The sequence below is a fragment of the Cupriavidus yeoncheonensis genome (genome assembly GCF_905397275.1).
Classification (GTDB): Bacteria; Pseudomonadota; Gammaproteobacteria; order Burkholderiales; family Burkholderiaceae; genus Cupriavidus; species Cupriavidus yeoncheonensis.
In genome coordinates, this window is record NZ_CAJPUY010000002.1 from 395,325 (window position 1) to 451,798 (window position 56,474).

General features: G+C 66.5%; 51 protein-coding genes and 1 tRNA gene (1 of these 52 only partly in view). 16 read left to right on the forward strand and 36 right to left on the reverse strand.

Annotation, left to right across the window (positions count from 1 at the left end):
• Window positions 1-150: 150 nt before the first annotated feature.
• Genes ampD through KHO22_RS04120 form a run of 5 tightly spaced genes read right to left on the reverse strand, consistent with a single transcriptional unit; the run spans window position 151 to window position 5,733 of the window.
• Window positions 151-762 carry a 1,6-anhydro-N-acetylmuramyl-L-alanine amidase AmpD gene (gene ampD, locus KHO22_RS04100; RefSeq protein ID WP_211945819.1) on the reverse strand — a complete coding sequence of 204 codons (612 nt, stop codon included), beginning with the start codon at window positions 760-762 and terminating at the stop codon, window positions 151-153.
• Window positions 759-2,405 (reverse strand): sigma-54-dependent transcriptional regulator, encoded by a 1,647-nt coding sequence (locus tag KHO22_RS04105; protein WP_211945820.1) that lies wholly within the window; start codon window positions 2,403-2,405, stop codon window positions 759-761. Before KHO22_RS04105 ends, ampD begins: the two co-directional genes overlap by 4 nt.
• A 25-nt stretch (window positions 2,406-2,430) precedes the next feature.
• Window positions 2,431-4,518, reverse strand: coding sequence for a sensor histidine kinase (locus KHO22_RS04110; RefSeq protein WP_211945821.1), 2,088 nt, complete (start codon window positions 4,516-4,518; stop codon window positions 2,431-2,433).
• The gene (locus tag KHO22_RS04115; protein ID WP_211945822.1) at window positions 4,515-4,778 is read right to left on the reverse strand and encodes a PP0621 family protein; all 264 of its coding nucleotides are present in this window, start codon (window positions 4,776-4,778) and stop codon (window positions 4,515-4,517) included. The genes KHO22_RS04110 and KHO22_RS04115 overlap by 4 nt, the downstream gene beginning before the upstream one ends.
• Window positions 4,779-4,785: 7 nt before the next feature.
• Window positions 4,786-5,733 (reverse strand): cytochrome C assembly family protein, encoded by a 948-nt coding sequence (locus KHO22_RS04120; RefSeq protein WP_211945823.1) that lies wholly within the window; start codon window positions 5,731-5,733, stop codon window positions 4,786-4,788.
• A gap of 93 nt (window positions 5,734-5,826) precedes the next feature.
• Here KHO22_RS04120 and ffh point away from each other — a divergent pair, with 93 nt between their 5' ends.
• Both ffh and KHO22_RS04130 read left to right on the forward strand, forming a co-directional pair.
• On the forward strand, window positions 5,827-7,218 hold the full coding sequence (ffh, locus tag KHO22_RS04125; protein WP_211945824.1) for a signal recognition particle protein: 1,392 nt from the start codon (window positions 5,827-5,829) through the stop codon (window positions 7,216-7,218).
• Window positions 7,219-7,276: 58 nt separating this feature from the next.
• Window positions 7,277-7,819 carry a hypoxanthine-guanine phosphoribosyltransferase gene (locus tag KHO22_RS04130; RefSeq protein ID WP_211945825.1) on the forward strand — a complete coding sequence of 181 codons (543 nt, stop codon included), beginning with the start codon at window positions 7,277-7,279 and terminating at the stop codon, window positions 7,817-7,819.
• A 6-nt stretch (window positions 7,820-7,825) separates the two neighbouring features.
• Here KHO22_RS04130 and KHO22_RS04135 read toward each other — a convergent pair whose 3' ends face one another.
• The 4 genes from KHO22_RS04135 to KHO22_RS04150 all read right to left on the reverse strand — a co-directional run bounded on the left by KHO22_RS04135 (window position 7,826) and on the right by KHO22_RS04150 (window position 11,898).
• Window positions 7,826-8,452: a LysE family translocator gene (locus KHO22_RS04135; protein ID WP_211945826.1), complete on the reverse strand. Its 627-nt coding sequence runs from the start codon at window positions 8,450-8,452 to the stop codon at window positions 7,826-7,828.
• Window positions 8,453-8,577: 125 nt separating this feature from the next.
• Window positions 8,578-9,450 (reverse strand): 2OG-Fe(II) oxygenase, encoded by an 873-nt coding sequence (locus KHO22_RS04140; protein ID WP_211945827.1) that lies wholly within the window; start codon window positions 9,448-9,450, stop codon window positions 8,578-8,580.
• Window positions 9,447-10,172, reverse strand: a complete 726-nt coding sequence (locus tag KHO22_RS04145) for a lytic transglycosylase domain-containing protein (protein ID WP_211945828.1) — start codon at window positions 10,170-10,172, stop codon at window positions 9,447-9,449. The genes KHO22_RS04140 and KHO22_RS04145 overlap by 4 nt, the downstream gene beginning before the upstream one ends.
• 4 nt (window positions 10,173-10,176) lie before the next feature.
• The gene (locus tag KHO22_RS04150; RefSeq protein ID WP_211945829.1) at window positions 10,177-11,898 is read right to left on the reverse strand and encodes a proline--tRNA ligase; all 1,722 of its coding nucleotides are present in this window, start codon (window positions 11,896-11,898) and stop codon (window positions 10,177-10,179) included.
• A gap of 193 nt (window positions 11,899-12,091) precedes the next feature.
• On the opposite strand from KHO22_RS04150, the gene KHO22_RS04155 reads away from it, so the two are divergent.
• Both KHO22_RS04155 and KHO22_RS04160 read left to right on the forward strand, forming a co-directional pair.
• Window positions 12,092-12,736, forward strand: coding sequence for an RNA pyrophosphohydrolase (locus KHO22_RS04155; protein ID WP_211945830.1), 645 nt, complete (start codon window positions 12,092-12,094; stop codon window positions 12,734-12,736).
• Window positions 12,736-13,317: a CNP1-like family protein gene (locus KHO22_RS04160; protein ID WP_211945831.1), complete on the forward strand. Its 582-nt coding sequence runs from the start codon at window positions 12,736-12,738 to the stop codon at window positions 13,315-13,317. The genes KHO22_RS04155 and KHO22_RS04160 overlap by 1 nt, the downstream gene beginning before the upstream one ends.
• Window positions 13,318-13,390: 73 nt before the next feature.
• On the opposite strand, the gene proB is transcribed toward KHO22_RS04160, so the two are convergent.
• The 4 genes from proB to rplU form a co-directional block, all read right to left on the reverse strand.
• A complete protein-coding gene (proB, locus tag KHO22_RS04165; RefSeq protein ID WP_211945832.1) occupies window positions 13,391-14,509 on the reverse strand; it encodes a glutamate 5-kinase in 1,119 nt (372 codons plus the stop codon).
• 81 nt (window positions 14,510-14,590) lie between these two features.
• Complete coding sequence (gene obgE, locus KHO22_RS04170; RefSeq protein WP_211945833.1) at window positions 14,591-15,688, reverse strand: GTPase ObgE; 1,098 nt, start codon at window positions 15,686-15,688, stop codon at window positions 14,591-14,593.
• A gap of 113 nt (window positions 15,689-15,801) precedes the next feature.
• On the reverse strand, window positions 15,802-16,062 hold the full coding sequence (gene rpmA, locus KHO22_RS04175) for a 50S ribosomal protein L27 (RefSeq protein ID WP_010814747.1): 261 nt from the start codon (window positions 16,060-16,062) through the stop codon (window positions 15,802-15,804).
• Between the two features lie 39 nt (window positions 16,063-16,101).
• A complete protein-coding gene (gene rplU, locus KHO22_RS04180) occupies window positions 16,102-16,413 on the reverse strand; it encodes a 50S ribosomal protein L21 (protein WP_011299103.1) in 312 nt (103 codons plus the stop codon).
• A gap of 495 nt (window positions 16,414-16,908) precedes the next feature.
• On the opposite strand from rplU, the gene ispB reads away from it, so the two are divergent.
• From ispB to KHO22_RS04220, 8 genes are all read left to right on the forward strand, one after another.
• Entirely contained in the window at window positions 16,909-17,838 is a 930-nt protein-coding gene (ispB, locus tag KHO22_RS04185) for an octaprenyl diphosphate synthase (protein WP_211945900.1), read from the forward strand.
• Window positions 17,839-17,931: 93 nt separating this feature from the next.
• Window positions 17,932-18,008, forward strand: a tRNA-Pro gene (locus KHO22_RS04190).
• Between the two features lie 275 nt (window positions 18,009-18,283).
• A complete protein-coding gene (pilB, locus tag KHO22_RS04195) occupies window positions 18,284-20,011 on the forward strand; it encodes a type IV-A pilus assembly ATPase PilB (RefSeq protein WP_211945834.1) in 1,728 nt (575 codons plus the stop codon).
• Window positions 20,012-20,042: 31 nt separating this feature from the next.
• Window positions 20,043-21,308, forward strand: a complete 1,266-nt coding sequence (locus KHO22_RS04200; protein ID WP_211945835.1) for a type II secretion system F family protein — start codon at window positions 20,043-20,045, stop codon at window positions 21,306-21,308.
• A 3-nt stretch (window positions 21,309-21,311) separates the two neighbouring features.
• Window positions 21,312-22,199: a prepilin peptidase gene (locus KHO22_RS04205; RefSeq protein WP_211945836.1), complete on the forward strand. Its 888-nt coding sequence runs from the start codon at window positions 21,312-21,314 to the stop codon at window positions 22,197-22,199.
• Window positions 22,200-22,259: 60 nt separating this feature from the next.
• On the forward strand, window positions 22,260-22,898 hold the full coding sequence (gene coaE, locus KHO22_RS04210; RefSeq protein WP_211945837.1) for a dephospho-CoA kinase: 639 nt from the start codon (window positions 22,260-22,262) through the stop codon (window positions 22,896-22,898).
• Window positions 22,899-23,112: 214 nt separating this feature from the next.
• Window positions 23,113-23,871, forward strand: a complete 759-nt coding sequence (gene zapD / locus KHO22_RS04215) for a cell division protein ZapD (protein WP_211945838.1) — start codon at window positions 23,113-23,115, stop codon at window positions 23,869-23,871.
• A 4-nt stretch (window positions 23,872-23,875) separates the two neighbouring features.
• Window positions 23,876-24,067: a DNA gyrase inhibitor YacG gene (locus tag KHO22_RS04220; protein ID WP_211945839.1), complete on the forward strand. Its 192-nt coding sequence runs from the start codon at window positions 23,876-23,878 to the stop codon at window positions 24,065-24,067.
• A gap of 28 nt (window positions 24,068-24,095) precedes the next feature.
• Here the strand turns inward: KHO22_RS04220 and KHO22_RS04225 are convergent, their stop codons facing one another.
• From KHO22_RS04225 to secA, 5 genes are all read right to left on the reverse strand, one after another.
• Entirely contained in the window at window positions 24,096-26,135 is a 2,040-nt protein-coding gene (locus KHO22_RS04225) for an OPT family oligopeptide transporter (protein ID WP_211945840.1), read from the reverse strand.
• Window positions 26,136-26,213: 78 nt separating this feature from the next.
• Window positions 26,214-26,642, reverse strand: a complete 429-nt coding sequence (locus KHO22_RS04230; RefSeq protein WP_211945841.1) for an NUDIX domain-containing protein — start codon at window positions 26,640-26,642, stop codon at window positions 26,214-26,216.
• The gene (locus tag KHO22_RS04235) at window positions 26,639-27,535 is read right to left on the reverse strand and encodes an ATP-binding protein (protein ID WP_211945842.1); all 897 of its coding nucleotides are present in this window, start codon (window positions 27,533-27,535) and stop codon (window positions 26,639-26,641) included. The genes KHO22_RS04230 and KHO22_RS04235 overlap by 4 nt, the downstream gene beginning before the upstream one ends.
• A gap of 36 nt (window positions 27,536-27,571) precedes the next feature.
• Window positions 27,572-28,798, reverse strand: a complete 1,227-nt coding sequence (gene argJ / locus KHO22_RS04240) for a bifunctional glutamate N-acetyltransferase/amino-acid acetyltransferase ArgJ (RefSeq protein WP_211945843.1) — start codon at window positions 28,796-28,798, stop codon at window positions 27,572-27,574.
• 145 nt (window positions 28,799-28,943) lie between these two features.
• Window positions 28,944-31,718 carry a preprotein translocase subunit SecA gene (secA, locus tag KHO22_RS04245; protein WP_211945844.1) on the reverse strand — a complete coding sequence of 925 codons (2,775 nt, stop codon included), beginning with the start codon at window positions 31,716-31,718 and terminating at the stop codon, window positions 28,944-28,946.
• Window positions 31,719-32,100: 382 nt separating this feature from the next.
• Between secA and KHO22_RS04250 the strand changes: the two genes are divergently transcribed.
• Window positions 32,101-32,607, forward strand: coding sequence for a DciA family protein (locus KHO22_RS04250; protein ID WP_211945845.1), 507 nt, complete (start codon window positions 32,101-32,103; stop codon window positions 32,605-32,607).
• Window positions 32,608-32,664: 57 nt separating this feature from the next.
• On the opposite strand, the gene lpxC is transcribed toward KHO22_RS04250, so the two are convergent.
• The 18 genes from lpxC to coq7 all read right to left on the reverse strand — a co-directional run bounded on the left by lpxC (window position 32,665) and on the right by coq7 (window position 53,198).
• Window positions 32,665-33,582 carry a UDP-3-O-acyl-N-acetylglucosamine deacetylase gene (gene lpxC, locus KHO22_RS04255; RefSeq protein WP_211945846.1) on the reverse strand — a complete coding sequence of 306 codons (918 nt, stop codon included), beginning with the start codon at window positions 33,580-33,582 and terminating at the stop codon, window positions 32,665-32,667.
• A gap of 153 nt (window positions 33,583-33,735) precedes the next feature.
• Window positions 33,736-34,242 (reverse strand): peroxiredoxin, encoded by a 507-nt coding sequence (locus tag KHO22_RS04260; protein ID WP_211945847.1) that lies wholly within the window; start codon window positions 34,240-34,242, stop codon window positions 33,736-33,738.
• 398 nt (window positions 34,243-34,640) lie between these two features.
• Entirely contained in the window at window positions 34,641-35,834 is a 1,194-nt protein-coding gene (ftsZ, locus tag KHO22_RS04265; protein WP_211945848.1) for a cell division protein FtsZ, read from the reverse strand.
• A gap of 173 nt (window positions 35,835-36,007) precedes the next feature.
• Window positions 36,008-37,240, reverse strand: coding sequence for a cell division protein FtsA (gene ftsA / locus KHO22_RS04270; RefSeq protein ID WP_211945849.1), 1,233 nt, complete (start codon window positions 37,238-37,240; stop codon window positions 36,008-36,010).
• On the reverse strand, window positions 37,237-38,121 hold the full coding sequence (locus KHO22_RS04275; RefSeq protein WP_211945850.1) for a cell division protein FtsQ/DivIB: 885 nt from the start codon (window positions 38,119-38,121) through the stop codon (window positions 37,237-37,239). Before KHO22_RS04275 ends, ftsA begins: the two co-directional genes overlap by 4 nt.
• 33 nt (window positions 38,122-38,154) lie before the next feature.
• Window positions 38,155-39,138, reverse strand: a complete 984-nt coding sequence (locus KHO22_RS04280; RefSeq protein WP_211945851.1) for a D-alanine--D-alanine ligase — start codon at window positions 39,136-39,138, stop codon at window positions 38,155-38,157.
• A complete protein-coding gene (murC, locus tag KHO22_RS04285) occupies window positions 39,135-40,562 on the reverse strand; it encodes a UDP-N-acetylmuramate--L-alanine ligase (RefSeq protein ID WP_211945852.1) in 1,428 nt (475 codons plus the stop codon). Before murC ends, KHO22_RS04280 begins: the two co-directional genes overlap by 4 nt.
• 23 nt (window positions 40,563-40,585) lie before the next feature.
• Window positions 40,586-41,656, reverse strand: coding sequence for an undecaprenyldiphospho-muramoylpentapeptide beta-N-acetylglucosaminyltransferase (gene murG, locus KHO22_RS04290; protein WP_211945853.1), 1,071 nt, complete (start codon window positions 41,654-41,656; stop codon window positions 40,586-40,588).
• Window positions 41,653-42,894 carry a putative lipid II flippase FtsW gene (gene ftsW, locus KHO22_RS04295; protein ID WP_211945854.1) on the reverse strand — a complete coding sequence of 414 codons (1,242 nt, stop codon included), beginning with the start codon at window positions 42,892-42,894 and terminating at the stop codon, window positions 41,653-41,655. Before ftsW ends, murG begins: the two co-directional genes overlap by 4 nt.
• The gene (gene murD, locus KHO22_RS04300; protein WP_211945855.1) at window positions 42,891-44,402 is read right to left on the reverse strand and encodes a UDP-N-acetylmuramoyl-L-alanine--D-glutamate ligase; all 1,512 of its coding nucleotides are present in this window, start codon (window positions 44,400-44,402) and stop codon (window positions 42,891-42,893) included. Before murD ends, ftsW begins: the two co-directional genes overlap by 4 nt.
• 58 nt (window positions 44,403-44,460) lie before the next feature.
• Window positions 44,461-45,630 (reverse strand): phospho-N-acetylmuramoyl-pentapeptide-transferase, encoded by a 1,170-nt coding sequence (gene mraY / locus KHO22_RS04305; protein ID WP_211945856.1) that lies wholly within the window; start codon window positions 45,628-45,630, stop codon window positions 44,461-44,463.
• Window positions 45,631-45,643: 13 nt separating this feature from the next.
• Window positions 45,644-47,044, reverse strand: a complete 1,401-nt coding sequence (locus KHO22_RS04310; protein WP_211945857.1) for a UDP-N-acetylmuramoyl-tripeptide--D-alanyl-D-alanine ligase — start codon at window positions 47,042-47,044, stop codon at window positions 45,644-45,646.
• Window positions 47,041-48,603, reverse strand: coding sequence for a UDP-N-acetylmuramoyl-L-alanyl-D-glutamate--2,6-diaminopimelate ligase (locus tag KHO22_RS04315; RefSeq protein WP_211945901.1), 1,563 nt, complete (start codon window positions 48,601-48,603; stop codon window positions 47,041-47,043). The genes KHO22_RS04310 and KHO22_RS04315 overlap by 4 nt, the downstream gene beginning before the upstream one ends.
• Complete coding sequence (locus KHO22_RS04320) at window positions 48,600-50,402, reverse strand: peptidoglycan D,D-transpeptidase FtsI family protein (protein ID WP_211945858.1); 1,803 nt, start codon at window positions 50,400-50,402, stop codon at window positions 48,600-48,602. Before KHO22_RS04320 ends, KHO22_RS04315 begins: the two co-directional genes overlap by 4 nt.
• On the reverse strand, window positions 50,399-50,734 hold the full coding sequence (ftsL, locus tag KHO22_RS04325) for a cell division protein FtsL (RefSeq protein WP_211945859.1): 336 nt from the start codon (window positions 50,732-50,734) through the stop codon (window positions 50,399-50,401). The genes KHO22_RS04320 and ftsL overlap by 4 nt, the downstream gene beginning before the upstream one ends.
• Entirely contained in the window at window positions 50,731-51,723 is a 993-nt protein-coding gene (rsmH, locus tag KHO22_RS04330) for a 16S rRNA (cytosine(1402)-N(4))-methyltransferase RsmH (protein ID WP_211945860.1), read from the reverse strand. Before rsmH ends, ftsL begins: the two co-directional genes overlap by 4 nt.
• A gap of 7 nt (window positions 51,724-51,730) precedes the next feature.
• On the reverse strand, window positions 51,731-52,159 hold the full coding sequence (gene mraZ, locus KHO22_RS04335; RefSeq protein WP_211945861.1) for a division/cell wall cluster transcriptional repressor MraZ: 429 nt from the start codon (window positions 52,157-52,159) through the stop codon (window positions 51,731-51,733).
• Between the two features lie 415 nt (window positions 52,160-52,574).
• Entirely contained in the window at window positions 52,575-53,198 is a 624-nt protein-coding gene (coq7, locus tag KHO22_RS04340; RefSeq protein ID WP_211945862.1) for a 2-polyprenyl-3-methyl-6-methoxy-1,4-benzoquinone monooxygenase, read from the reverse strand.
• 509 nt (window positions 53,199-53,707) lie between these two features.
• On the opposite strand from coq7, the gene KHO22_RS04345 reads away from it, so the two are divergent.
• From KHO22_RS04345 to KHO22_RS04355, 3 genes are all read left to right on the forward strand, one after another.
• Window positions 53,708-54,901: a porin gene (locus KHO22_RS04345; protein WP_211945863.1), complete on the forward strand. Its 1,194-nt coding sequence runs from the start codon at window positions 53,708-53,710 to the stop codon at window positions 54,899-54,901.
• A gap of 155 nt (window positions 54,902-55,056) precedes the next feature.
• The gene (locus KHO22_RS04350; RefSeq protein WP_211945864.1) at window positions 55,057-56,058 is read left to right on the forward strand and encodes a Bug family tripartite tricarboxylate transporter substrate binding protein; all 1,002 of its coding nucleotides are present in this window, start codon (window positions 55,057-55,059) and stop codon (window positions 56,056-56,058) included.
• 98 nt (window positions 56,059-56,156) lie between these two features.
• Window positions 56,157-56,474: the 5' portion of a MarR family winged helix-turn-helix transcriptional regulator gene (locus KHO22_RS04355; RefSeq protein WP_211945865.1), read on the forward strand. It continues 186 nt past the right edge of the window; the window shows 318 of its 504 coding nt (coding positions 1-318); the start codon lies at window positions 56,157-56,159; its stop codon lies beyond the right edge, outside the window.

Here is a 56,474-nt window from a genome sequence, read left to right on the forward strand (position 1 = left end):
TCGCGCCAAGTCGTTCGCAAACGCACATTTTTTGGAAATTTTTTTTATCCGTGCGACGTGCCCGATAGCCCCACACCAGCGTGGGGACCTGGCATGTGACATCGTGCCGACATGGTGCCGTGGCAGCCCCTTGGCGGCCCGCGGAGCACCTTAACTGTGCGGGGGGCGGAAGGGTAACAGGTTTTGTGGAACGTCGGCGAGACGCGCGAAACGGTCCCAGTCGAAGTGCGGTCCGGGGTCGGTCTTGCGGCCCGGAGCGATGTCACTGTGGCCGGCAATCGCCTGCACCGGCAAAGCGGCGCGCAGGGCCTTTACCAGCGTGGCGGTGGTGGCGTACTGCGCGGCGGTGAATGGCAGGTCGTCAGAGCCTTCGATCTCGATGCCGACCGAGAAGTCGTTGCAGCGGCCCCGGCCGAAGAAGTCGGACTGTCCCGCGTGCCAGGCCCGCTTGCCGCACGGCACGAATTGCACGAGTTCCCCATCGCGCCGGACCAGGAAGTGGGCGGATACCTGCACCTGGTGGATGGTGGCGAAGAACGGGTGGCGGTCGGGGTCGAGCCGGTTCTGGAAGAAGGCTTCTATGTCGCCGCTGCCGAACTGGCCGGGCGGCAGGCTGATGTTGTGCAGCACCACCAGGTCGACTGGCATGCCCGCGGGCCGCTCGTCGAAATTGGGCGATGGCACGCGGCGCGCGGCCGGCACCCAGCCTTCGGCGTCCGGCAGGAAGCTGGCCGGGACAGGGCCGGAAGCCGGGGCCGTCATGCCGCGCCCTCGCCTTCGTCGCGATCGTCGCGTTCGTCGCGTTCATCACGCCCGTCGCGGATGCCAAGTTGCTGGATGCGGTAGCGCAGCTGGCGCAGGTTCAGGCCCAGCAGCGGCGCGGCCGCCGTGCGGTTGAAGCTGGTCTGCGCCAGCGCCTGCAGGATGATCTCGCGCTCGACATTCTCGAGCCGGGCCTGCAGGTCGATCGGAAACGCCACGCCACGGCAGGCACGCTCGGCGGCATCGGGCAGTTCCGCAGCCACGGCTACGGCTTGCGGCTCCGGCGCGGCCGCGGTCTGTTGCGACACGACCGGTGCGGTCTGCGCGGGCATGGGGACCGGGGCGGGCTCGGCGGGCATGATCCCTGTCGGCACCCAGCCGCCGGCCCACGGCGTGTACGGAGTCAGCGGCGACGGCGACGCACGCAGCGCCGCGCGTTCCATATTGGCGTCGAGCGGGCCGAGGTCGGCCACCTGGATGTCTTCGGCCTCGGCAAACGCGTAGGCGCGTTCGAGCAGGTTTTCGAGCTCGCGCACATTGCCCGGGAACGGATAGGCCACCAGCCGCTCCAGCGCGGCCTGCGACAGACGGCGCGGGCGCGGGTCGCCGTAGCGCACGGCCAGGTGTTCGAGGATGGCGCGTGCAAGCACGGGGATATCCTCTGCACGCTCGCGCAGCGTCGGCATGCGCAGTTCGAGCACATTGAGCCGGTAGTACAAGTCCTGGCGGAACTGGCCGGCCGAGACCATGGCGGCGAGGTCCTTGTGGCTCGCGCACATCACGCGCACATCGACGGCGTCTTCGCGGCTGGCGCCGATCTTGCGCACGCGGCGCTCCTGCAGCGCGCGCAGCAGCTTGACCTGCATGGCCAGCGGCAGGTCGGCCACCTCGTCGAGCAGCAGCGTGCCGCCGTTGGCGGACTGGAAGAAGCCGCCGCGCTCGCCGTCCGCGCCGGTGAACGCGCCTTTGACATGGCCGAAGAACTCGGACTCCATCAGGTTTTCGGGGATGGCGCCGCAGTTCACCGCCACGAACGGATGCGCGGCGCGCGCGCTGGTGGCATGGATGGCGCGCGCGGCGCGCTCCTTGCCGCTGCCCGATTCGCCGCTGATCACCACCGGCGCCATGCTGCGCGCCAGCCGCGAGAGCGAGCGGCGCACCTCCTGCATGGCCGGCGAGTGGCCGGGCAGCAGCGCGGCGGCGCGGTCGGCGGCCAGGCTGGCTTCGGCACTGGCGGCAGCGTCCTGGTCTTCACGCGGCGGCTGCCGCCCCAGCGCGTTCATCACCAGGCTGCGCAGCTGGTCCAGCGACACCGGCTTGGCGATGTAGTCGAATGCGCCGGCCTTGAGCGCTTCGACGGCGTTGTCGGCGCTGCCGTAGGCGGTGATGACGGCCACGGGCACGCGTTCCGGCGCGGCTGAAAGCTGCCGCACGATCTCGATGCCCAGGCCATCGCCCAGGCGCATGTCGGTCAGCACCAGGCTGTAGCGGCATTGCGCCAGCTTCTCGCGCGCTTCGGCCAGCGAGCCGGCCAGCACCACGTCATGCCCCATGCGGCGGATGGAAATATCGAGCAGCTCGCGCAGGTCTGCCTCGTCATCGATGACGAGGATGGGATCAGGGCCGGGCGTTCTGGGTGGCATGGAGCGGCGTGTCAGGTGCGGAAGTTCAGTGGATCTGCGTGTCTGCCAGGGCCGCATCGCCGGTGTCGATGCGCAGTGTCAGCACGAAGGCCTTGGCGGGCAGTGTATCGCGCGGGGCAGCCAGCAGGCCGGTGCGCGCGAGCAGGTCATCAAGCGCGATGGTGCCGTAGCGGACCTGCGCGTCATTGGCGCCGCACAGCTCGCGCGCCATGAACAGGCCCAGCCCGGTGCCCTGCGCATGGCTGGTGAAGAACGGCTCGAACAGGCTGCGCTGGTGTTCGCGCGGAATCTCGGTGCCGTCGTTCCAGACGATCAGCTCGGCATGGTGCTGGTCCAGCGCATGCGCGCGCAGGCGGATGGCGCCCGGCAGGCGGCTGCAGTAGCGCCATGCGTTGTCGAGGAGGTTGCCGAGCACCTGCTGGAGCTGCGAGGTGTCGAAGACGACCGGCTGCGCCACGTCGACCGTGACGCGGACGGCATTCGGGTTGATCTCGCCGCGGCCCGGCTGGTGCGTGTCGCCGGCGCGCGGCCGGCGCGAGCGCATTGCCAGGCGCCAGCGCTCGACGATCTCGGGCAGCGCCTGCGCAAGCTGCGCGGTGCTGCGGCCGGTGCGCGGGCGGCGCGAAAGCTGCAGCACGTCGGACACGACCTGGTCCAGCCGACGCACGTTGTCATGGATGATGCGCAGCAGGCGCGCATCGACATCCGATTCCACGCCACCGCCATCGCCTGCGCGCGCGCCGTCGCCAAGCAGTTCACTGGCCTGGCTGATGGCCGCCAGCGGGTTGCGTATCTGGTGCGCGATGCTGGCCACCAGCCGGCCCATGGCGGCGAGCTTTTCCTGCTGGACCTGCTCGGCAATGCGTTCCCAGCTTTCGATATGGACCAGCACGGTGTCGCGCATCTCGCTGCGCAGCAGCGCCTCGTCGTCGGGCGACCAGGCCATGGCTTCCTGCTGGGCGATGGCCAGGCGCAGGCGCGCCGCGACCTCGGGCGTCAACTCGTTCCAGGCGGCGGTGTCCAGGCTGGACGGCAGGGTCGAGGTGCTGGCAATGGTATTGCGCAGCCCGGCCAGGCCCGGCAGCACGAAGCGCAGGCGCAGCCGCGTGTGCAGATTGCCGCCGCCCGGCGGCGCCGAGCGCGAGACGATGGGCAGCAGTTGCAGGATGCGCGGCACATCATCCTTGCTGCGCACCCAGTCGCGCAGCATTTCCATGAGCGGCTGCAGGCGCGGGATGCGGCGCAGGTCGAACAGCGCGGCCTGGCCGCCCTCCACGCCCACGCCCTCGCGGGTACCGCGCGAATAGACGCGTTCGTGCGGTTGCACGCCCAGCAGCACCACGGCGGCGGGGTTGGCCGCCACCACCATGCCGTTTGCACGCACCAGCATCACGCCGTCCTGCATGTCGTTGACCATCAGCCGGTTGACGAGCTGCTGCAGCCGCAGCTCCTGCTCGCGCGCGAGCGCCAGCTTTTCCTGCGCCACCTGGCGGTACGCCAGCATGTACATCAGCAGCGCCGCGATCATGAACACCAGCCCGTACAGGCCGGAGCCGAGCAGGCCACCATCCGCCTGACGCTGCAGGATGGTCTGCATGAACGGGTGCGCCATGACCACCAGCGCCGAGACCGAGGCGGCAAACAGCGCGAACAGCAGGCTGGTGAGCGCGCCGGCTTCGAGCGCCGGCAGCAGGAAGATCATCGCGAGCCCGTCGGCATGGCCGTTGCGGCCGAGCGCCTCGTAGATCAGGCCGAGCATGGCCAGGTCGGCCAGCACCTGCAGCCGCACGCGCAGGTGGAAGCGTCGCCGCCACAGCGTGCCGGCCAGCATGGCCAGCGCGATGCCGAGGTAGGGCAAGGCCAGCTGCATGGCCGCCGTCTTGTGGGCGGGCAACACCATCTGGAACGGCAGCACCAGCGACACGCCATGCGGCTCGGTGCTTCGCTGCATGATGGTGAAAGCGAGCAGCAGCAGGCCCACGGCCACGCGGGTCCAGCAGAAATAGCGCAGCAGGCGCCAGTGGAAGTCAGGCGGCTCGGGCTGGCGCCACAGTTGCGCAAAGCCGGGCCACGCGGCGAGCCGGGCGGTGTTCGTCGGCCGCGCCGTGATCATGCGCGGTCGCCGCTGTCGTCCGGCAGGTGGCTGCGCCGGCAATAGTGCAGGCCGCGCCAGGCAATGGCTTCGCTGCGCGGCAGGTGCACGCCGCAGTGGGCGCACTGGACCATGGCCTCGGCGCTGCCTTTGTCCGGTGCGTTGGCCGGGCGGGATGTGCGCGATGTGCGGGCGGCTTGGTCATGGCGGGCTTCGGCGCGGGACCGCAGCCACCAGAAGACCCCCAGCACCACGGCCAGCAGGATGAGGATTCTTGCCATGGCGGTCTCAGAGGCGGTGCAGGATCACTTCGATCACGAAGCGGCTGCCGACGTAGGCCAGCAGCAGGATGCCGAACGACGCAATGACCCAGCGCAGCGCCACGCGGCCACGCCAGCCGCGAAAATGCCGCCCGGCGAGGATGCCGCCGAACATGGCCCACGAAATGAAGGCGAACACGGTCTTGTGGTCGAGCCGGAAGGCGCGGCCGAACAGCTCCTCGGAGAACAGCAGGCCGGAGCCGATGGTCAGCGTCAGCAGCACGAAGCCCGCGCCGATCAGGCGGAACAGCAGCTTTTCCAGCGTCAGCAGCGGCGGCAGCAGGTCCAGCCAGCGGCCCAGCCACTGCTCGGCCGGACCCTTGGACTTGATGTTGCCGGGGCGCGACGGCGCGTGCTTGAAGCCGTGCAGGCGGCGCTCGGCCAGCAGCATCAGGAAGGCGTGGAAGGCTGCCAGCGTGAACAGGCCATAGGCCACGTTGGCAATGATGAAATGCAGCTTGAACAGCGGCCGCGCGGCGTAGCCCAGTATCTGCGAGCCCGGGAACGCCAGCGGCATCAGGCTGGCGACGAGCGCCACCGGGATCACGATCAGCCCCAGTCCGGCCAGAGAGAAGAAGAAGCTCTCGATCCAGTAGATGCCCACGCCCAGCCACAGCATGGCCGACAGCGCGAAGGCGAAGCCGAACATCATGTGGTCGGCCGGGAAAATGGTTTCGTGCAGCAGCATGCCGTGGCTGGCCAGCACGCCCGCCATCAGCAGGTGCCACCAGCCGGGCTGGGCGTCGGCGCGGCCCGATGCGCTGCCCGCTGGCCCGCCGTTGGCGGTCAGCACGGCCGAGGCCGCGCCGCCGGCCTGGCTGCCGGTCGCGGCAAGCCGCGGATTGCGCGTGGCCCAGCCGTGGAAAGCCAGGCCGCAATAGAGAAGTGCCGTCAGGGCATACAGTACAATGACCATTTGCGCAGTTTACCTTAGTGCCCCCTGCCGGTGGCGGGCGGCTGATCCGGTAACAGAGGCCGCAACACAGCCCTTTCTTCCCCCATTCCTGCCATGCTGGACAATCTCACTCAACGCCTGGCGCGGGTCGTCAAGACCATGCGCGGCGAGGCCCGTCTGACCGAGGCCAATACCGCCGAAATGCTGCGCGAAGTGCGCCTGGCCATGCTCGAGGCTGACGTGGCCTTGCCGGTCGTGCGCGAGTTCATCGCCCGCGTCAAGGAAAAGGCATTGGGCGAGGATGTCGTCGCCAGCCTGACCCCGGGCCAGGCGCTGGTCGGCGTGGTGCAGCGCGAGCTCACCGCGGTGATCGGCGGCGAGGAAGCCGTGACCGGCGCCAAGAGCGCCGAGCTGAACCTGGCCGTGCAGCCGCCCGCGATCATCCTGATGGCCGGCCTGCAGGGCGCCGGCAAGACCACCACCGTCGGCAAGCTGGCCAAGTGGCTCAAAGAGAACAAAAAGAAGAAGGTGCTGACGGTTTCGTGCGACGTATACCGCCCCGCCGCTATCGCCCAGCTGAAGACGGTGTCCGAACAGGTTGGCGCCGAGTTCTTCCCGTCCCAGCCCGACCAGAAGCCGGTGGACATCGCCCGCGCGGCGGTGGACTGGGCGCGCAAGCACTACCACGACGTGCTGATCGTCGATACCGCGGGCCGCCTGGGTATCGACGAGGCGATGATGCAGGAAATCGCCGCGCTGCACGCCGAACTGAAGCCGGCCGAGACCCTGTTCGTGGTCGATGCCATGCTCGGCCAGGACGCGGTCAACACGGCCAAGGCCTTCAATGACACCCTGCCGCTGACCGGCGTGGTGCTGACCAAGCTGGACGGCGATGCGCGCGGCGGTGCCGCGCTGTCGGTGCGCCACATCACCGGCCGGCCGATCAAGTTTGTCGGCGTCGGCGAAAAGCTCGACGGCCTGGAGCCGTTCTATCCCGAGCGCATGGCCCAGCGTATCCTGGGCATGGGCGACATCCTCGCGCTGGTCGAGGAAGCCCAGCGCGGCGTGGACATGGACGCCGCCGAGAAGCTGGCCAAGAAGATCAAGAAGACCGGCGGCTTCGACCTGGAAGACTTCAAGGCCCAGATCGGCCAGATGAAGAAAATGGGCGGCCTGGGCAGCCTGGTGGACAAGCTGCCGGCGCAGTTCGCGCAGCAGGCGCAGGGCGCCAATATGGATCAGGCGGAAAAGCAGGTGCGCCGCATGGAAGGCATCATCAACAGCATGACGGCGGCCGAGCGCGCCAAGCCCGAGCTGATCAAGGCCAGCCGCAAGCGCCGCATTGCCGCGGGCGCGGGCGTGCCGGTGCAGGAGGTGAACCGCCTGCTGAACCAGTTCGACCAGATGCAAGGCATGATGAAGAAGCTCAAGGGCGGCGGCATGATGAAGATGATGCGCCAGATGGGCGCGATGAAGGGCGGCATGAAGGGCCTGTTCAACCGCTGAACCGGCCCCGCCTCACCCCCTTCTTCCCCCGCAAAGAGACAAGAACAGGAAAGACACCATGATGACCGCTGAACAGGCCCGCGAACTGTGGTCCAACTCCGAGGAAATCGTCAGCGCTGAAGAAGTCCAGGCTTCGCTGGACCGCATGGCGAAGGACATCACCGAGAAGATGGGCGATGCCTTCCCGCTGGTGCTGTCCGTGATGGGTGGCGCGGTGGTCTTCACCGGCATGCTGCTGCCCAAGCTGCAGTTCCCGCTGGAATTCGACTACATCCACCTGTCCCGCTACAACAACAAGACCGTCGGCGGCGAGATGCAATGGCGCGTGGCCCCGCGCGAGTCGGTCAAGGACCGCGTGGTGCTGGTGCTGGACGACATCCTGGATGAAGGCGAAACCATGGCGGCGATCCGCCAGCGCATCATGGACATGGGCGCGAAGGAATTCCACGCCGCCGTGCTGTGCGAAAAGACGCTGACCAAGCTCAAGCCGATGCACCCGGATTTCTGCGGGTTCCAGGTGCCGGACCGGTATGTGTTTGGTTGCGGGATGGATGCCAAGGGATACTGGCGGAACCTGGGAACGATCCGGGCGCTGATGTAAGCGCCGTCAGCCGGCGTGGTGCGCCCCCAGGATCGGCCACAACGACGCCAGCAGCAGCAACGCCATCCCGACATTGAACACGCGCAGCACCCGCGGCTGCGCCAGCCAGCGGCGCAGGGCCGAGCCGAATACGGCCCACATCGCCACGCTCGGCAGGTTGATGACGGCGAAGATGCCGGCCAGCATCAGCACGTTCAGCCACACATTGCCGTGCAGCACATAGGTGCTGCATGCGCCCACCGCCATCACCCACGCCTTGGGGTTGACCCACTGGAACGCCGCCGCCTTCAGAAAACCCATCGGGCGCGCGACCTGGCGGTCCTGCACGCCGCCCGAGGTGGCGAGCTTCCAAGCCAGCCAGACCAGGTAGGCCCCGGCCACCACGCGCAGCACCTGCCAGGTCCACGGCCAGTGGGAAAACATCGAACCAAGACCCAGCCCGACCAGCGCGACCATCAGCGCAAACCCGCCGCTGATGCCGAGCAGGTGCGGAATGGTCCGCGCAAAGCCGAAGTTCACCCCCGAGGCCAGCACCATGGTGTTGTTGGGGCCGGGCGTGATGGAGGACACCAGCGCGAACGCCGAGAACGCAAGGAAGACACCGGAACCGGCGACAAGGTCGGGAAAAGCCATGGCAGACACACCAGAAGAAACAGGGGAATGCTGCCAGTCTAGTCACAGCGAACAGTACAGTACCGGTACAGTTTGCCGGAATTCTGCCGTGACGGAATGCCGTGGTCTTGCGGGACAGTCTCTGCTCAGTGGCGGTATGGGCGCTCGCGCAGCCATTTGGTGGCAATCCACTTCTCGCCCGTTTCCACCGGCAGGCCGGCGTGCAGGGTGCGCTCGTCCAGCTTGCCTTCGGGCAGCAGGTAGCTGAAGTACACAGCGTTGCCCTTGACCGGCGCCACTTCCAGGCCGATGCGCGGAAACGCCGTGGCGCCGCCCGCCTGCGGCGTGTTCAGGTAGATCACCAGCGTAGCGATGCGCTGCCCGCCCACGCGAAGCTGGCGCGCCTCGCCCGGGCGGTTCGGATTGAAGAAATCGAAATGCGGCTGGTATTCGCCGCCGGGCTTGTAGTTGAGGATTTGCAGGCCCTCGCCGTGATCGGCGGGCACGCCCGTCACCCGGGCGATGCGGCTCTCGATGCGCTCGAGCAGCGGATGCTCGCCGACCTGGAACATGGCGCCCATGCTGGTGCGCGCGTCGATCAGGTTCTCGTCGCCGGTATCGGGATTGATGACCGGCGAACGCGCCAGCCGTCCACGCGCAAGATCGACCAGCGCATCGCACTCGGCATCGCTGAGCAGCTGTTGATACAGGCGGATGGCGGGTGCCTGCAGCGAGAACAGTATGGGGACCTCGCCCTCGCCTTGGCGCTGGCGCTGGGGAGGGCTGGCAACCGCTGCGCGCGTTGCAGCCGGCGTGGCCGGCCCAGCACGCCGGTGCCCCATGGCCGTGGCCACCGCGGCGCGGGCAAAGGTGGCGTTATAGCCGGAGCGCAGCATGGACAGTACCAGCGACTCGGCGCCAAACCCTTCGGCGATATGCCGCGCCAGCCAGCGTTCCAGTTCCGGCGACGAGGTGGCGTAGCCCGGCGTACCCACGGCCGGGCGCGTGTCGGTGGTCATGACGGGTTGGCCAGGCGCTGCGGCGAGAACGGGTTGCGCGCCGGTGCCTCGGGCAGCAGCTTGCGCGGTCGGGCCGGGGCGATTTCCGGATCGCCCGCGACGGTGACCGTGGCCTCTGAATACTGCCAGCGCTTCCACGCGGCCAACACCGCGTTCGGGTATTCCGGACGGCCGCGGCTGCCGTTATAGCGCCCCAGCGCCAGGAACAGGTCGCCCTGCTCGCGGTCCAGGTAGTGGCGCAGGATGGTGCAGCCGTAGCGCAGGTTGCTTTGCAGGTGGAACAGCTTGCGCGGGTCACTGTCGCCGATCGTGCGGACCCAGAACGGCATCACCTGCATCAGCCCGCGCGCGCCGACCGAGCTGATCGCGTACTTGCGGAAATTGCTCTCCACCTGCACCAGGCCCAGCACCAGCGCAGGCTCCAGCCCGGCGCGCTTGGCTTCGTAGTACGCGGTTTCGATCAGCTCCACGCGCATCTGCGGCTCGGGGATGCGCGCTTCGAGCCGGTGCGACATCTCGCCAAGCCACTTGAGATAGGCCAGGCGTTCGCCGCCCGTGGCGAACACGGGCCGTACCGGGCGCGAGTCGGCAATGGCTGCCGCCAGCGCGCCGCGCACCGAGTCGGCCAGGTCCTCTTCCTTTTGCGCGCCGGCCTGCGCGGTGGCGGCGGCAAGGGCCAGCAGCAGGCTGCCGGCCGTGCGAACCAGACGGGCCGCGCGCATGGGCTTACTTGCCGATCTGGCTGCGTACATGGCCGACGACGTCAGCCACGGCCACCTGGGTCGCCTGGGCATCGCGGCGGCCCTGGTATTCGACCTTGCCTTCCTTCAGGCCACGGTCGCCCACCACCACGCGGTGCGGTACGCCGATCAGCTCCCAGTCGGCGAACATCACGCCCGGACGCTCGCCACGGTCGTCGAGGATGACGTCGGCACCGGCGGCCAGCAGTTCGGCGTGGATGCGGTCGGCCTCGGCCTTGACGGCTTCGGAGCGGTCATAGCCGACCGGGCAGACCACCACCTCGAACGGGGCGATGGCGGCGGGCCAGATGATGCCGCGCTCGTCGAAGTTCTGCTCGATCGCGGCGCCCAGGATACGGGTGACGCCGATGCCGTAGCAGCCCATCTGCATCGGCTGGGTCTTGCCGTTCTCGTCCAGGAAGGTGGCGCTCATGGACTCGGAGTAACGCGTGCCGAGCATGAACACATGGCCGACTTCGATGCCGCGGCAGATTTCCAGCGTGCCCTTGCCGTCCGGCGAGGCATCGCCGGCGACCACGTTGCGCAGGTCGGCGACGACGGGCTCGGGCAGGTCGCGGCCCCAGTTGACGCCGGTGTAGTGGTAGTCGCGGTAGTTGGCGCCGCAGCAGAAGTCGCTCATGTTGGCGACGGTGCGGTCGGCCACGACCTTGACCGGCTTCTTCATGTCGATCGGGCCCAGGTAGCCCGGGGGGGACCCGAAGGCGTCGACGATCTCGTTTTCGGTGGCGAAGCGAAAATCGACCAGGCCCGGCACCTTGGATGCCTTGACCTCGTTCAGCTCATGATCGCCGCGGATCAGCAGCAGCCAGATCTCGGCGCCGGCTTCGGTGTCCTTGGCCAGCACGATCGACTTGACGGTGCGCTCGAGCGGGATGCCCAGGAACTCGGCTACGTGCTCGCACTTGGCCTTTTCGGGGGTGAAGGTCTTTTCCAGCGCCTGGGCCGGCGCGGCACGTTCGGCCAGCAGCGGCAGCGCCTCGGCGGCCTCCATATTGGCGGCGTAGTCGGACGTCGGGCAGTAGACGATGGCGTCTTCGCCGGTGTCGGCGATCACGTGGAACTCATGCGAGCCCGAACCGCCGATGGCGCCGTTGTCGGCCGCCACAGCACGGAATTCCAGGCCGAAGCGCTGGAAAATGCGCACATAGGCGTCGTACATGTTCTGGTACGACTGCTTCAGGCCTTCCGCGTCGCGGTCGAAGGAATACGCGTCCTTCATCGTGAATTCACGGCCGCGCATGATGCCGAAGCGCGGACGGCGCTCGTCGCGGAACTTGGTCTGGATCTGGTAGAAATTGACCGGCAGCTGCTTGTAGCTGCGGATTTCGGAGCGGGCGATGTCCGTCACCACTTCCTCGGACGTCGGCTGCACGGCGAAATCGCGCTCGTGGCGGTCCTTCAGGCGCAGCAGTTCGGGGCCCATCTTGTCCCAGCGGCCGGTTTCCTGCCACAGCTCGGCCGGCTGGATCACGGGCATGGACAGTTCCACGGCGCCGGCGCGGTTCATTTCCTCGCGGACGATGTTTTCCACCTTGCGGATCGTGCGCAGGCCCACCGGCATGTAGTTGTAAATGCCGGCGCCGAGCTTCTTGATCATGCCCGCGCGCATCATCAGCTTGTGCGACACGATTTCCGCGTCGGCGGGGGCTTCTTTCAGGGTGGAAATGAAAAATTGCGAGGCTTTCATCCGAATGTCTTCTCTGGAAACCGGGAATCCCGGTGAATTGGCGGCAGCCAAGCCGCGCATAACCGACTGGAACGCGCCGGCAACTGCCTGAAACTGCCCTTCCCGCTCGGGGAAAACCAGCAGCACCCCGCCTGAGCCGGGCCGCGCGCATCCTTTATAATCGACGTAATTCTAAAGGATTCGAGGTGCAGTCATGCTCGATCGTGAAGGCTTTCGCCCGAACGTCGGCATCATCCTCATCAACGCACGAAACGAGGTTTTCTGGGGCAAGCGAATCGGCGAGCATTCCTGGCAGTTTCCGCAAGGTGGCATCAAGTATGGCGAAACGCCGGAACAGGCCATGTATCGCGAGCTGCATGAGGAGATCGGCCTGCTACCGGAGCACGTCAGGATCGTCGGTCGCACGCGCGACTGGTTGCGCTATGAGGTGCCGGACAAGTTCATCCGCCGCGAGATCCGCGGCCATTACAGAGGCCAGAAACAGATCTGGTTCCTGCTGCGCATGGCGGGCAGGGACTGTGACATCCACCTGCGTGCCACCGACCATCCTGAGTTCGATGCCTGGCGGTGGAGCGATTACTGGGTGCCGCTGGATGCGGTGATCGAGTTCAAGCGCGACGTCTACCAGCTTGCGCTGAGCGAGCTGTCGCGCTTCCTGAACCGCAACTCGCGCGTGCCGCTCAGTCCGTATGGCGTTCATCACGGTCGTCATGGCGGCGGGCAGCGCCGGCCGCCACAGGCCGCCATGGGCGTGCCCGTGGTGCCGGCCGAAGCGAGTGCAGCCGCAGATGACGCAGTTTTGCCGGCCGCGCCGGCTACCAACCCGACGGAGTCCTGATGAATCGTATTACCGGCCCGGGCCGCCGCGGCGGCCTGACCGCTGCCGGCCTGTTGCTCGCCGCCGCCTGCCTGGCGCTGGCGGGCTGCAAGACCACCGGCAAGGAAATGCCCGAAGAAGAATCCAAGTGGATCAATCCGTTCGAGCCGAAGACCTTCAAGGAGGAAGAGGCCAGCCTGCCGCCGCTGCCGCAGGATGCGAACCTGATCCCGTTCTCGGTCAATGGCACCGGTAACCTCACGTTCGAGGTGGACAGCAAGTCGGTGTCGGTCGGCGCGGACAAGGTGGTGCGCTTTACGGTGGTGATCAGCAGCGCCAGCGGCGCGCGCAATGTGAACTTCGAAGGCCTGCGCTGTGACGCGTTCGAGCGCAGGATCTACGCTACGCTGCCTTTTGGCGCCAAGGAATGGGAGCTCAACCGCGGCGATAACCGTGAAAGCTGGGTCCGCATGCAGACCAGCGCGCGCAACGCGTACGCGGCCACGCTGGCGACCGATTTCTTCTGCGAAGGCCGCACCGTGGCCGGTACGCCGGAAAAAATGGTCCGCGACCTGAAAGACAGCGCACCGCACAAGCGCTGAGTGGCGCCGGACTGAACGCAAAAGGGCGATGCCGAGGCATCGCCCTTTCTTCTTTTGGGCCGACTGATCAGGCTCAGACCAGCACCAGATTGTCCCGGTGGATCAGCTCGGGTTCGTTCAGGTGGCCCAGCACCGATTCGATCTCCGACGACGGCTTGCGTGCGATCAGCCGCGCCTCGGCGCTCGAATAGTTGGTGATGCCGCGCGCCACTTCGCGCCCGTCCGCGCCGACACAGGCAACCACCTCGCCACGCGCGAACTCGCCCTGCACTTCGACCACGCCGATCGGCAGCAGCGACTTGCCGCCGCTGGTCAGCTTTTCCACGGCGCCGGCATCGATTACCACGCGACCGCGCAGCTGCAAGTGATCCGCCATCCACTGCTTGCGCGCGGTCAGCCGTCCGGTCGGGGCCAGCAGTTGCGTGCCGATGGCTTCGCCCGCGGCCAGGCGTTCCAGCACGTTGGCCTCGCGGCCAGAAGCAATGGTGGTGTGCGCGCCGGACTTGGCCGCACGCTTGGCCGCCAGGATCTTGGTCAGCATGCCGCCGCGGCCGATGGACGTGCCGGCGCCCCCGGCCATCGCTTCCAGCTCGGGCGTACCGGCCAGCGCCTCGTCGACGAACTCGGCATTCGGGTCCTTGCGCGGATCGGCGGTGTAGAGCCCGCGCTGGTCGGTCAGGATGACCAGCGCATCGCCTTCGATCAGGTTGGTCACCAGCGCGCCCAGCGTGTCGTTGTCGCCGAACTTGATTTCGTCGGTGACCACGGTGTCGTTCTCGTTGATGATGGGCACCACGCCCAGCGAGAGCAGCGTCAGCAGCGTGGAACGCGCATTCAGGTAGCGTTCGCGGTCGGCCAGGTCGGCGTGGGTGAGCAGCACCTGCGCGGTGCGGATGCCATAGCGGCCGAACTGGCTTTCATAGACCTGCGCCAGGCCCATCTGGCCGACGGCGGCGGCGGCCTGCAGTTCGTGGATTTCACGCGGACGGCGCACCCAGCCCAGGCGCTGCATGCCTTCGGCAATGGCGCCGGAGCTGACCAGCACCACTTCCTTGCCGATCGAGCGCAGCCTGGCGATCTGCGCCGCCCAGCGCGCAATGGCGTCGTAGTCCAACCCCTTGCCGTCGTTGGTGACCAGGCTGGAGCCGACCTTCACGACGATACGTTTAGCCTGGGCAATGACCGATTGCATGGCGAGAAATCCTGTCTCCGGGGGCTGTTGCGTCCCCAATTGTGGTTCCTCGCCCCGCATGGGCGAGGGGAAAAGGCTGGCTTACTGCTCGTGACCTTCCTGGTCGACGTTGTGCCGGCGCTCGTCGAGCCGGATGTCCGGCTCGGCCAGGGCGGCGGCCTCTTCGGCCTTGATCGCGGCCAGGTGGTCCTTGATCGCATAGATCAGCTCGCGGCAGCCTTCGCCGGTGAGCGCCGAGATCTGGAAGACCGGGCCCTTCCACTTGTAGCGCTTGATGAAGTCCTTGGCGCGCGTGGCGCGCTCGTCCTCCGGCACCACGTCGAGCTTGTTCAGCACCAGCCAGCGCGGCTTGTCGTAGAGCGTTTCGTCGTACTTCTTGAGCTCGTTGACGATGGCCTTGGCTTCCGCCACCGGGTCCACCGCTTCATCGAACGGCGCCAGGTCGACGATATGCAGCAGCAGCCCGGTGCGCTGCAGGTGGCGCAGGAACTGGTGGCCCAGGCCGGCGCCCTCGGCCGCGCCCTCGATCAGGCCCGGAATGTCCGCCACCACGAACGACTGCTCGTGGTCGACGCGCACCACGCCCAGGTTCGGGTGCAGCGTGGTGAACGGATAGTCCGCCACCTTCGGGCGCGCGTTCGAGATATGCGAGATGAATGTCGACTTGCCCGCGTTGGGCATGCCCAGCAGGCCGACGTCGGCCAGCACCTTCAGCTCCAGCTTGAGCATGCGGCGCTCGCCGGGCTTGCCGTCCACCTGCTGGCGCGGCGCGCGGTTGGTACTGGACTTGAAATGCAGGTTGCCCCAGCCGCCCATGCCGCCTTCGGCCAGGCAGACCTTCTGGCCGTGCTCGGTCAGGTCGGCGATCAGTTCGCCCGTGTCCATATCGGCAATCAGCGTGCCGACCGGCATGCGCAGCGTGACGTCCTCGCCGGCGGCGCCGTAGCAGTCGGAGCCACGGCCGTTTTCGCCGTTCCGGGCCACGTGCTTCCTGGCGTAGCGGAAGTCGATCAGGGTATTGATGTTGCGGTCCGCCACGGCGAACACGCTGCCGCCCCGGCCGCCGTCGCCCCCATCCGGGCCACCGAAGGGCACAAACTTTTCGCGCCGGAACGAGGCGCTGCCATTGCCGCCGTTGCCGGCGATGGCTTCGATTCGGGCTTCGTCGATGAACTTCATAGTGGGTTTCCGTGGTGGACCGGGCTACCGACCGGCGTTGGCAACTCACATTGTCGCCAAAAATGAAAAAGCCCCGCAAGCATTGCGGGGCCTTCGTGCTGCAAAGGCTGTTATCAGGCCGCCGGAACGACGCTGACTTGCTGCTTCTTGGCAGGGCCCTTGACAGCGAATTGCACGTGGCCGTCGACCAGTGCAAACAGGGTGTGGTCCTTGCCCACGCCCACGTTGTCACCGGCGTGCACGCGGGTGCCGCGCTGGCGGATGATGATGCCGCCGGCGTTGATGGCCTGGCCACCAAACACCTTCACGCCCAGACGCTTCGATTCTGAATCACGGCCGTTCCGCGTGGAACCGCCGCCTTTTTTCTGTGCCATGTCTTACTCCTGTCGCTTTACCGGGTTACGTTCGAATGATCAGGCGTTGATCGCTTCGATGCGCAGCTCGGTGTAGTTCTGACGATGGCCTTGACGCTTCTGGTAGTGCTTGCGACGGCGCATCTTGAAGATCTTCACCTTGTCGTGACGACCTTGGGAGATAACGGTAGCTTTGACGGAAGCCCCGCTCACCAGCGGCGTACCAAACTTGATTTGGTCGCCGGCGCCCACTGCGAGCACCTGGTCGAGCGTGATTTCTGCGCCAATGTCTGCCGGTATCTGTTCTACTTTAAGTTTTTCGCCAGCAGCAACTTTGTATTGCTTGCCGCCGGTTTTTACGACCGCGTACATTGTCGAACCTCTCGGATGTGAATAAAACGCCGAATGCCGGCACTGAATGCTTGCGCGAACGCTGCTAGGCAGCCTGCGCACGCTTGTGCGGCCCGGTTATCTCCCGCCGGCCAACACCCGCAAAGCGGGCAAAACAACCGGAGGAAACCGAGAACTATAAACCAGGCTGGAGAAAAACGCAAAGAAAACAGGCACATAGCCTGTCCGGCGGCGCCTTGCGCACTTCGGCGCAAGCACGAATCAGGTCAGATCGGCCAGCAGGAAGCCCGCCAGTGCGGCAAACGCCACCCACCAGGCCATGCGGCGGGCACTGCGGCGGGACGTGGGCTTGTTCATGCCGGAATTATAGTCCGCGGCAGCCGCGCATCCCCCAAACGGGGACAGGCATTGGCATGAACCACGTTGGCATCGCATATAATCGTCCGGTTTTGCGTAACGGTGATCATCTTGACCCAGCCTTCCGCCACTGCCTTGCTTGCCCCGGTCGCTGCAGACATGCGCGCGGTCGATGCGGTCATCCGTCAACGGCTGTCTTCCGAAGTTCCCCTGATCGAGCAAATCGGTGAATACATCATCAGCGCCGGCGGCAAGCGCCTGCGCCCGGTGATCCTGCTGCTTGCGGCACGCGCCTTCGGCTACGACGGCCACCGCCACCATGAACTGGCCGCCGTCGTGGAGTTCATCCACACCGCCACGCTGCTGCATGACGACGTGGTCGATGAATCCGAGCTGCGCCGGGGCCGCGAGACCGCCAACGCGGTGTTCGGCAACGCCGCCAGCGTGCTGGTGGGCGACTTCCTCTATTCGCGCGCGTTCCAGATGATGGTCGATGCAGGCAGCATGCGCATCATGGAAATCCTCTCGAACGCGACCAACGTGATCGCCGAGGGTGAAGTGCTGCAGTTACTGAACATGCACGATCCCGACGTCACCATCGAGCGCTACCTGCAGGTGATCCGCTACAAGACGGCCAAGCTGTTCGAGGCTTCGGCCCAGCTTGGCGCCGTGCTCGCCGGCGCCGATGCCGCCACGGAAGAAGCGGCCGCCGAGTACGGCCGCCGCATCGGCACCGCGTTCCAGCTCATCGACGATATGCTGGACTACACCGCCAGCGCCGAGCAGATGGGCAAGAACGCCGGCGATGACCTGCGCGAGGGCAAGCCCACGCTGCCGCTGCTGCACCTGCTGGAGCACGGCACGCCGGAGCAGCGCGCGCTGGCGCGCGAAGCGATCGTGCAGGGCGGCACCGAGCATTTCGACGCGGTGTTCGCGGCCATCCATGCAAGCGGCGCGCTCGAGGTCACCTTCGAAGCCGCGCGCCGCGAGGCCGAGGCCGCCGAAAAAGCCGCCCAGCAATTTCCGCCGTCGGAGCTGAAGGACACGCTGATTGCGCTGTGCGCGTTCTCGCTGCAGCGGCAATCCTGAAACAGCCGCAGCCCTCTTCCCATTCGGTAGAAACGCTGCTAGACTTACGTTCTTTGCTGCTGACCGGCAACGGTGGGCAACGAAGACAAAATTCGGGGTGTAGCTTAGCCTGGTAGAGCGCTACGTTCGGGACGTAGAGGCCGGAGGTTCGAATCCTCTCACCCCGACCAGAATTCATGGCCACGCAGTTTTCGGCCAGCAAGAAGCCGCACAGCAATGTGCGGCTTTTTTGTTTCTTGCGCCGCCTCCATGGTGGCGCCAATCCCTTCCCCTCTCCCTGTCCTCCACACTCCCCGCGCCAGTAGGGTTGCGCCCGTGTCGCACAAATGCCGACATGGCCAGTTGTCGCCTTTACAAAAAGTGACCCCGGCGGCAAACTGCGCCGATCCGGGGGCCCATGGCCCCGACGGGCGCCCGCGGGTGCCTGCACCACCTGGTTCCTGCCATGACACTTGGTCTCGCCCTTGCACAGAGCCGTCGTATCGCGCCTGCGCTGCTCGCCCAGCTCGAACAGTCGGCACGCGACAAGAAGACGCAGCTGATCGACGAGATCGTTGGCAGCGGCACCATGACCGCGCACGATGTCGCGCTGTTTGCCGCCGACAAGTACCAGCTGCCGCTGCTCGACCTGACGCAGTACAACCTGAACAAGGTTCCGCCCGCGCTGGCGGGCAACCGCGAATTCCACGCCCATCGGCTGCTGCCGCTTGGCCGGCGCGAGAACCGCCTGGTAGTGGGGATCTCCGACCCGTCCAACCAGGACGGGCTCGACGCCATCAAGCAGAAGTACAACGTGCCGATCGACACCGTGGTGGTGGAGCACGACAAGCTGATGAAGCACGTGCGCTCCGCCGGGGAAGCGGCGGGCACGCTCAGGGACATCGCCCCGGGCACGCCCACCGCGCGCAAGCTGATCGAGTACGACCCGGTGGCCTCCGCGACTGCGCAGCGCAACCGCACCGCCACCAGCGACATCGACGATGCGCCGGTCGTGCGTTTCCTGCAGAAGCTGCTGACCGAGGCCTTCCACCGCGGCGCATCGGACCTTCACTTCGAGCCGTTCGAGACCTTCTACCGCATCCGCTTCCGCGTGGACGGGGTGCTGCAAGAGGTGGCACGCCCGCCGCTCGATATCCGCGACAAGGTCGCCACCCGCATCAAGGTGCTGTCGCGCCTGGACATCTCCGAAAAGCGCGTGCCGCAGGATGGCCGCATGAAGCTGCTGATCCCGCTGCCGCAGGGCAAGGATTCCAAGGAAATCGTCGAGAAGGCGGTGGACTTCCGCGTGTCGACGCTGCCTACGCTGTTCGGCGAGAAGATCGTGATGCGTATCCTGGAATCGTCGAGCGACAAGCTGGACATCGACCAGCTCGGCTACGAGCCCGAGCAGAAGGCGCTGCTGATGGAAACCATCAAGCGCCCATACGGCATGATCCTGGTCACCGGCCCCACCGGCAGCGGCAAGACCGTCTCGCTCTACACCTTCCTGAACCTGCTGAACCAGGGCGACATCAATATCTCGACGGCCGAAGACCCGGCCGAAATCCAGCTGCCCGGCATCAACCAGGTCAACGTCAACGACAAGGCCGGCCTGACCTTCGCCGCGGCGCTGCGCTCGTTCCTGCGCCAGGATCCGGACATCATCATGGTCGGCGAAATCCGCGACCTGGAAACCGCCGACATCTCGATCAAGGCCGCGCAGACCGGCCACCTGGTGCTGTCCACGCTGCACACCAACGATGCGCCGACCACGCTGACGCGCCTGATGAACATGGGCGTAGCGGCGTTCAATATCGCCTCCAGCGTGCTGCTGATCACGGCGCAGCGGCTGGCGCGGCGGCTGTGCACATGCAAGCGCGCGGGATCGATCCCGCACGAGGCGCTGCTCGAAGCGGGCTTCAAGGAACACCAGATCGACGGCAGCTGGCAGCCTTACCAACCGGTCGGTTGCGAGCGCTGCAATGGCAGCGGCTACAAGGGACGCTGCGGCATCTACCAGGTCATGCCGATCACCGAGGCCATGCAGCAGATCATCCTGTCACATGGCACGGCGCTGCAGATTGCCGAACAGGCCCGCCGCGATGGCGTGCTATCTTTGCGGGAAGCCGGCTTGCTGAAGGTCAAGCAGGGGGTCACGTCACTCGAAGAAGTGCTGGCCACAACGAATACGTAAAACAACAGACGTAAAATGTCGGGGGTCAAACATGGCAACGCGCGCACCAGCAGCGGGCGCACGGGCGGCAGTGCCGTCACGCGCGAAAGCAGGACGCAAGGCAGCTACCCAGTACATCTTTGAGTGGGAAGGCAAGGACCGCAAGGGCAAGACGTTCACCGGGGAACAGCGCGCCGAGAACCAGGCCGAGGTCACGGCGGCACTGCGCAAGCAGGGCCTCACCGTGGTCAAGATGAAAAAGCGCAAGGCGGCGCGCGGCAAGAAGATTACCGAGAAGGACATCGCGTACTTCACCCGCCAGCTCTCGACCATGCTCAAGGCGGGCATTCCGCTGCTGCAGTCGATCGACATCATCGCGCGCGGCCACGCCAACCCGAACTTCACGCAACTGCTTGCCGACATCCGCTTCGACATCGAGTCCGGCAGCAGCATGGCGCAGGCCTTCCGCCGCCACCCGCGCTATTTCGACACGCTGTACTGCAACCTGATCGATGCCGGCGAACAGGGCGGTATCCTCGACTCCCTGCTGGAGCGCCTGTCGCTCTACATGGAAAAGACCATCGCGCTGAAGAGCCAGATCAAGTCCGCGATGATCTACCCGATCGCGGTGCTGACCGTGGCCTTTGCCGTGACGGTGATCCTGATGCTGTTCGTGATCCCGGCCTTCAAGGGCGTGTTCTCGAGCTTCGGCGCCAACCTGCCGGCGCCCACGCTGGTGGTAATCGCGATCTCGGACTTCTTTGTCTCGTACTGGTACATCGTCATCGGCATACCGGTGGGCGCCATCTCCTTCTATTTACGGGCCCTGAAGAAGTCGGAGAAAGTCCAGCGCAGCACCGACCGCATCATGCTGAAGCTGCCCATCTTCGGCAGCCTGTTCCGCAAGGCCGTGATCGCACGCTGGACGCGTACGCTCGCCACCATGTTCGCCGCCGGCACGCCACTGGTCGAATCGATGGAATCCGTGGCGGGCGCCGCCGGCAACTGGGTCTACTACGACGCCACGCGCGAGATCGAACAGGCGGTGCGCATCGGTACCAGCCTGACCAACGCCATGCAGGCCACGCACGTGTTCGACAACATGGTGCTGCAGATGACCCAGATCGGCGAGGAGTCGGGCGCGCTCGACAATATGCTGCTCAAGGTGGCCGAGTTCTACGAACGCGAGGTCGATGACGCCGTGGCCGCCATTTCGAGCCTGATCGAGCCGCTGATCATCGTGGTGCTGGGCGTGCTCATCGGCGGCATGGTGGTCGCGATGTACCTGCCGATCTTCAAGCTGGGACAGGTGGTGTAATTGATGAATCCGGTATTCCCCGCCGGCGGCGCCCTTGTGCAACCGGCGCTGGCCGCGCTGCCGCCGTCGTTCCTGCTCGCGGCAGCGGCCATCCTCGGCCTGCTGGTGGGCAGCTTCCTCAACGTGGTGATCCACCGGATGCCGCGCATGATGGAGTATGACGAGGCCAACTACATCGCCGAACTGCGCGGCGATCCCCTGCCCTACCCCGAACGCTACAACCTGATGGTGCCGCGCTCGGCCTGCCCGCACTGCGGACATGCCATCGCCGCCTGGGAGAACATTCCCGTCATCAGCTATCTCTTCCTGCGCGGGCGCTGCTCGTCGTGCAAGGCGCCGATCAGCGTGCGCTACCCGCTGGTGGAACTGGCTTGCGGCGTGCTGAGCGCGCTGGCCGCCTGGCACTTCGGACCAACCTGGCAGGGCGTGGCCGCGCTGGTGCTGCTGTGGTCGCTGCTGGCGCTGACCATGATCGATGCCGATACGCAGCTTCTGCCCGACCAGATCACGCTGCCGCTGGTGTGGCTGGGGCTGCTGCTCAACCTGGGCGGGCTGTTCGTGCCGCTGGCCGATGCGGTGATCGGTGCCGTGGCCGGCTATCTGCTGCTGTGGTCCGCCTACTGGGCGTTCAAGCTGGTACGCGGCAAGGAAGGCATGGGCTATGGCGACTTCAAGCTGATGGCCGCGCTGGGCGCCTGGTTCGGCTGGCAGGCGCTGCCGACGCTGGTACTGCTGTCTTCGGTGGTCGGTGTGGTCTTTGGCGTGGCCAGCATCGCGCTGCGCCGCCAGGGCCGCGACACGCCTTTCCCGTTCGGCCCCTTCATTGCCGGCGCCGGCGTGCTGGTGCTGTTCTTCGGGCCGGGCATGCTGCCGCTGCTGCCGACGCCTTGAGTGGCGGCCTGCGCCGCACCAAGCTGGTATTGTTCGGGCATTGCACCCACGGAACCTGACATGCTGGAGATCGGACTGACTGGCGGCATCGGCAGCGGCAAGACGCGCGTGGCCGACATGTTCGCCGCGCGCGGCGCCGCCATCATCGACACTGACCTGCTTGCCCACGAGATCACCGCACCGGGCGGGCAGGCCATTCCCGCGCTGGTCGAAGCCTTCGGGCCGCAGTGCCTGCGCCCCGACGGCGCCATGGACCGCGACGCCATGCGCGCGGTGGTCTTTGCCGACCCTGCCGCCAAGGCGAGGCTCGAAGGCATCACCCATCCGCTGATTCGTGAACTGACCACGGCCCGCGCCAGGGCCATCGCCGATGCCCGCGAGCATCCGTACCTGATCTACGTCGTGCCGCTGCTGGTCGAATCCGGCGCATGGGTCGAGCGCGTCGGGCGCGTGCTGGTGGTGGATTGCACCGAGGACACGCAGATCGCGCGCGTCATGGCGCGCAATGGCTTCAGCCGCGAGCAGGTGCTGGCCATCATGGCCAAACAGGCCACGCGGGCGCAGCGGCTGGCCGTGGCCGACGATGTGGTCGACAACGACGGCCCCGTCGACGCACTCACGGCACAGGTAGACCATCTGGACCGGACCTATCGCGCGCTGTCCGCCGCCGGAGTCAGCGTACACATCACGCGCGCCTGATGCGGAGCACAAGCAGGCACCGGCCTGTGCGCCGGTCCGGCGCATCATGCACATTGCATTGTCCTCGCAGCCCGTCTCGCATAGAATGCGCTGGAACATAACGCGAAATGCGCGGATGGCCGCGGCTTCCACGCATTCCTGACGTTCCCCGGGCCACGCCCGCACCGTGACGCTCCCACAGGAGCGCCGCCTCAGCGCTGCACGGACATAGCACTTGATCCTGTACGAATATCCTTTCAACGAACGCATCAGGATGCTGCTGCGCCTGGAAGACCTGTTCGATCGGCTGGATTACTTCCTCGGCCAGGAACACGCCCTGCAGCACCATGTCGCACTGACCACGCTGTTCGAGATCATCGACGTGGCCGGCCGCGCCGACCTCAAGACCGACCTGATCAAGGAACTGGAACGCCAGCGCCAGGCGCTGACCGCGTTGCGCGTCAATCCCCAGATCGACCAGCAAGCGCTGGACGCCGTCATCGGCGAGATCGAGCAAGGCATTGCCATGCTCAACCAGACCGTGGGCAAGGCGGGCCAGCTGCTGGCCGACAACGAGTGGCTGACCAGCATCCGCAGCCGCGCGATCATTCCCGGCGGTACCTGCGAGTTCGACCTGCCGGCCTACTACGCCTGGCAGCATCGTCCGGCCGGGGAACGCCGCGCCGATATCCTGAAATGGGCCAGACCGCTGGTGGCGCTGCGCGCCGGTACGTCAACGGTATTGCGCCTGCTGCGCGAATCGGGCCAGAGCGGCAAGGTGATCGCCACGGGCGGCAGCTACCAGCAAATGCTATCGGGCCGCAGCTACCAGCTCATGCAGGTGCACCTCGATGACTCGCTGCTGGCCTTTATCCCCGAGATGAGCGCCAACAAGTACATGCTGTGGGTCCGCTTTACGCAGCAGGACGGCGACCTGCGCCCGCGTTCGGTCGACGCCGACATCCCGTTCCTGCTCAAGCTCTGCAATTTCTGAAGCCATGCCTGCCGTCGTCAAATGTCCCACCTGCGGCACCAAGGTGGAATGGATTCCCGAAAACAAGTTCCGCCCGTTCTGCTCCGAGCGCTGCAGGCAGATCGACCTGGGCGCGTGGGCGTCCGAGAAGTACGTGATCGGCAGCAAACCCGGCGAAACCCCTTCGCCGGACCTGCCGGAAGACGAAGACGACTGAGCCGCGACGACCGGGTCGTCCCGGCAGCTCAGTGCGCCGCGGCCAGCACGCGGCGGTAGAACCCCACGCACACCAGCACGAACACCGCCAGGCCGAGCCATTCGGCCGTACCGGCAAAGCCCTCGCCCACCACGGCCAGCGGCGCGTCCTTGCCTGACAGGCCGATCACGGCCGCCAGCAGCACCCCGACCAGGCTTTCCCCGACGATCAGGCCCGAGGCCAACAGCGTGCCGCGCCGTTCGGCATGTTCAAGCGCCAGCTTGACGTAGTCGCCGCGCGCGATGGCGCGGCGACGCTCGGAGCGCACCAGGAACCACGCGAGCACGGCGCCCACGACCAGCGCCGAACTGATCGTCGGCGGCAGGTAAATGCCGATGCCCACGGCCAGTACCGGAAGGCGCGCGGTACCGCCGCGGCGGCGCAGGATTTCATCGATCGTGATCAGCACCACGCCAAGCGCGATGCCGATCAGGATCATGTTCCAGTTGAGCTTGTGCGTGAAGATGCCGGTGGCAATGGCCGTCATCAGCGTGGCCTGCGGAGCCGCCAGCGCCTGCCCCGGGTCCATGCCCGGGCGCGGCAGCGCACCGGCGAACCCGTAGGCGTTGTAGAGCAGGTCCAGTACCGGCGGGATCACCGCCGCACCCACCGCGCAGCCGATCAGCAGCGCAACCTGCTGGCGCCACGGCGTGGCGCCGACGAGCCAGCCGGTCTTCAGGTCCTGCAGGTTGTCATTGGAAATGGTGGCCACGGCCAGCACGGCCGAGGTCGTGAAGATGGCCAGCGCAATCGCGAACTTGCCGCCTTCCGGTGTATCGAGCAGGCCGTCGGCGGTGCCGATCACCAGGATCAGCAGCGACACCAGGATCACCGCGATGATGCCAATGCCCGAAATCGGGCTGGCGGACGAACCGACCAGTCCCGCCATGTAGCCGCAGGCCGCGGCCACCAGGAAACCGAACACGAACGCGAACAGCACGGCGCAGCCCACCAGGCGCCAGCGCGCCCCGGCCTCCATCGGCGCCGGCATCATGAAATAGCCAAAGGTTGCCGCGAGGACCACTGCCAGCACGACGGCCAGGATGCCGATCCAGCGCACCGGCATGTCCTTCTGGGTGCGAGGCATGCCCGCACCGCCAGCTGCACCCGCCCCTTTGATCGCGCCGAGCGACGCGCGGATGCCATCCAGCATCGGCCGGGCCAGCGTGATCAGCGTCCAGATCGCGGCGATGCCGATCGTGCCCGCGCCGATGAAGCGCACCTGCGTGCTCCACACCATGGTGCCGAAGGCCTGCAGCGTGGCGCCTTCCGGACGCGGCGTGATGGCCGTCAGCCACGGCACGGCAATGCCCCAGGTCAGCAGCAGCCCGAGCAGCATGGCGAGGCCGCCGACAATGCCGACCAGGTAGCCTGCGCCGACCAGCGCCAGCGAGAAGCCCATCGAGAAGCGCACCACCGATGCCCCGGCCGCCAGCCACAGGTTGGCGCCTTCGGCGAGCAGGCGCAGTCCGCCCGCGGCGAAGCTGAACACGCCGGCGACGAGACCACCGGCCATCAGGTCGGCGAGCCCGGTGCCCTGCTTCTTCGTGCCTGGCGCCGTGTCCTGCCCGGCGCTGCCCACGCGCAGGATCTCGGCGGCGGCCACGCCTTCCGGGTATGGCAGGTCGCTCTGCACCACCATCGCGTGGCGCAGCGGGATGCTGAACAGCACGCCGAGCATGCCGCCGGCCGCGCAGATCGACAGCGTCTGCCAGAACGGGAAGCCCTGCCAGTAGCCGAGCATCACCAGGCCCGGCAGCACGAAGATGATCGACGACAGGGTGCCCGCAGCCGAAGCCTGCGTCTGCACCATATTGTTTTCGAGGATATTTGCGCCCGGGAACAGGCGCAGGACTGCCATCGAGATGACGGCGGCCGGAATCGCCGAGGAAAAGGTCAGCCCGACCTTGAGGCCAAGGTAGATATTGGAGGCGGTGAACACTACCGTGATCAGCGCCCCAAGGATGATGCCGCGCAGCGTCAGCTCAGGCAGGGAGATATCGTCGGCGACGCGGTCTGCACGTTGCATACGGGTCCTTTCTTGCTGTTATTGTGTCGGCGCAATCACGGGCGCCGCGGCCGCGGGGGCGCGGTAAAGCTCGGATGGTCAGGCGGGCCGGGATTCTTCGCCGAGCCATTCGACCACCGGGATGGTGGCCGGCAGCAGCGGTTCGACCGTCACCGGCACCGTCTGCCACGAAAAGGCCTGGCCTTCGCGCCCGATGGGATCGCCGCGCCAGGCCGTGACCTTGCAGAAATGCAGCCGCACGTAGGCGTGCGGGTAGTCGTGTTCGAGCACGTGCCAACGCACACATTCGGTGATATCCAGGCCCAGTTCTTCATGGAGTTCGCGCGCCAGCGCGGCTTCCACGGTCTCGCCCGGTTCGAGCTTGCCGCCCGGGAATTCCCAGTAGCCCTCGTACGGCTTGCCGCCCGGGCGCTGCGCCAGCAGGAAGCGGCCGTCGGGCTGCACCAGCACGCCGACGGCCACCTCGGTGACCTTGCGCGGCGCAACCGTGTCTTGCGCCTGGGTCATGCGCCCTCCACATCGGCAATGAACGGCTTGCCATGCTTGCCGCCCCAGTCGCGCGCAAACTGCCAGGCCACGCGGCCCGAGCGCGAGCCGCGCTCCAGCGCCCACACCAGCGCATCGCCGCGCGCGGCGGCAATGTCCTCGTCCGTGCAGCCAAAATGCTTGAGCCAGTGGCCGACAATGGACAGGTACTCGTCCTGCTTGGGCGGATAGAAGGACAGCCACAGGCCGAAGCGCTCGGACAGCGAGATCTTCTCCTCGACCACTTCGCCGGGATGGATCTCGCCATCTTCGGTGTGGCGGTAGGACTCGTTGTCCTTCATGTACTCGGGCAGCAGGTGGCGGCGGTTGGATGTGGCATACACCAGCACATTGTCCGACTGCGCGGCCACCGAGCCGTCGAGCGCCGACTTGAGCGCCTTGTAGCCCGATTCGCCGTCCTCGAACGACAGGTCATCGCAGAAGATCACGAAGCGCTCCGGGCGCTGCGCGACCTGCTCGACGATATCGCCAAGGTCGCCCAGGTCGCTCTTGTCCACTTCCACCAGCCGCAGGCCGTCCTTGACGAAGGCATTGAGGCAGGCCTTGATCAGCGACGACTTGCCGGTACCGCGCGCGCCGGTCAGCAGCACGTTGTTGGCCGGCAGCTGGTTCACGAACTGGCGCGTATTGGCGACGATGGCGTCCTTCTGGCGCTCGATGTTCTTGAGGTCATCCAGGTGGATCGGCGGCAGCTGGCGCACCGGCTGCAGGTAGCCGATATTGCCGAACAGGCTCTGCCGCTTGCGCCAGCGGAACGCTACGGCCTCCTGCCAGTCCGCATCTGTCAGCTGCGCCGGCAGCCACTGTTCGAGTCGGGCGAGGAAGTTGTCGAGGCGGGAGGCGAGGTCAGACATGGCGGCAGCGGAGCGTGATTGAACAGGGGGCGATGATTACGAACGGTAGTCGGCGTTGATCGACACGTAGTCGTGCGAGAGATCGCAGGTCCACACCGTGGCCTCGGCATTGCCGCGGCCCAGGGCGATGCGCACGGTGATCTCGGCCTGCTTCATCACACGCTGGCCATCCTCTTCGAGATAATCAGGGTTGCGGCCGCCGTCGCGGGCCACCCAGACGTCGTCGAGCCACAGGTTGACGCGGTCGACATCGAGGTCGTCCACGCCGGCGTAACCGACGGCGGCGAGGATACGGCCCAGGTTGGGGTCCGAGGCATAGAACGCGGTCTTGACCAGCGGCGAGTGCGCCACGGCATAGGCGATCTGGCGGCACTCGGCCACATCCTTGCCGCCTTCCACGCGGATGGTCATGAGCTTGGTCGCGCCCTCGCCGTCGCGCACGATCATCTGCGCGAGTTCCTGGGCCAGGCTCGTAACGGCCTCGCGCAGCGCCTCGAAGGCCGGGCCTTCGGCGCGGTCGATGGCGGCGCCCGACTTGCCCGAGGCAATCAGCACGAAGGAATCGTTGGTCGAGGTGTCGCCGTCGATCGTGATGCTGTTGAACGAGTGGTCGGCCGCATGCGAGACCAGCGCCTGCAGCACCGGCTGGGCCACGGCCGCGTCGGTGGCGATGAAGCCGAGCATGGTCGCCATGTTGGGGCGGATCATGCCCGCGCCCTTGCTGATGCCGCTCAGCGTGACGGTCTTGCCGTCGATCTGCACCGTGCGCGACGCCGCCTTGGGCTGCGTGTCGGTGGTCATGATGGCTTCGGCGGCGGCCAGCCAGTTGTCCGGCTTCGCGTTGGCGATGGCGGCGGGCAGCACGGCGACCAGGCGGTCCACCGGCAGCTGCTCCAGGATCACGCCGGTGGAGAACGGCAGCACCTGGTCGGTGCTGATGTGCAGCTTGGCCGCCAGGGCATCGCAGGTCGCCCGCGCATTCGCCAGGCCGAGGTGGCCGGTGCCGGCATTGGCGTTGCCGGTGTTGATCACCAGTGCGCGAATGCCCTTGCCGGACGCCAGGTGCTCGCGGCATACCTGCACGGGAGCAGCGCAGAAGCGGTTGCGCGTGAACACGCCGGCAACGGTGCTGCCTTCGGCCACGCGCACCACCAACACGTCCTTGCGGTTGGCCTTGCGGATGCCGGCCTCGGCCCAGCCGAGCTCCACGCCGGCAACGGGTTTCAGGTTCTCTGCCTGCGGCAGCGGAAGATTGACGGGCATATCGGCTCCTGTCCTGTAGTCCTGCTTGATCTGTCTGTTCAGTCGTCAGACGAACATGCCCGCTTGGCGCGGGCATGTCGTTACCTCTTCGCCCCTTCCGCCGTGGCGGCGAGGGCCGTCGTGCATGGTCCGGCTGGCGCCAGGATCAGCTTAGCTTGCCGTGGCACTGCTTGAACTTCTTGCCCGAACCGCACGGGCAAGGATCGTTGCGGCCCACCTTGGCCATGCCGGCCAGCGCCATTTCCGCGGCCACGGCGGCGCCGGTGCGCGGCGACGGCGCGTCTTCCACGGGCTCGCGGCCCTCGGCGAACTCGTCGTGCTTGTACTGCACGTTCTCCAGGTGCGACAGGCCTTCTTCGATCTGCTCCGAAGCCTGTTCCAGTTCTTCCGGCGACTGGATCTGCACGTTGAAGGTCACGCGCGTGACTTCGTTCTTGATCACGTCCAGCAGGCGCGCGAACAGTTCGAAGGACTCGCGCTTGTATTCCTGCTTCGGGTCCTTCTGCGCATAGCCGCGCAGGTGGATGCCCTGGCGCAGGTGGTCCAGTGCGGCCAGGTGCTCGCGCCAGTGCGTGTCGATGCTCTGCAGCATGACCGAGCGCTCGAAGCCGGCAAACGATTCGCGCCCGACCATGGCCACCTTGCCTTCGTAGCGCTCCTCGGCGGCCTTCAGGATCATGTCGAGGAGCTCTTCATCCTCGATGCTCTGGGCGCCTTCGATGGTCTTGGCCAGCGGCAGCTCCAGGCCCCAGTCGTCGCGCAGGCGAGCTTCCAGGCCGGCGATGTCCCATTGCTCTTCCATGGTGTCGGCGGGCACCTGTTCGCGGAACAGCTCGATCAGCACGCTTTCGCGCAGGTTCTTGACCATTTCGCCGACGTCATTGGCTTCCAGCACGTCGTTGCGCAGCTTGTAGATTTCCTTGCGCTGGTCGTTGGCCACGTCGTCGTACTGCAGCAGCTGCTTGCGGATGTCGAAGTTGCGGCCTTCCACCTTGCGCTGCGCCGATTCGATCGAGCGCGTGACGATGCCGGCTTCGATCGGCTCGCCCTCGGGCATCTTCAGGCGTTCCATGATGGCGCGCACGCGGTCGCCCGCGAAGATGCGCAGCAGCTGGTCGTCCAGCGACAGGTAGAAGCGCGACGAACCCGGGTCGCCCTGGCGGCCGGCACGGCCGCGCAGCTGGTTGTCGATACGGCGCGATTCATGGCGCTCGGTGCCGACGATATGCAGGCCGCCGAAGGACTTGACCTGCTCGTGCAGCGACTGCCATTCATCCTTGAGCTGCTGGATGCGCGCGGCCTTGTCGCCGTCGGACAGGTTCGGGTCGATCTCGATGAAGCCGGCCTGCTTCTCCACGTTGCCGCCGAGCACGATGTCGGTCCCGCGGCCCGCCATATTGGTGGCGATGGTGATCATCTTCGGACGGCCGGCCTGGGCCACGATCTCGGCCTCGCGCTCGTGCTGCTTGGCGTTGAGCACCTGGTGCGGCAGCTTTTCCTTGTTGAGCAGGTCCGACAGGTATTCGGACGTCTCGATCGAGGTCGTGCCGACCAGCACCGGCTGGCCACGGTCGTAGCAGTCGCGGATGTCGCGTACGACGGCGTCGTAGCGCTCCTTGGACGTCTTGTAGATCTGGTCCTGCAGGTCCTTGCGCTGGGCCGCCCGGTTGGTCGGGATCACCACCACTTCCAGGCCATAGATTTCCTGGAATTCGTAGGCTTCCGTATCCGCCGTGCCGGTCATGCCCGCCAGCTTGGTGTACATCCGGAAGTAGTTCTGGAAGGTGATGGTCGCCAGCGTCTGGTTTTCCTGCTGGACGGACACGCCTTCCTTGGCCTCGACAGCCTGATGCAGGCCGTCGGACCAGCGGCGCCCGGTCATCAGGCGACCGGTGAATTCGTCAACGATGACGACCTCGTCGTTCTGCACCACGTAGTGCTGGTCGCGATGGAACAGGCTGTGCGCGCGCAGGGCGGCGTACAGGTGGTGCATCAGCGTGATGTTCTGCGGCGCGTAGAGCGACTCGCCCTCGCCGATCAGGCCCTGCTGCGCCAGGATCTCTTCGGCCTTCTCGTGGCCGGCCTCGGTCAGGTAGACCTGGTGGCCCTTCTCGTCCACGAAGTAGTCGCCCGGCTTCTCCACGCCCGTGCCGTCGGCCTTTTCCTCGCCGATCTGGCGCTCCAGCAGCCTGGGGATGCCGTTCATGCGCTGGTAGAGATCGGTCTGGTTCTCGGCCTGGCCCGAGATGATCAGCGGGGTACGGGCCTCGTCGATCAGGATCGAGTCCACTTCGTCGACGATCGCGTAGTTCAGCGGACGCTGCACGCGCTGCGACGGATCATAGACCATGTTGTCGCGCAGGTAGTCGAAGCCGAACTCGTTGTTGGTGCCGTAGGTGATGTCGGAGTTGTACGCGGCCTGCTTCTGGTCATGCGCCATCTGCGACAGGTTCACGCCCACCGACAGGCCCAGGAAGTTGTACAGGCGCCCCATCCACTCGGCGTCGCGCTGGGCCAGGTAGTCGTTGACGGTCACCACGTGCACGCCCTTGCCGGTCAGGGCATTGAGGTACACGGCCAGCGTCGCGGTCAGCGTCTTGCCTTCGCCGGTGCGCATTTCGGCGATCTTGTTGTCATTGAGCACCATGCCGCCGATCATCTGCACGTCGAAGTGGCGCATTTTCATGACGCGCTTGCTGGCCTCGCGGCACACGGCGAAGGCCTCTGGCAGCAACGCCTCGAGCGACTCGCCACCCGCATGGCGCTGCCGGAAGGTCTCCGTCATGCCGCGCAGGTCGTCGTCGGAGAGCTGCTCGAACTTCGGCTCCAGCGCGTTGATCTGCTCCACCGTGCGGCGGTATTGTTTGATCAGCCGCTCATTGCGGCTGCCGAAGACTTTCTTGAGAAGGCCCGTGATCATCGAGTGCTTTCACCTGCGCGGGCCGGACCGGCGACCCGCGTACGGGCGGCCCCAGCCGTGCCAGGCATGGATAGATTGGCGCAAAACGCCGAGTTTATCATGTGCCGGGGTCGCGGCCGGGACGGGTGCGGCCGTGTTACCAAAGCCCGACGGGCCCCGGCGGGACTTGATCTATCGAAAGATCGGGACGAACCGGCAAGGTTCAATCGCCAGCCGCCTGGCGCGTCGCAATCGGCGTCACAGGAGGCTCCGCGGCCGCCCGCAGAAAGCCGTGCCGATTGCGTGGCACGCCGTTCACATGGATTGGTCAAAGGCAGGTGCGGCCCGCCGCGCGCCGGATGTCGGCCGGAACGCTGCCCTGCCGGCTTGCTAGAATCTACAGATGCGCCTGTTCACCCACCACGCCCTGAAGACTCCGGCGGCCAAGCCTCTCAACGACTGGCTGGCCAAGGCCGGTCCGGTTTCCGCGCTGATGCAGACCGCGCGGGAACTCGCGTCGCTGGAAGCGGAGGTGCTGTCGCTGCTGCCACCTGCCATGCGCAACGGCATTGCCGTCGCCGGGATCAAGCGCGATGGCCGCGGACCGCAGCAGGAACAGGTACTGCTGTTGCTGGCCGCGCATGGCGCCGCGGCGGCGCGTGTGCGCCAGGTCGTGCCGACATTGCTGTCCCGCCTGCAGGAGCGGGGCTCGCAGGTTTCTGCCATCCGGGTACGGGTACAACCCGAGGCAACGCGCCACAGCGACTGGGATACCGGTCCCGTGGTGCGGCCGCGGACCAACGGGCAGATGACGGCAGTCGGGCTTGCCAGCCTGGACGAATTGGCGCGCAGCTTGCCGCCGTCACCGCTGCAGGATGCACTGAAGACCCTGCTGTCGCATCATCGGTAGGATCACAAAAAGAAAAACCGGCCTGGGCCGGTTTTCTTTTTTCGACGCCTGCCGCAATCACGCAAACGCGGGCTGCACCTGCGGCAGGAACGCGGTGGGAGCGTCCTCGACACGGTCGAACGTGACCAGCTCATAAGCCTCCTGGTCCGCCAGCAGCGCGCGCAGCAACAGGTTGTTCAGGCCGTGGCCCGACTTGTGCGCGACATAGGAACCGATCAGCGGATGGCCGACGACATACAGGTCGCCGATCGCGTCCAGGATCTTGTGGCGCACGAACTCGTCGCCGTAGCGCAGCTCTTCGTTGTTGAGCATGCGATGCTCGTCCAGCACGATCGCGTTGTCCAGGCTGCCGCCACGGGCCAGGCCCATTTCGCGCAGCGCCTCGACCTCATGCGCGAAGCCGAAGGTGCGGGCACGGGCGATCTCGCGCACGTAGCTGGTATCGGCGAAGTCGATCGAGAAGTTCTGGCCGGTCTTGTCGACAGCCGGATGGCGGAAGTCGATCGTGAACGAGAGCTTGAAGCCGAAGAACGGTTCCAGGCGCGCCAGCTTGTCGCCCTCGCGCACTTCCACGGCCTTCTTCACGCGGATGAAACGCTTGGCGGCGTTCTGCTCTTCGATACCGGCCGATTGCAGCAGGAACACGAACGATGCCGCGCTGCCGTCCATGATCGGGATTTCCTCGGCGTCGACGTCGACATAGAGGTTGTCGATGCCCAGGCCGGCGCAAGCCGACATCAGGTGCTCGACCGTGGAAACGCGCGCGCCATCCTTCTGCAGCACCGATGCCAGGCGCGTGTCGCCGATGGCTCCGGCGGCCACGGGAATCTCCACGGCTTCGGGCAGGTCTACGCGGGTGAAAACGATACCGGTGTCGGCCAGGGCCGGCCGCAGGGTCAGCGTCACTTTGCGACCCGAGTGCAGACCGATACCGACCGTCTTCACCAGGGACTTGATGGTGCGCTGTTTGAGCATGGCGGCCTCAATATTATTAAAACCTATCAGGTTTTCTTAGTCGATTAAGTGATTTTACCACTGCTAGGGAAATCCCGCTAAGCCTCTTTGTTTCGGTGTGTTAATACAGGCACACGAAGTTGTCGATGCAGCACACCGATTTACTGATTTGTGTCAGCCGCGCAACGCCTCGAGCATGAATTCCGCGCTGCTGACCTTGAATTCACCGGGTGCTTCCACCTGCAGATGGGTCACCACACCATCGTCGAGCACCATCGCGTAGCGCTTGGAGCGCACGCCCATGCCGCGCGCGGAGAGATCCTGGTCCAGGCCCAGCGCTCGCGTCCATTCTGCGCTTCCGTCGGCCATCATGCGCACCTTGCCTTCGGTGTGCTGCTCGCGGCCCCAGGCGCCCATCACGAAGGCGTCATTGACCGACACGCACCAGACCTCGTCCACGCCCGCGTCGCGCAGCGCCTGTGCCTCGGCCACGTAGCCAGGCACGTGCTTGGCCGAGCAGGTCGGCGTGAAGGCGCCGGGCAAGGCAAAGACCACGATCCTGCGGCCCTTGACCAGGTCCGACACGCGGAAGGCATTGGGACCGAGCGAGCAGCCTTCGCTTTGGGTATCGAAGAATTCTTGCAGCGTGGCGTCCGGGACGCGTTGTCCGACAGCGATCATGGTGATTGGCACCCTGTCAAAAGGAATGGGGGGTAAAGCCTGCCGGCAATCATAGGCTCCCGGGCGCTCTCGTCCAAGACCCATGACATCCGGTGGCAATTCGATACAGCTTGCTACAAAAACGTCCGCGCGGCGCGCCTTGCAGCGCGCCGCGCGGACGACGGCACATCCCGACCGGGAAGGCGGGAACCAGTCCGGGGAGGCGGCCAGCGGCCGCCCGTCCCGGCGACAGGATGTGAACGGAGGCGGTTCAGCGCGGACGCGGCATCACCGGCAGCCCGGGCGGTTCACACGGTCCATGCAAGGCACGCGCGGATAGGGAGCGCTGCGTGCTTCGCGACAAGGACGCGCAAGCCGTCAGGGACCGGCCCTGCGATGCTGGATCCGGCCGCTCCGGCTCAGTCTGCCTGCTTGCGCAGGAAGGCCGGGATGTCGTACGTATCGACACCCTTCTCCTGCAGCGCGGCCACGTGGGCCGACGCCGATTCACGCGAGCTGCGCCACACGGCCGGGGTATCCAGGCCGCTGTAATCCGGCGAGCTATGATGCGTGGCGGCGGCAGCCATGCCGGCCATCATCTGCACCGGGATGTTGTCGGTGCCGGTCTTGAGCAGGGTCATCGGCTGCTGCTTCTTGGCCGAACGGCCCAGGCCCGTCGCCACCACGGTCACGCGCAGGGCATCGCCCATCGCATCGTCATACACCGTACCGAAGATCACGGTCGCGTCTTCCGCGGCGTAGCTGCGGATGGTGTTCATGACTTCCTTGGTTTCCGACAGCTTGAGCGAACGGCTGGCGGTGATGTTGACCAGCACGCCGCGCGCGCCGGACAGATCCACGCCTTCGAGCAGCGGGCTGGCCACGGCCTGCTCGGCTGCCAGGCGGGCGCGATCCACGCCCGACACGGTGGCCGTGCCCATCATGGCCTTGCCCTGCTCGCCCATCACCGTCTTCACGTCTTCGAAGTCGACGTTCACCAGGCCGTCCACATTGATGATCTCGGCAATGCCGGCCACGGCGTTGTGCAGCACGTCGTCCGCGCACTGGAAGCACTTGTCCATCTCGGCGTCATCGCCCATGACTTCGAAGAGCTTCTCGTTGAGCACCACGATCAGCGAATCGACCGAGCTTTCCAGCTCGCTCGAGCCGTGTTCGGCCACCTTGGCGCGGCGCGCGCCTTCGAACTCGAACGGCTTGCTGACCACGCCCACGGTCAGGATGCCCATCTCCTTGGCCACCTGCGCCACGATCGGTGCGGCGCCGGTACCGGTGCCGCCGCCCATGCCGGCAGTGATGAAGACCATGTGGGCGCCGCGCAGCGCGTCCGCGATCTGCTCGCGGGCCTGCTCGGCGCAGTTGCGACCGACTTCCGGCTTGGCACCAGCGCCCAGGCCGGAATTGCCCAGTTGCAGCACGCGCGAAGCGGTCGAACGCTTCAGTGCCTGCGCGTCGGTGTTCATGCAGATGAATTCGACACCCTGCACGCCGCGGCTGATCATGTGCTGCACGGCATTGCCGCCCGCGCCGCCCACGCCCACCACTTTGATGATGGTGCCGTCCATCACTTCCGTTTCGATCATGTCAAAGTCCATCACTGCCTCCGAGAAAAATCAGTCCCCAGACTTTGCAGCCTCCCCGCCGCAACCCCTGGTTCCTGAACAAGAAACCGATTAAATGAAATTGTTCCCTTCAACGCGCCATTCCTGCCGTGGTAGACACGATCGGCAAGACAGCGCGACTTTGCTTTCGTCAGACAAGCTTCACGTCAGAAGTTGCCGACAAACCATTCCTTCATGCGGCCCCACACCTGCTTGACCGAGCCGCTCTGCACTGCCACCTTGCGTCCGCGCATGCGTTGCACGCGGCCTTCGAGCAGCAGCCCCATCACGGTGGCATAGCGCGGGCTCTTCACGACCTCGTGCAGGTTGCCGCGGTACTCCGGCACGCCCACGCGCACCGGCTTCAGGAAGATGTCCTCGCCAAGCTCCACCATGCCCGGCATCATCGCCGTGCCGCCGGTGATCACCACGCCGGACGACAGCAGCTCTTCGTAGCCCGATTCACGCACCACCTGATGCACCAGGGAATACAGTTCCTCGATGCGCGGCTCGATCACCGCCGCCAGCGCCTGGCGCGACAGCGTGCGCGTGCCGCGGTCGCCCACGCCGGGCACTTCGATCATGTCTTCCGGATCGGCAATGGCCTGCTTGGCAATGCCGTACTGCATCTTGATGTCCTCGGCGTCCGGCGTCGGGGTGCGCAGCGCCATGGCGATGTCGTTGGTGATCTGGTCACCGGCGATGGGGATCACGGCCGTATGGCGGATCGCGCCCTCGCTGAAGATGGCGATATCGGTCGTGCCGCCGCCGATGTCGACCAGCACCACGCCCAGTTCCTTCTCGTCCTCGGTCAGCACCGCCAGGCTCGAAGCCAGCGGCTGCAGGATCAGGTCATGCACTTCCAGGCCGCAGCGGCGCACGCACTTGACGATGTTCTGCGCCGCGCTGACCGCGCCGGTGACGATATGCACCTTCACTTCCAGCCGGATGCCGCTCATGCCGATCGGCTCGCGCACGTCTTCCTGGCCGTCGATGATGAATTCCTGCGTCAGGATGTGCAGGATCTGCTGGTCGGTCGGGATATTGACCGCCTTGGCGGTCTCGATCACGCGCGCCACGTCGGTCTGCGTGACTTCCTTGTCCTTGATGGCCACCATGCCGCTGGAATTGAAGCTGCGGATATGGCTGCCGGCGATGCCGGTGAACACTTCGGCAATCTTGCAGTCGGCCATCAGCTCGGCCTCTTCCAGCGCCTTCTGGATCGACTGCACAGTGGCCTCGATGTTGACCACGACCCCTTTCTTCAGACCCTTGGACTCGGACTGGCCCATCCCGATGACCTCATAGCTGCCGTCGGGGCGCAGTTCCGCCACCACGGCCGCCACCTTCGAGGTGCCGATATCGAGACCGACCAACAGGTCCTTGTATTCCTTGCTCATCGGGTTTTCTCCGCGTTCTTGCTCTTCAGTCGCGTCGGATTGTTGTTGGAAGTACCAGTTGCTGTTGTTGCCGTGCCTGCCGCCTTGGCCTTCGCCGCCGCCGCGGCCTGCGCGTCGGTCAGGAAGCGGGCGCTGGCCGTGCGGATTGCGAACCCGTTCGGGTAGCGCAGGTCCGCGTAGTCGATCTGCTTGCCCCACTGCTCTGTGACCTGGGGCCACGCGGCAACGAAGCGCTTCACGCGCTGTTCCATCGCGGCCCGCTCTTCGTCGTTCTGCTCGCGGCCCAGTTCCACCACCATGCCGTTCGACAGCTTCGTGCGCCACGCATAGCGGCCGGACAGCGCCACCGCCATGGGCTCGGCCTTGAGCGGCTTGAACCATTCGCGCATGACCTCGAGCTTCTCGATCACGTCGCCTTCGCTGTCGGGCGGGCCATCCAGCGCCAGCAGCTGGGCGTCTTCCTCGGCTTCGGCGGTATTGGCGACGAACACTTCGCCATAGGTGTTGACCAGCCTGCCGCCGTCGGCCGAGCCCCAGGTGCCCAGCGCTTCGTGTTCCTCGACTTCCACGGCCAGCCCGTTGGGCCATTCGCGCCGTACGCTCGCGCGCCGCACCCAGGGCACCGATTCGAACACCTGCCTTGCCGCGTTCAGGTCCAGGGTGAAGAAGTTGCCGGCCAGCTTGCCCACGGCATTGGCCCGTACGCTCGGCGCGTTGACGTGGCGCAGCGCGCCGCCGTCCATCGGCGCCACGACCACATGGGTAATGGCGAACACCGGCCGCTGCGCCAGCCACAGCAAACCGGCCGCGAGCGCCATCAGCGCCACCAGCGCGTAGAGCGCGGAGGCGATCAGGTTGAGCAGGCGAGCGTTATGCCACATGGTGCGAGTTCGTCCGGTACGGTCTTGCCAGGGTTATTCGGGTTTCCAGTGTTCGTTCGGATGCAGGTCCAGCGTCGCGGCGGCCACCACCTGCATGACGAAATCCTCGTAGCTGATGCCAGCCGCGCGCGCGGCCATCGGCACGAGCGAATGGCCGGTCATGCCCGGCGAGGTATTCATTTCAAGCAGGAAAGGCTTGCCGTCGGCGCGCAGCATCACGTCCGCGCGCGCCCAGCCACGGCAGCCCAGCACGCGGTAGGCCTGCACCGCCAGTTGCTGCACTTCGCGCTCGACTTCGGCGCTCAGACCTGACGGGCACAGATATTGGGTATCGTCAGTAAAGTACTTATTTTGATAGTCGTAGTTGGAATCCGGCGCGACGATGCGGATGACCGGCAGCGCTTCGGCCGTGGCGCCCTCCCCAACGAGCGGGCAGGTCAGCTCGGCGCCGTCGACAAAAGTCTCGGCAATGACGTCGTTGTCCAGCGCCGCCGCCTTCTCGAAGGCTTCCCGCATCTGCGACGCGTCGGTGACCTTGCTCAGGCCGATCGACGAACCCTCGCGCGCCGGCTTGACGATCAGCGGCAGGCCCAGATCGGCCACCACGGCATCGAAGTCTGTGTCGGCGTGCAGCATGGCAAAGCGCGGCGTCGGCAGGTCATGCGTCATCCACAGGCGCTTGGTCGCCTCCTTGTCCATGGCCAGCGCCGAAGCCAGCACGCCGCTGCCGGTGTACGGCACGCCGAGCTGCTCCAGCAGGCCCTGCATGGTCCCGTCTTCGCCGTAGCGGCCGTGCAGCGCGATGAAGACGCGGTCAAAGCCGGCCGCGGCCAGTTCGGCGACACCCTGCTTGCCCGGGTCGAAACCATGCGCGTCCACGCCGCGCGACTGCAGCGCGGCCAGCACGCCGCTGCCGGACATCAGCGAAATCTCGCGCTCGGCCGAGCGGCCGCCATACAGCACGCCGACCTTGCCCAGCGTTTTCGGGTCGATCTTGGGATTGGCGACGAAGCTCATGCCGTACCTCCCGCCTGCAGCGGCTGCTGGTGCGAGACCACTTGTCCCGGCACCGCGCCGATCGTGCCGGCTCCCATGGTCACGACCACATCGCCGGGCCGGGCGGCACTCATGATGGCCTGCGGCATTTCTTCCATCTGCTCCACGAATACAGGTTCGACCTTGCCTGCCACACGCAGGGCACGGGTCAGGGCGCGGCCATCGGCCGCGACAATCGGCGCTTCGCCGGCGGCATAGACCTCGGCCAGCAACAGCGCGTCAACGGTGCCGAGCACCTTGACGAAATCCTCGAAACAATCGCGCGTCCGCGTGAACCGGTGCGGCTGGAACGCCAGCACCAGGCGGCGGTCCGGAAACGCGCCACGCGCGGCAGCGAGCGTGGCGGCCATTTCCACCGGGTGGTGGCCGTAGTCGTCCACCAGCGTGAACGTGCCGGTGCCGTCCGCCGTCGCCACTTCGCCGTAGCGCTGGAAGCGGCGGCCCACGCCGTGGAACTCGCGCAGCGCCTTGACGATGGCGGCATCGGGCACTTCGAGTTCGGTGGCGATGGCGATCGCGGCCAGCGCGTTCTGCACGTTGTGCAGGCCCGGCAGGTTCAGCACCACATCCAGCGCCGGTTCCGAATGGCCATTGAGCTGGCGCAGCACGGTGAAATGCATCTGGCCGTCGACGGCGCGCGCATTGACCGCACGGATCTGCGCATCTTCGGCAAAGCCGTAGCGCACCACGGGCTTGGACACGAACGGCAGGATCTCGCGCACATTCGGGTCGTCCACGCACAGCACGGCGATGCCGTAGAACGGCAGGCGCTGCGTGAACTCGATGAACGCCTGCTTGAGCCGCGCAAAGTCGTGCCCGTAGGTGTCCATGTGGTCGGCATCGATATTGGTGATGACCTCGATGACCGGGAACAGGTTGAGGAACGAGGCGTCGGATTCGTCCGCCTCGGCCACGATGAAGTCGCCCGTGCCCAGGCGCGCGTTGGCGCCCGCGGAATTCAGGCGGCCGCCGATCACGAAGGTCGGGTCCAGCCCGCCTTCGGCCAGCACCGAGGCCACCAGGCTGGTGGTGGTGGTCTTGCCGTGCGTGCCCGCGATGGCCACGCCCTGCTTCAGGCGCATCAGCTCGGCCAGCATCACCGCGCGCGGCACCACCGGGATGCGCTTGCCGCGGGCGGCCAGCACTTCGGGGTTGTCGCCGCTGACGGCGGTGGAAACCACCACGGCATTGGCGCCTGCGATATTGGCCGCGTCATGCCCGTGCATGACCGTGGCGCCCAGCGAGGCCAGGCGCCGCGTGGCGGCGTTGCTGCCCACGTCGGAACCCGAGACCTTGTAGCCCAGGTTCAGCAGGACCTCCGCGATGCCGCTCATGCCGGCGCCGCCGATGCCTACGAAGTGGATGTTTTTGACGATATGCTTCATTGAGTCACTACATGTATTGGGCTTCAGTCCCTGGCCATCTGAGTGCATACCTCGGCTACGCGCCGGGTCGCCTCAGGCTTGGCCAGTCCGCGCGCCAGGCGCGCCATGTCCTTCAGTTGCGGCCGGTTCAGGCTGGCGATGGTCTGCGCCAGTCCGTCCGCCGTCAGTTCTTTTTGCTGCACGAGCAGGGCCGCGCCCTGCTTCGCCAGGAATTCCGCGTTGGTCGTCTGGTGATCGTCCACCGCATGCGGGAACGGCACGAACAGCGCCGCCACGCCGGCGGCCGCCACTTCGGAAACCGTCATCGCGCCCGCGCGGCAGATCACCAGGTCGGCGTCGGCATACGCCTTCGCCATGTCGTCGATAAAAGGCACGGTTTGAGCAGACACCTGCGCGGCGGCATAGTTCGCACGCAGCGTGTCGATCTGCTTGGCACCGGCCTGATGCATCACCACCGGACGCTGCCCTTCGGGCAGCATGGCGATGGCCTTCGGCACGACTTCGTTGAGCGCTGCGGCGCCCAGGCTTCCGCCCACCACCAGTACGTTGAGCGGACCGGTACGCTGGTCATAGCGTGCCTGCGGCCCGGCCATATGGGCGACTTCCTCGCGCACCGGGTTGCCGGTCCACTCGCTGCCGGGCAGCGTGTCCGGGAACGCGCACAGCACGCGGTCGGCCACCTTTGCCAGCACCTTGTTGGCCAGGCCGGCGATGGAGTTCTGCTCGTGCAGCACCAGCGGGCGCCCGAGCAGCGAGGCCATCATGCCCGCCGGGAACGTGATATAGCCGCCCATGCCCAGCACCACGCTCGGGCGCACGCGGCGCAGCGCGCCCATGCTCTGCCAGAACGCGCGCAGCAGGTTCAGCGGCAGCAGGAACTTGGTCAGCAGGCCCTTGCCACGCAGCCCGCCGAACTGGATGAACTCCATCGGGATATCGTGCTTGGGCACCAGCGTGGCTTCCATGCCCGTGCGGTTGCCCAGCCAGACCACCTTCCAGCCCTGCTCGCGCAGCGCGTGCGCGACCGCCAGCCCCGGGAACACGTGTCCCCCGGTGCCGCCGGCCATCACGAGCAAGGTGCGCTGCTGCGTCATACCTTCCCTCCACGCATCAGCACACGGTTTTCATAGTCGATGCGCAGCAGGATCGCCAGCGCCATGCAGTTCATCAGGATGCCGGAGCCGCCGTAACTGACCAGCGGCAGCGTCAGCCCCTTGGTCGGCAGCAGGCCCAGGTTCACGCCCATGTTGATGAAGGTCTGCCAGCCGATCCACACGCCGATGCCCTTGGCCACCAGGCCGGCAAAGGTGCGGTCGAGCTGCAGCGCGGTGCGGCCGATGTTGAACGCGCGGCGCACCAGCCAGTAGAACAGGATGATGACGACCAGCACGCCGACAAAGCCAAACTCCTCGCCGATCACGGCGAGGATGAAGTCGGTGTGCGCTTCGGGCAGGTAGTGCAGCTTCTCGATGCTGCCGCCGAGGCCGACGCCGGTCCACTCCCCGCGCCCGAAGGCGATCAGCGAGTGCGTGAGCTGGTAGGCCTTGCCGAGCGCGTTGCTCTCTTCCCACGGGTTCAGGTACGCAAAGATCCGCTCGCGCCGCCATGGCGACAAGGTGATCAGCAGCGCGAACGCGCCGATCGCCACGCCGACGAGCCCGGCGAACAGCTTGCCGTTGATGCCGCCCAGGAACAGGATGCCCATGGCCACCGCGGCAATCACCAGGAACGCGCCCATGTCGGGCTCGAGCAGCAGCAGCATGCCCACCACCACCACGGCCACGCCCATCGGCAGGAAGCCCTTGGCCACGGTCTGCATCCACTCCTGCTTGCGCACCGTGTAGTTGGCCGCGTACAGGACCACCGCGAGCTTCATCAGCTCCGATGGCTGGAAGTTCATGATGCCGAGCGGAATCCAGCGGCGCGCGCCGTTCACGCCCTTGCCGACGAACGGCACCAGCACCAGCACCAGCAACACCAGCGCGATGATGAAGAGCTTGGGTGCGTAGCGGTCCCACACCTTGACCGGGATCTGGAACGCCGCGAGCCCGACCGAGAGCCCGATCAGCAGCGCGAACAGGTGCCGCACCAGGAAGTGGCTTTCGCGGTAATTCGCGTAGCGCGGCGAATCGGGCAGCGCGATCGAGGCCGAGTAGACCATCACCAGGCCGAGCGCGAGCAGCACGATCGCCACCCACAGCAGGGGCTGGTCGTACTCCATCATGCGCGAGCGGGTCGGCTTGACGCCGGAAACCGCATCGCGCAGGCCACCCCAGGCGTTGCCGATGGTGGCGCCGATGAATCCGCTGCGCTTGACCTGCGAGTCACTCATGGCATGATCCCCCGCGACAGGGCCAGTTCTTCCACCGCGGCGCGGAACACTTCGGCGCGGTGCACATAGTTGCGGAACATGTCGAGGCTGGCGCAGGCCGGCGACAGCAGCACGACATCGCCGCGCTCGGCCAGTTCTGCAGCCTTGTTGACGGCTTCTTCGAGCGTGGCGGCATCCACCAGCGACGCGCCGCTGCCCTGCAGGGCAGCTCGCAGCTCACCGGCCGCACGGCCGATCAGCACCACCGCGCGCGCGTACTGCGCCACCGGCGCGGCCAGCGGCGAGAAGTCCTGGCCCTTGCCTTCGCCGCCGGCGATCAGGACGACACGCTTGTCCAGGCCCGACAGCGCGGCCACCGTGGCGCCCACGTTGGTGCCCTTGCTGTCGTCGAAATACTCGATGTCATCGATGGTGGCGACCCACTCCACGCGGTGCGGCTCGCCACGGTATTCGCGCAGGCCATGCAGCAGCGCGTTGAGCGGCAGGTCGATGGCACGGCACAGCGCCAGCGCCGCCATGGCGTTGGTGGCGTTGTGCATGCCGCGGATATGGAGCGCGTCGGCCGGCATCAGGCGCTTGTGGCGCACCGCCACGGCTTCCTGCGCGGCGGCGTCGGCCTTGCGGCGGCGTGGCTTGCTTTGCGTATCGGCTTCCGTGTCCGGTTCGGCCAGCACCAGCCAGGGCATGCCGCCCTCGCGCAGCACGCCGAAGCTGCCGGTCGTCTCGGGCAGGTCGGCGCCGAACGTCACCGGCGCCGTGCCCGGGCGGGCCATGTCCATGGTCAGACGGTCATTGCGGTTCAGCACCTGCACGCAGGCCGTGCCGGCCGCGCCGAAGATGCGCGCCTTGGACGCGGCATAGGCTGCCATCGAGCCATGCCAGTCGAGGTGATCCTGCGTGATATTGAGCACGGTCGCCGCGTGCGGCGCCAGCGTGTGCGTGGTTTCAAGCTGGAAGCTCGACAGCTCCAGCACCCACACATCCGGCAGCGTGGCCGAAGCGATGCAGGCCGACAGCTTGTCGAGTGCCGACGGGCTGATATTGCCAGCCACCGCCACGCTCTTTCCCGCACGCTCGACCAGGCGCCCGGTTAGCGCCGTGGTGGTGGTCTTGCCGTTCGTGCCGGTGATCGCCAGCACCTTCGGCGCGTAGCCGGACTCGGCCTGCAGGTGCGCGAGCGCGCGCGCGAACAGCTCGATCTCGCCCCACACCGGAATGCCGCGCGCACGCGCGGCGGCCAGCAGCGCACCGGTATCGGCCTCCAGCGGCGACAGGCCCGGGCTGATCGCCACCAGGCCGATGCCGTCGAGCAGGCTTTCGGCGAACGGACCGCCCACGAACCCGGCCGACGTCAGCTCGGCCTGCAGGAACACAAGGTTGGCGGGCGCCTCGCGCGTGTCGGCCACGCGCACCGCGCAGCCGTTCAGGCCACACCAGCGCGCCATGGCCAGCCCCGATTCGCCGAGGCCCAGTACCAGCACATGAGGTTTTTGCAGCTCGCCAAACACTTCGTATTCCCGCCTTTTGAGTTCAGTAATCCTGTTGTCTAGATAAGAAGCGCCCGGATCAGCGCAGCTTCAGCGTGGACAGCCCGATCAGCACCAGCAGCATGGTGATGATCCAGAAGCGCACGGTGACCTGCGTCTCCTTCCAGCCGCTCAGCTCGAAATGGTGGTGCAGCGGCGCCATGCGGAAGAGCCTTCGCCCTTCGCCATAGCGGCGCTTGGTGATCTTGAACCACGTGACCTGCAGCATCACCGACAAGGTTTCCACGACGAAGATGCCGCCCATCACGAACAGCACGATTTCCTGGCGCACGATCACGGCCACCGTGCCAAGCGCGCCGCCCAGCGCCAGCGCGCCGACATCGCCCATGAAAACCTGTGCCGGGTGCGCGTTGAACCAGAGGAAGGCCAGGCCCGCGCCGGCCATCGCCGAACAGAAGATCAGCAGCTCGCCGGCGCCGGGAATGTGCGGGAACAGCAGGTACTTGCTGTAGACCGAGCTGCCCATCACGTAGGCGAACACGCCCAGCCCGCTGCCGACCAGCACCACGGGCATGATCACCAGCCCGTCCAGCCCGTCGGTCAGGTTCACCGCGTTGCTCGAGCCGACGATTACCAGATAGGTCAGCACGATGAAGCCGGCCACGCCCAGCGGATAGCTGATTTCCTTGAAGAAGGGCACGATCAGGTTGGACTTGTACGGCATGTCCAGCGACAGTCCGCCCTCGACCCAGCTCAGGAACAGGTCCCAGACCCGCACGTTGCTGCTTTCGGACACCGAGAACGCCAGGTAGACGGCGGCGACCAGCCCGATCAGCGTCTGCCAGAAGAACTTCTCGCGGCTCGACATGCCGCGCGGGTCGCGATAGACCACCTTGCGGTAATCGTCGACCCAGCCGATGGCGCCGTAGCCCAGCGTGACCAGCATCACCACCCAGATAAAGCGGTTGCCCCAGTCGCACCACAGCACCGTCGAGATGGCGATGGAGACGAGCACCAGCACGCCACCCATGGTCGGCGTACCGGACTTGACCAGGTGGGTCTGCGGGCCGATGGTGCGCACGGCCTGGCCGACCTTCAGTTCGGTCAGCTTGCGGATGACCCACGGACCGGCCCCAAGGCCGATCAGCAGCGCGGTGAGGTTGGCCATCACCGCGCGGAAGGTCAGGTAGTTGACGACCCGAAGGAAGCTGTAATCGTTTTGCAGCCACTGGGCCAGAGCCAATAACATCGTGTTTTCTTACTTAGTGTGCGGAAGTGTCTGCGACCAGCGCATCCACCATCCGTTCCATGCGCATAAAGCGCGATCCCTTCACCAGCACGGCGCCAGCCCTGGCCACCATGCCCCCTGCGTCTTCCTCCAGCGCCCGGGCGAGATCCTCCGCCCGGCCGAAATGCCTGCCCTGCGCGCCGAATGCCTGCACGGCGTGCGGAGCCAGTTCCCCGATCGCCCACAGCGCTTCGATGCCGCGCGCCTGCGCATAGGCGCCGATCTCCGTGTGGAAGGCCGGTCCCTGGTCACCCACTTCGCCCATGTCGCCCAGCACCAGCAGGCGCGGCGCGGCAAACCCGGCCAGCACGTCGATGGCGGCGCGCATGGAATCGGGGTTGGCGTTGTAGGTGTCATCGATGACCACGGTGCCGCCCGGCGTGTGCTTGACCTGCAGACGGCCCTTGACGGGCTTGAACGCGGCCAGGCCTACCTGGATCGCCGGCACCTGCACGCCGGCGGCCAACGCACAGGCCGTTGCCGCCAGCGCATTGCGCACGTTGTGCGTGCCGAGCAGGCCGAGGCGGATCTCGAAGCCATGGCCCGGCGCGCGGACCTGCATCACCTGCACGCCGTCGACCAGTGCCACGGTGGCGTGCACGTCGGCCTCGGGCGCGGTGCCAAAGCTGAGCACGCGGCGCGTGCCGGCAGCCGCGCGCCAGATGGCGGCATGCTGTCCACCGCTTTCGTCATCGAGCGGAAACACAGCCACGCCGTCGGCAGGCAGTGCGGCAATCGCCGCGGCGTGCTCATGGGCGACGGCTTCCACGCTGACCATGAACTCCTGGTGCTCGCGCTGGGCGTTCGTGACCACGGCGACGGTCGGCTGGGCGATGCCGGCCAGGTAGACCGTCTCGCCCGGATGGTTCATGCCGAGTTCGAGCACGGCGAGACGGTGCGAAGCGCGCAGGCGCAGCACCGTCAGCGGCAGGCCGATGTCGTTGTTCAGGTTGCCGCCGGTCGCCAGGCGCTGGTCTGCGCCCACGGCCGCGGCGAAGATCGCCGCGATCATTTCCTTGACCGTGGTCTTGCCGTTGCTGCCGGTTACCGCTACCGCCGGCAGCGTGAACTGGCGGCGCCAGCCGGCGCCGAGTTCGCCCAGCGCGATGCGCGTGTCGGGCGCGACGATCGCCGGCACGCCGGCATCGACCTCGCGGCTGACCAGCACGGCAGCGGCGCCGCGCGCGACCACGTCGGAAATGAAATCATGCGCGTCGAAACGCTCGCCCTTGAGCGCGACAAACAGGTCGCCCGGCTCGACCGTGCGGCTGTCGGTATGCACGCGGGCAAAGCCGCGGGTGCCATCGCCCAAAACACGCGCGCCGGCAATCCAGCCGGCGGCTTTCTGCAAACTGGTCATCACTGAATGGCTCATGCCGATACCCCCCGCGCGGCGAGGGCCAGGCGTACATGCTCGCGGTCCGAGAACGGCCGCTTGCGGCCATGGCTCTCCTGCGTGGCTTCGTGGCCCTTGCCGGCCACCAGCACCACGTCGGCACCGGCCGCGTGCTTGATTGCATAAAGAATGGCAGCGGCGCGATCCTCGATCTGGCGCCCGCGTGCGCGGTCAGCCATGCCGTCGGCAATGGCGTCGAGGATGTCCTGCGGCTCCTCGCTGCGCGGGTTGTCGCTGGTCAGCACGATCTCGTCGGCCAGCCGCTCGGCCACGGCGCCCATCAGCGGACGCTTGATCGGATCGCGATCGCCGCCGCAGCCGAACACGCACCACAGGCGGCCATTGCGCGCCTGGGCAACCGGGCGCAACGCTTCGAGCGTCTTTTCAAGCGCGTCAGGCGTGTGCGCGTAGTCGACCACGGCCAGCGGGCTGTCCTGGCCGCCGTGGGCACCGAACAACTCCATGCGGCCGTCCACGGGCGCGAGTGCGCGCAGTGCCGCCAGCGCGGCATCCCAGGCCACGCCATTGGCCAGCGCCGCCCCCAGCACCGCGAGCAGGTTGCTGACATTGAACGCGCCGATCATCGGCGTCGCCACGTCGGCGCTGCCGAAGCTGCCATCGATATGGAAAGCGGTGCCGGTCGCCGTCGCGCGCACGCCGGTGGCGCGCAGCCACCGCCCGCGCGCGCCGCTGACCGACGCGCCCGCCGGGCCGTCGATGCCGTATTCGATCACGTGCGGCGCGTGGATGGCCGCGCCATTGGCCGCCAGCAGCCGGCGGCCCATGCCGTCGTCGCGGTTGATCACGGCGGTGCGCAGGCCGTCCCAGCCGAACAGGCGCGCCTTGGCGGCCTCGTACTCGGCCATGGTGCCGTGGTAGTCGAGGTGATCCTGCGTCAGGTTGGTCAGGACCGCCACCGAGAAATGCGTGCCGGCCACGCGTTCCTGCTCGAGTCCGTGCGAAGAGACTTCCATCGCGACCGCGCGCGCGCCGGCGTCGTGCAGGCTGGCCAGGCTGGCCTGCAGTTGCACGGCGTCGGGCGTGGTGAAGCCGGTCGGGTGCAGCGCATCCGGGAAACCGGTGCCGAGCGTGCCAATGGTCGCGCACCGCGTACCGGTGGCCTGCAGCACCCGAGCCAGCCACTGGCTGCACGAGGTCTTGCCATTGGTACCGGTAATGCCGGTCACCGCCAGCCCGCGCACCGGATTGCCGTGCCAGCCGGCGGCGATCGGGCCGGCCAGCTGGTACAGGTTCTCCAGTGCCAGGTGCGGCACCGTGTCGCCGAAGGACCAGTCGTAGCCATCGGCCTCATAGAGGATGGCGCCGGCGCCGGCGGCAATGGCCTGGGCGATATGCGGGCGGCCGTCGGTGGACAGGCGCTCGTTGCCGAGCACATAGGCCAGGAAGACGTCGCCGCGCGCCAGCCGGCGCGTGTCGCCGGTCAGCTGCGCATTGGCCGACACCTTGGTACGCAGCCAGGCCAGCGCGTCGCTGGCCTGTGCGGTGATCTCGAGCGGGAGCAGCGGCTTGGCCGTCATTGTGTCGAGCTCCACGGTTCGCTTTCCTGCACCTTGTCGCTGACCACCAACTGGCGGATCGGCGAGTCGGGCTGGACATTCAGGGCGCGCAGCGTGCCGCCGGTGATCGCGGCGAAGACCGGACCGGCCACGGCGCCGCCGTAGTGGCTGCCGGCCGTCGGCTCGTCCACGCTGACGGCCACGATCACGCGCGGGTTGGACATCGGCGCCAGGCCAATGAACGACGCGCGGTACTTGCTGCGGTTGTAGCCGCGGCCTTCGTGCTTGTAGGCGGTACCGGTCTTGCCGCCGACGCGGTAGCCCATCACCTGTGCCTCGGGCGCGGTGCCGCCCGGTGCGGTCACGGTTTCGAGCATGGCGCGCACGTCGCGGGCAACCTGCGGCGTCAGGATGCGCTCGCCGGTGGCCGGGCCGTTGGTCCGGAACATCGACACGGGGATAATCTCGCCGTCATGAGCGAAGATCGTGTAGGCATGCGCCATCTGGAACAGCGACACCGACAGGCCGTAGCCGTACGACATGGTGGCCTGCTCGATCGGGCGCCAGCTCTTGAACGGGCGCACGCGACCCGCCACGGCGCCCGGGAAGCCGATCTTGGGCGCCTGCCCGAGGCCGACGCTGGTGAACATGTCCCACATTTCCTGGGGCTTCATCATCATCGCGATCTTGGTCGTGCCGATATTGCTCGACTTCTGGATCACGCCGCCCACGGTCAGCGCGCCGTAGTTGTGGGTGTCGCTGATGGTGGCGCCCTCAAAGTTGTACTTGCCGGTGGTAACGACTACCGTGGATGGCGTCACGCGCTTGAGCTGCAACGCCAGGCCAATGGTGATCGGCTTCATCATCGAACCCGGCTCGAAGGTGTCGGTCAGCACGCGGTTGCGCAGCTGCTCGCCCGACAGCCGGGTGCGGTCGTTCGGGTTGTAGGTCGGCCAGTTGGCCAGCGCCAGCACTTCGCCGGTCTGGGCGTCGAGCACCACCGCGCTGGCGGCCTTGGCCTTGCTGCGCTCGACCACGGCCTTCAGTTCGTTGTAGGCCAGGTACTGGATCTTGGCGTCGATCGACAACTGCATGTCCGCGCCGTCGCGCGGCGTCTTGATGATGCCGACGTCCTCGACCACGCGGCCCAGGCGGTCCTTGATCACCTGGCGCGCGCCGGCACGCCCGGCCAGGCCAGCTTCACGCGCGAGTTCCACGCCTTCCTGGCCGCGGTCCTCGACATTGGTGAAGCCGACGATGTGCGCCATCGCCTCGCCTTCCGGGTAGAAGCGCTTGTATTCGCGGGTCTGGTGCACGCCCTCGATCTTGAGCGCGGCGATCTTCTCCGCCACGTCCGGCTGGACCTGGCGCTTCAGGTAGACGAAGCTCTTGTCTTCCGACAGCTTGCGGCCCAGGTCCTTCTCGGACATGTCGAGCAGCCTGGCGAGCTGGCGGATCTTGGCGGCCTCGACCTGGTTGGGCACGTCTTCGGGCACGGCCCAGATCGCCTTGACCGGCAGGCTGGTCGCCAGCACCAGGCCGTTGCGGTCCAGGATCTTGCCGCGCGTGGCGGGCAGCTCGAGCGTACGCTGGAAGCGCTTCTTGCCTTCCGCTTCATAGAACTGGTTTCCCGGGCCCTGGATCCACAGGGCGCGGACAGCCAGCGCCACGAACGCCCCGAACATCAGGAACACCACGAACTTGGAGCGCCACATCGGCAGGCGCAGGCCCAGCACGGGGCTGGCCGAGAACTGGCCGGTACGCGGACGCGAGTTGTTCGGGCGGTTGCGCGAGGCGGCGCCGCTGCGGGCCATGGTCATGGACGCTCCTCCCCGGCGGGAGCGGATGCGCCAGCCGCGGCGACCGGGGCCGGCGCCGCCTGCGGCAGCGCGATACCCGACAGGTACTGGGTCCTGCCCGCCATGACCGGCGCCATGCGCAGCTGGGTGCGCGCGGCATCGGCAATGCGCGCGCTCTTGCCCAGCGCGCTTTGCTGGTATTGCAGCCGTGACCAGTCGACGTCGAGTTGCTTCTCCTCGGACTGCGCGCGCTCCATCGCGACAAACAGCGTGCGCGCCTGGTGCTGCGCGCTCACCAGCGAGAGCGCGCAGAAGATCAGCGCGGCGAGGAGGAAGAAGGTCAGCCGGTTCATGCCGGTACCGTCCCCGCTGCGGCCGGTGCCAGCTTCTCGGCCACGCGCATCACGGCCGAGCGCGCGCGCGGGTTGTCGGCAATCTCCTGTGCGCCGGGCTTGACGCGGCCCAGCAGGCGCAGCGTCGGCTGCGGCAGGTCGGCCGCGCGCAGCGGCGCGCGGCGCAGCGCCGGATCGGCATCCTGCTGGGGACGGGCGTGCGCCGCCATGAACCGCTTGACGATGCGGTCCTCCAGCGAATGGAAGCTGATCACCACGAGGCGACCTCCTACCTGCAGCAGGTCATAGGCGGCCTTCAGCCCTCTTTCGAGGTCCTCAAGCTCTTGATTGACGTGAATCCGTAGAGCCTGAAAGGTGCGGGTCGCAGGGTCCTGACCCTTCTCGCGTGTTTTGACGGCTTTCGCCACGAGCGCGGCAAGGTCGGCAGTAGTGGCGAGAGGTCCGCCATCGCCGGGTTCGCGCCGGCGAGCAACAATCGCCTTTGCAATCTGTACAGCAAACCGTTCTTCCCCATAGTCTCGTATCACCCTGGCAATGTCCTGCTCTTCCGCCTGCGCCAGCCACTCGGCGGCAGTGATGCCGCGCGTGGTGTCCATGCGCATGTCCAGCGGGCCCTCGAAACGAAAGGAAAACCCCCTCGCCGCCTCATCGATCTGGGGCGAGCTGATCCCCAGGTCGAGGAGCACGCCAGCCACATGGCCACGCCCGGCCAGGCGCTCGCCCATGGCTGCAAAGCTCTCGTGCTCAATGGAGAAGCGGGCATCCTGGATGGTGCCCGCTTCTGCGATTGCTGCTGGGTCCTTGTCGAACGCGACGATGGTCCCGTCTGGCCCCAGCCGGGCCAGAACTGCCCGGCTGTGCCCTCCCCTGCCGAAGGTGCCGTCCACGTAGGTGCCATCCGGCCGCCAGACCAGAGCCTCGACGGCCTCGTCCAACAGCACGGTGCGATGGCGCAGGGCGGTGGTTGCCGGCGATCCGGTAGGACTCATGACCTTGTCAGAAAGAGAAATTCTTCAATGCTTCCGGCATACCCTGCGCCATCGCCTGCTGTTCCTTGGCGGCGTATGTCGCGGCATCCCAGACTTCGAAATGGCTGCCCATGCCGAGCAGCATGACTTCCTTGTCGAGCATGGCGGCACCGCGCAGCTCCGGTGCGATCAGCACGCGGCCTGCGCCGTCCATCTCCACGTCGGCAGCGTTACCCAGGAAGATGCGCTTCCACCAGTGCGCATCCATCGGCAGCGCCGCGATCCGTTCCCGGAAATTTTCCCACTCGGGCCGGGGAAACAGCAGCAGGCAGCCATCCGGGTGCTTGGTCAGCGTCACCCGGCCCTCGGCCTGCTGTTGCAGCGCTTCCCGGTGCCGCGACGGAATGGACATCCGCCCCTTGGCATCCAGCGAGAGCGCTGATGCTCCCTGAAACAAGCTCGCCCCCCGGTCCCGGCCGGCTTATGGCTTGCCGGCACATGCGTGAATCGCTCAGTTCCCGACCCTGTGGATGATCCCACGGGCAGGACTCAATTTCACACAAAAATACACTTCCTCACACTATTTCCCACTTTAGAGGAAGCAATTTCGCGGGTCAAGGCTCGCTGCAGGGCAACAAACCGGGATTCTCGAATCAGAACAAAGACTTAGCGCGCACACCTAAGCCCACGGCTAACGTGAATCCTTAATGAAATGAAGATCTTAGGGAGGAAAGCAGAGAAACCACCTGAGAACTACCCGGGGAGGAACTGCCGACGGTGCGGGAAAGACCGGCCCGCGACCGTGGGGAAGGATACAACATTTGGCAGAGATGGCCGCCGGAACGGCGGTCGGCCCGGCTCCGGCCCGAGGGTCAGATCCGGTACGCGGCGGTGGTCATCACGCGCGACGCGCCGCGCATCAGCGCACGCACCGGAGCGGGCAGCGGCAAGCCGCCGGCAGCGCGGGCGGCTTCGCCATGACGGATCTCGTCGTCGCGCATCTGCTCGAGGATGACGCGCGAGCGGCCGTCCGCGTCGGGCAGCCGCTCAAGATGGCCGCTCAGGTGCTGCTCGACCTGGTGCTCGGTCTCGGCCACGAAGCCCAGGCTGACGCGGTCGCCGGCACGTCCGGCCAGGAAGCCGATGGCAAAGGCGCCGGCATACCACAGCGGATTCAGCAGGCTGGGCCGCGAGTCCAGTTCGCGCAACCGCTCGGCGCACCAGGCGAGGTGGTCCTCTTCCTCGCGCGCGGCGGTGTCCATCTGGGCCCGCACCTCGCCGTTGCGCGCGGTGAGCTTCTGCGCCTGGTAGAGAGCCTGCGCGCAGACCTCGCCGACATGGTTGATACGCATGAGGCCGGCCACATGGCGGCGCTCGTCCGCACTGAGTTGCCCGTCGTCCGGCGCCAGCCGGTCAGCCGGGTTGGAACGGCCCGAACGCGTGGCGCCGGCAATGGCGCGCAATGCCATGTCGAATTCGCGGATAAAGGTGTCCATGCTGGAAAGCGGATAGGCCAGAGAATTAAAAGGGCAATCAGGCAATCAGGCAATAGGGCCCGAAATACGGCCCCCCGGCCCTGCAAAACCCTGCCAAGGCAGTGCAAAACATGCCGCCGCACGTTCCGGCGACAGCATCGGGATTACCCGCATTGTAGCAAGCCTCTAATCCCCGCCATCCCATGCCAGGCCTCGCTATTTACCCACGAGCACACAACAACCCTGACTTGCCAAAAGAAGACAAACGTTCCGGCAGCAGCATCGGGATTACCCGCATTGTAGCAAGCCTCTAATTCCCGCCATCCCATGCCGAGCCTTGTTATTTACCCTCGAGTACACAAAAACCCTGAGTTGTTAAAAGAAGACAAAGGGCATTGCCAGCAGATAGTGAATTAAGGGTTGTTTGTTACAGTACTTCGCAACTTCTTACGAAGTTTGGCAGTGGGGAATGGAGACCCAGGAGGTTTCCCCGCTGACCACATAACAATCATTAGTGGAGATCCTTGAGCATGAAAAAATCGCTTTTCGCGCTGGCGGCATTGGGCGCGTTTGCTGGTGCGGCACAAGCACAAACCAACGTGACCCTGTACGGCGTGATCGATGCACCGATCGAATACGTCAACCACTTTGCAGCCTCCCCGCCCACGCAGAACCCGGCGACCGGCCAGCTGGTGCAAAGCCCCAACGGCGGCAGCCTCTTCCGCATGCCGAGCTACGGCGGCCTGTCGACCAGCCGCTGGGGCCTGCGCGGCACCGAAGACCTGGGCAACGGCCTGCAAGCTGTCTTCGTGCTGGAAAGCGGCTTTGGCTCCGACGACGGCAGCCTGCAATACGCTTCGGCCAGCGGCCCGCGCATCTTCGGCCGCCAGGCTTTTGTCGGCCTGCAAAGCAAGGACTACGGCAAGCTGACCCTGGGCCGACAGTACACGTCGATCTTCTGGGCCATGGCCAACTTCTCGCCGACCTTCTACTCGACCCTGTACGAACCGGTCGTGGCACAACTCGGTGCCAACTACCGTGAAGACAACACGGTCCAGTACACGGGCGCGTTCGGTCCGGTTACGGCCGTGGCCCACTACAGCTTCGGTACCGGCCTGCAGGCTGTCGGTGCCACCCCGACGTTCGGCGGCGGTGCCGGCGAAGTCCCGGGCCATGCCAAGGACAACACCGGCTACGGTGCCGGCGTGAGCTACCAGGCCGCCGGCTTCGGCGCATCGGTCGCCTACGACCAGTGGAACCCGAACTTCGCGGCCACGGCCGGCAACGCCGGCAGCGCCAAGAAGGCTGCCGCCGCACTGAGCTACACCTGGGGTCCCGCCAAGGTCATGGCCGGCTATCGCTGGGGTCAGCTGAAGGCCGCCAACGGCGGTACGCTGGCTCGCGACGACTACTACTGGGCCGCCGTGAACTACCAGGTCAACGCCCCGATCTCGCTGACCCTGGCGTACTACTATGACGACGTGAAGATCCTGCGCACGGCCACCACGACCCCGGTCGTGAACCTGCCGAACCCGTGGCAGATCACGTTCCAGGCCGACTACGCGTTCTCGAAGCGCACCGACGTCTACCTGGCCACGGCCTACGCGAAGAACGGCGGCCTGAACTTCTCGGCGTCGAACAGCAGCTTCAGCAACGGCTACTTCCTGACCCAGGGCAACGACAGCCAGGTTGGCGTCGCCATCGGTATCCGCCACAAGTTCTGATCCGGAACTTGCATGGCGTGGCAAAGGCACCTTCGGGTGCCTTTTTTTATGGATGCGGGCGGCGCATAGGGCATTACCTCATCGGCGTGGTCACGGACGGAAACTAGAATGCCCTCACCCGCACACCGGTCGACCGGACAAGAGAGGAGACACCCATGCAATGCAATCGCCGGCGCCTCACGGCGCTGCTGCTGTCCGGCTGCCTGGCCGCACTGGTCGGCCAGGCAGCCATGGCGGCCGACCCCTATCCGAGCAAGCCGATCCGGCTCGTGGTGCCCTTCGCGGCGGGCGGCACGACCGACATCCTGGCGCGAGCCGTGGCGGCCGAACTGGCGAAGCTGCCAGGCTGGAACCTGGTGGTGGACAACAAGCCCGGTGCCGGAGGCAATATCGGCGCCGACATCGCCGCCAAGTCCGCGCCCGACGGCTACACGCTGCTGATGGGCACGGTCGGCACGCACGGCATCAACCAGTCGCTGTACGGCAAGCTGCCGTTCGATCCGATCAAGGACTTCGCGCCGATCACCGAAGTGGCCGCGGTGCCCAACGTGCTGGTCATCAACCCGGCCTTCGCGCAGCAGAACAAGATCAGCAACGTGCGCGACCTGATTGCCTACGCGCGCGCCAACCCGGGCAAGCTCAACATGGCGTCCAGCGGCAACGGCACGTCGATCCACCTGGCGGGCGAACTGTTCAAGACGCAGACGCGCACCTATATGGTCCACTTCCCGTACAAGGGCAGCGGGCCGGCGCTGACAGACCTTGCCGGCGGCACCATGCAGGTCATGTTCGACAACCTGCCGTCCTCGATGGCGCTGATCAAGGCCGGCAAGCTCAAGGCGCTGGCCGTGACCAGCGCGAAGCCGTCGCCGGCCCTGCCCGACGTGCCGACCATCGCCGCCGCCGCGAACCTGCCATCCTTCGAAGCCAGCTCCTGGTTTGGCCTGCTGGCGCCGGTCGGCACGCCGCCAGAGATCATCAGCCGGCTGCAGCACGAGGTGGCCAAGGCCCTGGGCTCGCCGGCCGTCCGCGAGCGCTTGCAGGCACAGGGCGCGGAACCGGTCGGCAACACGCCCGAACAGTTCGCCGCGCTGATCAAGGCCGAAACCGCCAAGTGGGCCCAGGTGGTCAAGGCCTCCGGCGCCAAGGTGGACTGAGACAGGGCCCGGACGGTCCAACCGGCATATACTTGAGGCATCAAATGTCTGGGCGGCCCGCCAGAGCGGGCCGCCCGGCACTACAACTTGCCATAGAGATGCCAAATCCATCCGCCGCCGGCAGCCCCGATGCCGCCCCGGTCGACCTAGAAACCCGCGCCGGCGACACCGTGCATGAAGCGCTGCGCCTGTGGTTGCGCCTGCTGACCTGCACCAACCTGGTGGAAGCCGACATCCGCGGCCGGCTGCGCCAGGACTTCGCCTGCACCCTGCCCCGCTTCGACCTGATGGCGCAGCTCGACCGCCATCCGGAAGGCCTGAAGATGGGCGAGCTGTCGCGCCGCATGATGGTGACGGGGGGCAACGTCACCGGCATCACCGACCAGCTGCAGGAGGAAGGACTCGTCTCGCGCGAG

Bases quoted from the DNA above. Each gene is read 5' to 3' on its own strand.
- ampD (WP_211945819.1), bottom strand. From the start codon at position 762: ATGACGGCCCCGGCTTCCGGCCCTGTCCCGGCCAGCTTCCTGCCGGAC.
- KHO22_RS04105 (WP_211945820.1), bottom strand. From the start codon at position 2,405: ATGCCACCCAGAACGCCCGGCCCTGATCCCATCCTCGTCATCGATGAC.
- KHO22_RS04110 (WP_211945821.1), bottom strand. From the start codon at position 4,518: ATGATCACGGCGCGGCCGACGAACACCGCCCGGCTCGCCGCGTGGCCC.
- KHO22_RS04115 (WP_211945822.1), bottom strand. From the start codon at position 4,778: ATGGCAAGAATCCTCATCCTGCTGGCCGTGGTGCTGGGGGTCTTCTGG.
- KHO22_RS04120 (WP_211945823.1), bottom strand. From the start codon at position 5,733: ATGGTCATTGTACTGTATGCCCTGACGGCACTTCTCTATTGCGGCCTG.
- ffh (WP_211945824.1), top strand. From the start codon at position 5,827: ATGCTGGACAATCTCACTCAACGCCTGGCGCGGGTCGTCAAGACCATG.
- KHO22_RS04130 (WP_211945825.1), top strand. From the start codon at position 7,277: ATGATGACCGCTGAACAGGCCCGCGAACTGTGGTCCAACTCCGAGGAA.
- KHO22_RS04135 (WP_211945826.1), bottom strand. From the start codon at position 8,452: ATGGCTTTTCCCGACCTTGTCGCCGGTTCCGGTGTCTTCCTTGCGTTC.
- KHO22_RS04140 (WP_211945827.1), bottom strand. From the start codon at position 9,450: ATGACCACCGACACGCGCCCGGCCGTGGGTACGCCGGGCTACGCCACC.
- KHO22_RS04145 (WP_211945828.1), bottom strand. From the start codon at position 10,172: ATGCGCGCGGCCCGTCTGGTTCGCACGGCCGGCAGCCTGCTGCTGGCC.
- KHO22_RS04150 (WP_211945829.1), bottom strand. From the start codon at position 11,898: ATGAAAGCCTCGCAATTTTTCATTTCCACCCTGAAAGAAGCCCCCGCC.
- KHO22_RS04155 (WP_211945830.1), top strand. From the start codon at position 12,092: ATGCTCGATCGTGAAGGCTTTCGCCCGAACGTCGGCATCATCCTCATC.
- KHO22_RS04160 (WP_211945831.1), top strand. From the start codon at position 12,736: ATGAATCGTATTACCGGCCCGGGCCGCCGCGGCGGCCTGACCGCTGCC.
- proB (WP_211945832.1), bottom strand. From the start codon at position 14,509: ATGCAATCGGTCATTGCCCAGGCTAAACGTATCGTCGTGAAGGTCGGC.
- obgE (WP_211945833.1), bottom strand. From the start codon at position 15,688: ATGAAGTTCATCGACGAAGCCCGAATCGAAGCCATCGCCGGCAACGGC.
- rpmA (WP_010814747.1), bottom strand. From the start codon at position 16,062: ATGGCACAGAAAAAAGGCGGCGGTTCCACGCGGAACGGCCGTGATTCA.
- rplU (WP_011299103.1), bottom strand. From the start codon at position 16,413: ATGTACGCGGTCGTAAAAACCGGCGGCAAGCAATACAAAGTTGCTGCT.
- ispB (WP_211945900.1), top strand. From the start codon at position 16,909: ATGCGCGCGGTCGATGCGGTCATCCGTCAACGGCTGTCTTCCGAAGTT.
- pilB (WP_211945834.1), top strand. From the start codon at position 18,284: ATGACACTTGGTCTCGCCCTTGCACAGAGCCGTCGTATCGCGCCTGCG.
- KHO22_RS04200 (WP_211945835.1), top strand. From the start codon at position 20,043: ATGGCAACGCGCGCACCAGCAGCGGGCGCACGGGCGGCAGTGCCGTCA.
- KHO22_RS04205 (WP_211945836.1), top strand. From the start codon at position 21,312: ATGAATCCGGTATTCCCCGCCGGCGGCGCCCTTGTGCAACCGGCGCTG.
- coaE (WP_211945837.1), top strand. From the start codon at position 22,260: ATGCTGGAGATCGGACTGACTGGCGGCATCGGCAGCGGCAAGACGCGC.
- KHO22_RS04220 (WP_211945839.1), top strand. From the start codon at position 23,876: ATGCCTGCCGTCGTCAAATGTCCCACCTGCGGCACCAAGGTGGAATGG.
- KHO22_RS04225 (WP_211945840.1), bottom strand. From the start codon at position 26,135: ATGCAACGTGCAGACCGCGTCGCCGACGATATCTCCCTGCCTGAGCTG.
- KHO22_RS04230 (WP_211945841.1), bottom strand. From the start codon at position 26,642: ATGACCCAGGCGCAAGACACGGTTGCGCCGCGCAAGGTCACCGAGGTG.
- KHO22_RS04235 (WP_211945842.1), bottom strand. From the start codon at position 27,535: ATGTCTGACCTCGCCTCCCGCCTCGACAACTTCCTCGCCCGACTCGAA.
- argJ (WP_211945843.1), bottom strand. From the start codon at position 28,798: ATGCCCGTCAATCTTCCGCTGCCGCAGGCAGAGAACCTGAAACCCGTT.
- secA (WP_211945844.1), bottom strand. From the start codon at position 31,718: ATGATCACGGGCCTTCTCAAGAAAGTCTTCGGCAGCCGCAATGAGCGG.
- KHO22_RS04250 (WP_211945845.1), top strand. From the start codon at position 32,101: ATGCGCCTGTTCACCCACCACGCCCTGAAGACTCCGGCGGCCAAGCCT.
- lpxC (WP_211945846.1), bottom strand. From the start codon at position 33,582: ATGCTCAAACAGCGCACCATCAAGTCCCTGGTGAAGACGGTCGGTATC.
- KHO22_RS04260 (WP_211945847.1), bottom strand. From the start codon at position 34,242: ATGATCGCTGTCGGACAACGCGTCCCGGACGCCACGCTGCAAGAATTC.
- ftsZ (WP_211945848.1), bottom strand. From the start codon at position 35,834: ATGGACTTTGACATGATCGAAACGGAAGTGATGGACGGCACCATCATC.
- ftsA (WP_211945849.1), bottom strand. From the start codon at position 37,240: ATGAGCAAGGAATACAAGGACCTGTTGGTCGGTCTCGATATCGGCACC.
- KHO22_RS04275 (WP_211945850.1), bottom strand. From the start codon at position 38,121: ATGTGGCATAACGCTCGCCTGCTCAACCTGATCGCCTCCGCGCTCTAC.
- KHO22_RS04280 (WP_211945851.1), bottom strand. From the start codon at position 39,138: ATGAGCTTCGTCGCCAATCCCAAGATCGACCCGAAAACGCTGGGCAAG.
- murC (WP_211945852.1), bottom strand. From the start codon at position 40,562: ATGAAGCATATCGTCAAAAACATCCACTTCGTAGGCATCGGCGGCGCC.
- murG (WP_211945853.1), bottom strand. From the start codon at position 41,656: ATGACGCAGCAGCGCACCTTGCTCGTGATGGCCGGCGGCACCGGGGGA.
- ftsW (WP_211945854.1), bottom strand. From the start codon at position 42,894: ATGAGTGACTCGCAGGTCAAGCGCAGCGGATTCATCGGCGCCACCATC.
- mraY (WP_211945856.1), bottom strand. From the start codon at position 45,630: ATGTTATTGGCTCTGGCCCAGTGGCTGCAAAACGATTACAGCTTCCTT.
- KHO22_RS04310 (WP_211945857.1), bottom strand. From the start codon at position 47,044: ATGAGCCATTCAGTGATGACCAGTTTGCAGAAAGCCGCCGGCTGGATT.
- KHO22_RS04315 (WP_211945901.1), bottom strand. From the start codon at position 48,603: ATGACGGCCAAGCCGCTGCTCCCGCTCGAGATCACCGCACAGGCCAGC.
- KHO22_RS04320 (WP_211945858.1), bottom strand. From the start codon at position 50,402: ATGACCATGGCCCGCAGCGGCGCCGCCTCGCGCAACCGCCCGAACAAC.
- ftsL (WP_211945859.1), bottom strand. From the start codon at position 50,734: ATGAACCGGCTGACCTTCTTCCTCCTCGCCGCGCTGATCTTCTGCGCG.
- rsmH (WP_211945860.1), bottom strand. From the start codon at position 51,723: ATGAGTCCTACCGGATCGCCGGCAACCACCGCCCTGCGCCATCGCACC.
- coq7 (WP_211945862.1), bottom strand. From the start codon at position 53,198: ATGGACACCTTTATCCGCGAATTCGACATGGCATTGCGCGCCATTGCC.
- KHO22_RS04345 (WP_211945863.1), top strand. From the start codon at position 53,708: ATGAAAAAATCGCTTTTCGCGCTGGCGGCATTGGGCGCGTTTGCTGGT.
- KHO22_RS04350 (WP_211945864.1), top strand. From the start codon at position 55,057: ATGCAATGCAATCGCCGGCGCCTCACGGCGCTGCTGCTGTCCGGCTGC.